This window comes from Mesonia phycicola (assembly GCF_900141885.1).
In the GTDB taxonomy this organism is placed as follows: domain Bacteria; phylum Bacteroidota; class Bacteroidia; order Flavobacteriales; family Flavobacteriaceae; genus Mesonia; species Mesonia phycicola.
In genome coordinates this window covers 173,015-214,972 of record NZ_FQYY01000008.1, presented here as the reverse complement: position 1 = coordinate 214,972, position 41,958 = coordinate 173,015, and the positions used below count along the sequence as shown (strand labels likewise).

The following is a 41,958-nucleotide window of genomic DNA, read 5'->3' as shown; positions in this document are numbered from 1 at the left end:
TCTTAATGTAATTGCAGCACCAACTGCAAACACACCAACAGCTTTAGAGTTATGTGATGCTAATAATGATGGTTCAGAATCTTTTGATTTATCACAATTAGATGCATTTATCACAGGTAGTGATCCAGATTTAAGCGTGGCTTATTACGGTACACAAACTGGTGCTAGTAATGCTACTGCTTCAGATTTAATTACTTCTCCTTATACTTCTGGTACGGCAACAGTTTATGCTCGTGTAGATAGTGCAACTATTAGTTGTTACAATACAGTAAGTGTAGATTTAATTGTAAATCCTTCTCCAGATCTTCCTTCAACTATAACTTCTATTGAAGAGTGTGATGAGAATGAAACAGGAATAATGATTTTTGATTTACAAGATCGTGAGACAGAGGTATTAGCAAATCTAGCAAATCCAGCGGCTTATACCGTAGCTTATTATGATGCTACAGGTGCAGCAATAGCAGCAAGTGATGTTAATAACTACTCTAGTGGTTCAACCACTATAACAGTAGAGGTAACAGATGGTAATAACTGTAGTTCAACAACCACTTTTGATTTAGTTGTAAATCCATTACCAGCATATAACACTCCAACGACATTGGTAGTTTGTGATGAAGGTCAAGCTAATGGTTTAGCCACTTTTGATTTATTAACTGCAACTTCTCAAATCACAGGAAATGATCCTAATTTAACCGTTCTTTATTATGAGAATATGGCAGATGCTCAAGCTGCAGGAACTAATGATTTAGGAACTAGTTATATGAATACTACCGCTTATGCTCAAACTATTTATTTAAACATCACTAATAATACTACTGGTTGTTTTACAGTAACTAGTTTAGATCTTCAGGTAGATGTTTCACCTGCAGCTTATACACCAGCTGTGTTTGAATATTGTGATGATGATAATGATGGAGAGGGAATCTTTATTTTAACAGATTTAGATGCTGAAATTACTGGAGGAGCTACTGGAGTAACGGTAACTTATCATAGAACTCAGGCAGATGCAGATAATGATGTTAACCCAATAAGTAGTCCATTTACTAATACTGTAAATTACTCACAAACCATTTATGCAAGAGTAGAGAGTCCAGGGGTAGCTTGTTTCAACACGGTAGACGTTAGTTTATTAGTTCTAGATAGTCCAGACCTTGTAGCGGCTGCAAACTTAGTAGCACTAGAAGAATGTGATACAACTAGTTCAGGAAATGCTGTGTTTGACCTTACAGATATGGCAGATGATATATTAGCAAATGAAACTAATCCGTCAGCCTTTACGTTAACTTACTATGCAAGCCAAGCAGATCTTACTTCTGGTAATGAAATTTCAGTGCCAACAGCGTATACTGCTAACGCTCCTTCAGAAACTATATATGTTTTAGTAGAGGGTAGTAATGGTTGTCAAGACGAAACTAGTTTTGAGGTGATTGTAAACTCTTTACCAACTATTTATCCTCCGGTACCTTTAGAGTTATGTGATGATAATAATCCAGGAGATGAAAAAGAGTTTTTCAATTTAACAGATGCTACGTTAGAAATTAATGGCGGAGATACAAGTATAGATGTTCAGTACTATTTAACTCAAGCAGATGCAGACAATAACGTGAATGCTCTAAGTAGTCCTTATGAAAATACCATTAATAACCAAACTATCTACATTAGAGCAGAAGATAGTAACACAGGTTGTTATGTAAGTCAAGGTTACACACTAACATTAACGGTAAACCCACTTCCATCTCCAGAAATCCCAACTTTACCTATTGAAGTTTGTGATGAAGATAATGATGGTATTGCAGAGTTTGATCTTGCACTTTTAGCAGTAGATATCTTAGGAACTGAGCCAGATGTTACTATTACTTTCCATACCACTATATCTAGTGCAAACAGTGGAGGTAATCCAATAGACACTTCTAGCTTATATGGAGTAAATAGTTCTGGTAGCCAAATTATTTATGTAAGAGCAACCAACGACCTTACAGATTGTTATGTAACAGGACAAGTAGAATTAATTTCTGTACCAACTCCAGAGATAGAGAATTTAGAAGATCTTTATGTTTGTGATGACAATAATGATGGTTTTGCTGTGTTTGATTTAACAGTAAATACTGCTAATATTATTGGTTCTCAAAACCCAGCAGATGTAATGGTTAGTTACCACATATCTCAAGCAGATGCAGAAGCAGGAACTAATGCTATTATAGTACCATCTATGTATACCAATACATTTAATGGTCAAGTAATTTACGTTCGTATAGAAAGTAATATAACAGGTTGTATAGATGCTTTTGATGCAACTAATAACAACACCTTTACTTTAAATGTAGAAATGTTGCCTACAATTGCAGAGCCAACACCATTACAATTATGTGATGATGATTATAATAATGTCCCTGTAGCACAAACAATATTTGACTTAACTTCTAAAGAAGGAGAAATTACAGGTCAAGCATTACCTCCAAATACGTATTCATTTACTTACTATGCAAGTGAACAAGATTACTTAAATGGAAATGAAATTGCAGATCCAACAAACTACGAGAATGTAATTAATAACCAAGAAATTTATGTAGAAGTAGTAAATACAGCTACACAAGGATTATGTTCAGATGTAGTTGTATTAACTTTAGAAGTATTACCTCTACCAAGTCCATCAATAACAGATCCAGATGAACTTAGACTAGAAGAGTGTGATGATAATAATGATGGTATTACTGCATATCCGTTTGATTTAACAGAAGCAGGCGCTATGATTAGCGGTAGTGAAAATGTAATTTTAACTTACTACAAAACAGAAAGAGCAGCAGAAGATGGAGATACTTCATCGGCAGAATATATTGTAGATCCAACTGCTTATGTTAATGAGCCTTCTTACAATAGCATTAATGATAATGATCTTATTGTTCAAGAAATCTTTGTAAGAGTAGATAGTGGTATTAATGGTAACTTCTGTTACGTAATTGTACCAATAGAGATTGCAGTAATTAAAGCTCCAGTACTTGCTTTAGTAAATCCAGATGAATTTGGATATACTCTATGTGAAGATGGTAATAGTTCTCAAGCGACTTTATTCTTAGAAGATATTGCAGAAAATGTTTACGATAATACTGTAGCTAATCCTGTAACTTCAGAACTTATCTCTTTATTAGATGAGTCAGAGAATACTGATTTAGATCTTGATAATTATATCATAACATATTATGATTCAGAAAGTGATGCTGAAGCAGGAACAAACCCAATCTCATCAGGAGAGTTAGCTTCAGACGGTGACTTATTATACATAAGAATAGAGTACGGAGATACTGGTTGTTATAATACAGGAGCAATTGGAGCAGTAAGAATAACTGTAGAGCCAAGACCTGATATTGAAGAAGTAGATCTTATGGAGATTGTTTGTTCAGACGAACAAGGAGGAAGCACTGCAACTATAGATCTAACTGCTTATAACGATGATATTAACCCAGGAGCGCCAGCAGATACAGAAATAGTATACTATGCAAGTATGGATGATTATATGTCAGGAGTTAACATTGATGCAAGTCAATTGTCATCTTATACAACAGTTGAAAATCCACAAACGATTATTGCAGAAGTAATAGATACAGTAACACTATGTGAGTCTGCATTATATGCAACAATCACTATTGAAGTAGACGATAGACCTGTGGTAGATATCTCTGGTTATGATGGGTATATTTGTGAAGACGTAGATCCATCTACTCCAACAGAAGGAGGAGATTATGATCCAGTAGTAATTGATACAGGTTTAGACACTACAATCTATAGTTTTGAATGGAGTCTTGATGGTAATATCTTAATTGAAACAGGAGGAGTATTAGAGGCTACACAGTCAGGAACCTATACCGTAACTGTTACTAACATAGTAACAGGATGTAGCAGCACAAGTAGTACTACACTAATTCAAAGTACACCACCAGAGTTTAGCGTAGAGCCTTTAACCTTAGCTTTTGAAGGAGAACATGCTTTATTAATTACCGCTTCTGGTAACGGAGATTATGAGTTTAGAGTAGACGATGGTCTTTGGTTTGATATCGGTGAAGATGGTACTGTTACTATAGATGGTTTATCTTCAGGTAGTCACCTTGTATATGGTAGAGATAAAAATGGATGTGGTGTAACAGTTAATGTAATTAACTTTATAGATTACCCTAAATTCTTCACTCCAAACGAAGATGGTTATAATGACCGTTGGAATATTATAGGATTAGGAGAAGAGAATGCAGGAGCACAGATCTATATCTTTGATCGTTACGGTAAATTATTAAAACAATTAAGCCCAACAAGTGAAGGATGGGATGGTACCTTTAATGGGAAAGTAATGCCTTCAGGAGATTACTGGTTTAGAATTGAATATTTACAATTACAAACCGATGGTGAGTTAGTAAAAGCAGAATTTAAAGCTAACTTTACTCTAAAAAGATAATTAATACTTATCAATATATATTTAAAAAGCCCTCTAAACAGAGGGCTTTTTTATTACTTTTAAAAAAACATAGTAAAAAATTTGTTTATTAACTTTTTCTGCCTTTATCTTTGTAGAAGAATAAAACAAGTAATGAAAAATTTAATTTGTAATATAAATATGATGATGTGGAGAAACTCCGCAGCGTGTTCTATTGCATAATTTTTAAATATAAAATTTATAGAGCCGCTGCCCACCGCAGCGGCTTTTTTTTGCTTTATTCTAAACAAAAAAACCTGTGAAACAGGTGCTATGAAAAAGAAAAATAATTGAAAATGAAACTTAATTTGGTAAATAATGTAATGATGGCAATGCCAATGATGATGTGTCTTATGATGCACCATCCATTACACTATTGCCATATTTTGTGATTTAAGCTAATTGTTTTTCAACTTAAAGTCCCTTTGGTAATAGTTAACCAAAGGGACTTTTTTTATACCTAAAAATCAAAAATATTTAATAATTAAAATTTTAAAAAATGAGTACTTTAAAAAATTCAACAAACGCATTACACGCAGGTCACGACGTAACAACAAACAAAGGCACAAGAGCAGTTCCGTTATACCAAACTACTTCTTATGTATTTAATGACTCTCAACACGCAGCAGATGTTTTTAGTTTAGCTAAACCTGGGTTTATTTACACAAGATTAAATAATCCTACGAACGATATTTTAGAGCAACGTTTAGCAGCTTTAGAAGGAGGGATAGGAGCTGTAGTAACAGCATCTGGTACCGCTGCAATCAATACAACATTGCTAACCTTGCTAAAAGCAGGAGATCATATTGTAGCTTCTAGTAGTTTGTATGGCGGTACATATAATCTTTTAAATGTTACATTACCTAGGTTTGGTATCACTACTACATTTGTAGATGCATCAGATACAGAAAATTTCGGGAAAGCTGTTCAACAAAATACAAGAGCAATATTTGTAGAGTCACTTGGTAATCCCAAATTAGATGTTTTAGACTTAGAGGCTATTTCTTCAGAAGCTAAAAAAGCCAAGGTTCCTTTTATTGTAGATAATACAGTAGCAACACCAAGTTTACTAAACCCTATTAAGCACGGTGCAGATATCGTAATTCATTCGCTTACCAAATATATTAATGGAAACGGAACCGCTCTAGGAGGTGCAATTATTGATGCGGGAAATTTTGATTGGGCTAATGGTAAATTTCCTGAATTTACAGAACCTTCTGCTGGTTATCACGGTTTAATTTATCACGAAGCATTGGGAGAAGCGGCTTTTATTGCTAAAGTTAGAGTAGAAGGTTTAAGAGATCACGGTGCAGCATTAAGCCCTTTTAATGCTTTTCAAATTATTCAAGGTTTAGAAACACTAGAAATCAGAATTAAACAACATTCACAAAATGCATTGCAAATAGCTAAATGGCTTCAGCAACAAGAAGAAGTAGCTTGGGTAAATTATCCTGGTTTAGAAAAAAGCGAATATTATAATCTTTCTAAAAAATACCTTCCTAAGGGACAAAGTGGTTTAGTAACATTTGGAGTGAAAGGCGGTTTTGAAGCAGCAAAAACAATAGCAGATAATACCAAGTTATTTTCTTTACTAGCAAATATAGGAGACACAAAATCACTAATTATTCACCCAGCTAGTACAACGCATCAACAATTAAGCGAAGAAGCTCAGCTAACTACAGGTGTTTCTCAAGATTTAATAAGACTAAGTGTAGGTTTAGAAGATATTGAAGATTTAAAACAAGACCTTAAAGAAGCTTTAGTAAAAACAAATGAACTGGTTCAATATTAAGAATATGTCTAGCTTAAGATTTATTACAGTAAAAGATTTTAAAACAGAAAAAGGCTTTAGTAAAGATTTTGATTTGTCTTATCAAATTTTTGGCCAGTCGTTAGGGAGTGCCCCTGTAGTTTTAGTAAATCATGCTCTTACAGGAAACTCAACATTAGTTGGTAAAAATGCTTGGTTTGATCAAATTGTAGGAGAAGAAAAAACAATTGATTTAAATAAATTTACGGTCTTAGCATTTAATATACCTGGTAATGGTTACAGTGGTGATGTAGAAGATTTGATTTTTAATTATAAAGATTTTACGATAGACGATGTAGCTAAACTTTTTGCACAAGGTCTTCAGGTATTAAAAATTGAAAAACTGTATGCAATTGTAGGTTGTTCTATAGGGGGGGCAATTACGTGGCACATCGCCATAAATTATCCCAATTTAGCAGAACATATTATTCCTATAGCGTCGCACCATACAGCAAACGATTGGGTGTTGGCTAATTGCAAAATTCAAGAAGCTATTCTTAATAATTCTTCAGAACCTATTGTAGATGCTCGTCGCCACGCAATGACATTGTACCGCACGCCAGCATCGTTAAATCAAAAATTTAATAGAAAAAAGGAGGAGGAATCTTTTAAAGTGCAAAACTGGTTAGATTTTCATGGCAAAGCATTGAAGCATCGTTATAAACTGCCTGCTTATCGGTTAATGAATCATTTATTAAGCACTATAGATATTTCTAAAGGTACTGGAGATTGGTTAAAATTTGCTAAGAAAATTAAATCACAAATTCATTTAATAGCGGTCAATTCAGATCAATTTTTTCTAGCAGATGATAATTGGGATACTTATGTGCAATTAAGTGAACATCAATTGTCAGTTAGCATTACAGAAATTAAATCTATTCATGGGCACGATGCTTTTTTAATAGAGCACCAACAACTAGCAACTTTGTTACAACCTATATTTCAAAAAACTAAAAATAAAAATGAAAAAAATACAGCTCATCTTGTTTGGCATAGGTAACGTAGGTAGTACGTTTATCAACCAAATTATTCAAGCGCAAAAAATATTTAAACAACAAGGTTTAGAAATTGAAATTCCTGTGATTTTAAATTCATCTACAGCATTTATTAAAGATGAAGGCGTAGACGAAAATTGGAAAGCAAATTTTGTAGATTTTGGACTTCCGTATCAAGTAGAAGAAATTATTGATTATGTTAAATCTAAACATTGGGAGAATGTGGTAGCTATCGATGCTACTGCTTCTATAGAGTTTGTAAATAATTATACAAATTTGGTAGAAAATGGCTTTCATATTATTGCGGCAAATAAAGTAGCCAATACCTTAGCTTATGATGATTATGTTTTTTTTAGAGAACTTCTAAAAGAAAATAACAAGCAATTTTTATATGAAACTAATGTGGGGGCAGGACTTCCAGTAGTAGAAACCATAAAAAACCTACATCAATCTGGAGAGAAGGTAACTAAAATTAGAGGTGTATTTTCTGGATCACTAAGTTATATTTTCAATACATTTTCAAAAGAAAATAAAAACTTTAGTGAAGTAGTGACGCTTGCAGAGACCAAAGGTTATACAGAGCCAGACCCACGTGTAGATCTTTCTGGTACAGATGTAGCTAGAAAATTATTAATTCTAGCTAGAGAACTTCAGCTTACTTATAATTTAGAAGATGTAAAAGTGAAAAGTCTAGTACCTGTACATTTAGCAGAAACAACTCCAATAAATACTTTTCAAGAAAATATTACCGATTTAGATGAAGAATTTCAATTACTGAAAACACAATTAAATGAAAATGAGGTCTTACGTTATATTGGTGAGCTTGATGTAGAAAAGCAAATTTTAGAAGTAAAACTGGTTACAGAGCAAAAAGAAAATCCGCTTGGGGCATTACAAGGTGCAGATTCTCTTTTTGAAATTTATACAGAATCTTATGGTGCACAGCCTTTGGTAATTCAAGGTGCTGGCGCAGGAGCAGCAGTAACAGCTAGAGGTGTAGTAAGTGATGTAATTAAATTAGCTAAACAAATTAATTGTTGTAATTAAACTAGAATCATGAGTCATTTTCATCTAGAAACAGAAGTGATAAGAACACAAATAGAGCGTTCGCAACACCAAGAACATTCTTCACCATTATACTTAACTTCAAGTTATGTGTTTGAAGATGCAGAAGAAATGCGTGCTTCTTTTTCAGAAGAAAAAGAACGAAATATTTATAGCAGATTTAGTAACCCAAATACTTCAGAGTTTATAGAGCGTATTACCAAAATGGAAGGAGCAGAAAGTGGTTATGCTTTTGCAACGGGTATGAGTGCGGTATTTTCAACCTTAGCGGCTTTACTAAATAGTGGAGATCATATTGTTTCATCTCGTTCAGTTTTTGGTTCTACCCATAGTTTGTTTACTAAGTTTTTTCCGAAGTGGAATATTTCACACTCCTATTTTAAAGTAAATGAGGTAGAAACAATTGAAAAGTTAATTACTTCAAACACTAAAATTATTTTTGCAGAATCTCCAACCAACCCAGGAGTAGATATTTTAGACTTAGAGTTTTTAGGTAAAATAGCCAAAAAACACCATTTAATTTTAGTGATAGATAATTGTTTTGCTACCCCGTATTTACAAAACCCTATCAAATTTGGAGCAGATTTAGTAATTCATTCAGCAACTAAATTAATTGATGGGCAAGGTCGAGTTTTAGGTGGGGTTACTGTTGGGAAAGCAGATTTAATTAGAGAAATTTATCTCTTTTCTAGAAATACAGGTCCGGCATTAAGTCCGTTTAACGCTTGGGTGTTGTCTAAAAGTTTAGAAACGCTTCCGGTACGGTTAGAAAAACACTGTGAAAATGCCTTGAAAGTTGCCCAATTTTTAGAAAATAATAAATATACCCAAAACGTAAAGTATCCTTTTTTAAAAACGCATCCGCAGTATCACATTGCTAAAAAGCAAATGAAACTAGGTGGAAATATTATTTCTTTTGAAATAAAAGGAGGTGTAGAAGCAGGCAGACATTTTATTAACGCAGTAAATCTATGTTCTAGAAGTGCCAATTTAGGAGATACTAAAACCATAGTTACTCACCCTGCATCTACCACGCATAGTAAACTCTCTAAAGAAGATAGATTGCAGGTAGGTATTACAGATGGGTTGGTAAGAATATCAATAGGTTTAGAGCACGTTGATGATATTATTTTAGATTTACAACAAGCCTTAAAAAGTTAGAATGCTTATCTTTGAATAAAAACAGAAAAAGATGAAAGTACACTTAAAACGCTTAAATAACGATTTTCATTTTGTTACCACCAACGAGCGTGGAGACGAAGTTCATTTAGACAATAAATCTGCAGACAAACCGCAAGGCTCAAGCCCAATGGATTTATTACTGCGTGGTATTGCTGGTTGTAGCGGGATAGATATTGTTCATATTCTAAAAAAACAAAACTTAGAGCTTACTAATTTAGAAATGGATGTAGAGGGTTACCGTAATCCAGAAGCAGTGCCAAAGGTATTTGAGAAAATTAAGTTAATTATTCATTTAGAAGGAGAAATTCCTGAAAACAAAGCACGTCGTGCGGTAGATTTATCTTTAGAAAAATACTGCTCCGTTGCTAAAATGCTAGAAAAAACAGCAGAAATTACTTATGATGTTTTCTTAAATAGAGAACAGATTTAAATATAAAATCGCAAATTATTTGCAATGACTTAAATAGTAAGTCAACGTTCATTTTTTAATTAAAATATGTTATCAAGAAAGGCAGAGGGACTAGACCCGGTGAAGCCTTAGCAACCCTTTTTCTAATTTATAAAGAAAATGAAGGTGCTACATTCTACTGCAAAAGCAGATAGATAACCCTACAGAATTCTTTCCTTTCTGTTCCTTTACTTGATAGTTGTTTTTATAAAATTACTATGAGTACAATAAAGGAATTATTATCACAAAAAATATTGGTTTTAGATGGTGCAATGGGTACAATGCTACAGCGCTATCAATTTTCTGAAGAAGATTTTCAGGGAGAACGTTTTAAAGATTGGGAAATTCCACTAAAAGGAAATAATGATCTTTTGTCGTTAACGCAACCAAAAGCAATTGCAGAAGTACATCAAAAATATTTTGAAGCTGGTGCAGATATTGTAGAAACCAATACTTTCTCTGGTACTACAATTGCCATGGCAGATTATAAGATGGAGCATTTGGTAGAGGAGCTTAATTATGAGTCTGCCAGAATAGCTAAAGAAGTTGCTAAAAAAATAACACAACAAAATCCAGACAAACCTCGCTTTGTTGCTGGAGCTATGGGGCCTACTAATAAAACTGCAAGTATTTCTCCAGATGTAAATAATCCTGGTTTCCGTGCAATTTCTTTTAATGAGTTACGCCTTGCTTATAAACAACAAGCTTTAGCTCTAATTAAAGGAGGGGTAGATATTTTATTGGTAGAAACTGTTTTTGATACACTTAATGCCAAAGCAGCTCTTTTTGCTATTGAAGAAATTAAAGAAGAAAAGCAAATTGATATACCAGTAATGTTAAGCGGCACCATAACCGATGCTTCTGGCAGAACCCTATCTGGGCAAACCGCAGAGGCTTTTCTTATTTCTGTATCACATATTCCTTTATTAAGTGTAGGCTTTAATTGCGCATTGGGAGCCAAGCAACTCACTCCACATTTAGAAATTTTAGCCAACAGAACTTCTGTGGGTGTGTCAGCATATCCTAATGCAGGACTTCCAAATGCATTTGGAGAGTATGATGAGACTCCTCAAGAAATGGCAAACCAAATAGAAGAATATCTTCAAAAAAACTTAGTAAATATTATTGGCGGTTGCTGTGGTACAACACCAGAGCACATCAAGGCAATTGCTACTGTAGCGGCCAAATATTCGCCTAGAAAAATTAATGCTCTACAATTAATTCAAAACTAAAAATGAATTCTTTTTCAAAAACAGAAAACACTACACACGTAAAAAGATCTTTACAACTTTCTGGTTTAGAGCCATTAATTGTTACTCCAGAAAGTAATTTTATAAACGTTGGTGAGCGTACCAATGTGGCAGGTTCTAAAAAATTTTTACGATTAATAAAAGAAGAAAATTTTGATGAGGCTTTAGCTATTGCTCGAGACCAAGTAGAAGGAGGCGCACAAATTATAGACGTAAATATGGACGATGGTTTGATTGACGGTAAAGAGGCCATGGTCAATTTTTTAAACCTGATAGTTTCTGAGCCAGATATTTCTCGAGTTCCTATAATGATAGATAGCTCTAAATGGGAAATTATAGAAGCTGGTTTACAAGTAGTACAAGGCAAATGTGTAGTAAATTCCATTTCACTAAAAGAAGGAGAAGAAGAATTTTTACTACACGCCAAGAAGATTAAACGTTACGGAGCTGCAGTAATTGTTATGGCTTTTGATGAAGTAGGACAAGCAGATAATTACCAACGCAGAATAGAAATTGCACAGCGGTCTTATAATTTATTAGTTAACAAAGTTAATTTTCCACCAGAAGACATCATTTTCGATTTAAATATATTTCCTGTAGCTACGGGAATGGATGAACACCGAAAAAACGCTATCGATTTTATAGAGGCTACTCGTTGGGTAAAAGCTAATTTACCGTTTGTAAATGTTAGTGGCGGGGTGAGTAATATTTCTTTTTCTTTCCGCGGAAATAATACTGTGCGAGAAGCTATGCACTCGGTGTTTTTATATCACGCCATCCAGGCCGGGATGAATATTGGTATTGTAAACCCAACCATGTTGCAGGTGTATGATGATATACCTAAAGATTTACTAGAACATGTAGAAGATGTAATGCTCGACCGCCGTGATGATGCAACCGAGCGTTTGCTAGACTTTGCAGAAACCGTAAAAAATAATAAATCTGAAAAGCATAAGGTAGATTTATCTTGGCGAGAAGAACCTTTACAAAGTAGAATTACACGAGCTTTAGTAAAAGGGATAGATACGTATGTTTTAGAAGATATAGAAGAAGCTAGACAAGAAGCAGATAAACCCATTCAAGTAATTGAAGGCCATTTAATGATGGGAATGAATGTGGTAGGAGACCTGTTTGGTAGCGGTAAAATGTTTTTGCCGCAAGTAGTAAAATCTGCACGGGTAATGAAAAAAGCAGTGGCTTATTTATTACCATATATAGAAGAAGAAAAACTAAAAAACCCTCCCTTAACAGAAGAAAAAAGCGGAGCAGGAAAAATTTTAATGGCTACTGTTAAAGGTGACGTACACGATATTGGTAAAAATATAGTAAGCGTAGTTTTGGCTTGTAATAATTACGAAATTATTGATTTAGGAGTTATGGTTCCGCCAGAAAAAATTATAGCAGAAGCCAAAGAACAACAAGTAGATATTATTGGTTTAAGCGGATTAATAACTCCCTCTTTAGATGAAATGGTTTTTCTAGCCAAAGAAATGCAACGTCAAAATTTTGAAGTACCCTTATTAATTGGTGGTGCAACAACATCTAAAGCGCATACAGCGGTAAAAATTGATGCAGAATACCAACATGCAGTTGTTCATGTAAATGATGCTTCTCGTGCGGTAACGGTAGTTGGTAGTTTATTACAAAAAGAAACCGCCACTCAATATAAAACAGATTTAAAAACAGACTACGCAGAGTTTAGAGAGAAATTTTTGAGTAGAACTAAAAAGAAAGAATATTTAAGCATTGCTGAAGCAAGACAAAATAAATTTCAAATAGATTGGAAAACGGAAGATATTTTAAAACCCAATCAATTAGGCGTACAAGTAATTGAAGATTTTCAGTTAGAAAAATTGAAAGATTTTATAGATTGGACTCCCTTTTTTAGAAGTTGGGATTTACACGGAAAGTTTCCAGAGATTTTAGAAGATAAGGTTGTTGGTAAACAAGCTACAAGTTTGTATGCAGATGCTCAAGAAATGCTTTCAGATATAATTTTGAATAAAAAGCTAAAAGCGAAAGCAGTTTTTGGTCTCTTCCCTGCAAATACAGTAGAACATGATGATATTTTAGTGCAGCACCCAGATAATTTGAAAGAATTAATAAGATTTAGAACATTACGACAACAGCTTAAAAAATATAAAGGGAAACCTAATTTTGCTCTAGCAGACTTTATAGCGCCAAAGGAAAGTGAAATTCAAGATTATATAGGTTGTTTTTGTGTAACTACTGGTTTTGGAACTCAAGAATTGGCTACAGAATTTGAAAAAAATCTAGACGATTATAATTCAATTATGGTAAAAGCTTTAGCAGATCGTTTGGCAGAAGCTTTTGCAGAATACTTGCATTGGCAAATTCGTACTCAAGATTGGGGTTATGCGAAAGATGAAAATTTATCTAATGCAGAGTTAATTAAAGAAACCTATAAAGGTATTAGGCCTGCGCCAGGTTATCCTGCTTGTCCAGATCATTTAGAAAAGTTAAGTATTTGGAAGTTATTAAATGTAGAAGAGAACATTGGTGTAAAACTTACAGAAAGTTTAGCTATGTGGCCAGCGGCAAGTGTGAGTGGATATTATTTTGCTCATCCTCAGGCTCGTTATTTTGGTTTGGGTAAAATAAAACAAGACCAAGTAGAAGATTTTGCTAAGCGTAAAGAGATAACCTACCAAGAAGCAGAAAAATGGTTAAATCCAAATTTGGCTTAAAAATTTTAAAAATAAGATAAAATGTCATGCTTAACCTGAATTAGTAGCTCACTTTAATTGTGAGAGCAATTTTATTAAACATAATCGCAAGGGATAGTAGCGGCATCCTTTTTTGTTGGTTACTTCGAGCGGAGTCGAGAAGATTTTTTACCAACAAAAAAGATATAGCGAATAGCCCGACCCAATAGGAATGCGCCAAAAAAATAATAAAACGTGAAGCTGAACTAGTTTGGAGAAGCGATAATAAATAGTTAAAAGTAAAAAATGAAAGTAGTAGATCATATAAAAAAAGCAGAAGGAAAAACATTGTTTTCTTTTGAAATTTTACCGCCGTTAAAAGGGCAAAATATCCAATCAATTTTTGATCATATAGATCCGTTAATGGAGTTTCAGCCTCCGTTTATAGATGTAACTTATCACAGAGAAGAATATGTGTATAAAGAACTTTTAAATGGTTTGTTGCAGAAAAAGGTGGTAAGAAAGCGTCCTGGTACAGTGGGTATTTGTGCTGCTATTCAAAATAAATATCAGGTTGATGCTGTGCCCCATATTTTATGCGGAGGTTTTACCAAAGAAGACACCGAAAATTTTTTGATAGATTTAGATTTTTTAGGAATTGATAATGTGTTGGCTTTACGAGGTGATGCAGTTAAAAACGAAACTTATTTTTCTGCAGAAAAAGAAGGACACTCGTATGCAAAAGGTTTGGTAGAGCAAATTGTGGGACTTAATAAAGGAGAATATTTAGATGAAGAATTACTAAATAAGAGTAAAACCAATTTTTGCATTGGTGTTGCTGGGTACCCAGAAAAGCATATGGAAGCACCTAGTTTAGATCAAGATGTGTTACGTTTAAAAGAAAAAGTAGATGCAGGAGCTTGTTATGTAGTTACTCAAATGTTTTTTGATAATAAAAAATATTTTCAGTTTGTAGAAAAATGCAGAAATGCTGGTATTACCGTACCTATTATTCCTGGCTTAAAACCTTTAGCTACTAAAAGGCAACTTTCTGTTTTACCACATCGTTTTCATGTAGATCTGCCAGATGCATTAATTTTAGAAGTGCTTAAATGTAAAAGTAAAGACGAAGTACGCCAGGTTGGAGTAGAGTGGTGCATACAACAAAGTAAAGAGCTAATTGCAAATGGAGTACCTTTTTTACATTATTATTCTATGGGAAAAAGTGATAATATAGAAAAAATAGCAAGAAGCTTATTTTAAAGCATAATTAAAATAATTTGGTGGGGTTTTAGGGTTTTAGTGCTTAGTAAATTTGAGCTTAATACAATTAATTTTAAGAAAGAAATAAGCTAGAAGTAGATTATTTTTACAGAAATATTGTAAAGTAAAATACAGACATAGCGCATTTAAATTCTTAAAACAACCCTCCTAAGGTTGAGGTAGAAGGCTTGTATGCAGGTAGATTTATTTTTGTGTTAAGTCTCTAAACAGTTCTTCTAAATTTTTATGCTTTTGGTGTAGCTGAAGAATTTTAAGTCCGCTATCGTGAGCAAAATCAAAAACCACAGAACGCATATCTTTACTAGATTCAAAAGTAAGTTCATACACAAAACCAACTGTATTTTTTACTTCTTTTAGTTGAGGTAAACGTTGTAGCGCTACTGTTTCTACACGGTAATCAAATTCTACCACCACAATTTGTTCGTCATCTTCTTTTAGGTCTTTCAGTTTTTTATCGGCAACAATTTCTCCTTTATTAATAATAATCACTCTATCACAAACTGCTTCTACTTCTTGCATAATATGTGTAGATAGAAAAATAGTTTTCTCTTTACCAATCTTTTTAATAAGTTCTCTAATTTCAACTAATTGGTTAGGGTCTAAACCAGTAGTTGGTTCATCTAAAATAAGTACACTTGGGTTGTGTAAAAGTGCATTTGCCAAACCTACACGCTGGCGGTAACCTTTAGAAAGCTGACTTATTTTTTTATTGGCTTCTGGAGTTAAACCAGTAAGTTCAATAACTTTTTCAATCTCTTCTTTGGGCGTTTTGTACACTTTTGCATTGAAAGCTAAATATTCACGCACGTACATTTCTAGGTATAAAGGGTTATGTTCTGGTAAATACCCTATTTGTTGCTGAAGTTGAAGTTTGTTAGTAGTGATATCTAATCCGTTAACTTTGGCAATACCTGCAGAAGCAGGTAAATATCCAGTTAAAATTTTCATAGTAGTAGATTTTCCAGCTCCGTTAGGACCTAAAAATCCAACAATTTCACCTGTATTAATTTCAAATGAAATTTTATTTAAAGCTTTTTGGTCTCCATAAAACTTAGAAATGTCTTTTACCGCAATACCCATAGTAATTCAATTTAACCTCAAAAATAAATAAATCTATTAGCTAAATATGTTTTTCAGTTTAAAAACAATAAAATTTTAGCAAGATAAATTCTATAACGTAAAAACTTTAGTTAAGGTATGTTTTTGGTAAGGTGTTAAAGCATTTTTTTATATCAAAATACGAATAGGTAATTGTATGCTTAATTCAGGATTATATCATCTTTCTATAAAATTTTATTAAAAACTTAAAAAAATATTTTTTTTATTAGAATTAAGTTCTAATTTAGTCTAACATTTTAAAAGCAAGATGAAAAACGTATTTACTTGGAACGCTTATTTTTATTTTTATTTCTTTATTAGAGATAGAAACGGGAGCGCTATGTAGATACTTTAAGTATATTATTAAGTAACAATCAAATCCCGATAAATTTTATCGGGATTTTTTTTTGTCAAAAAATGAAAAAAGAATTAATAGCAATTCAGGGTATAGAAGGCTCTTTTCACCACCAAGTGGCTCGGGAGTATTTTGGAGATAAGGTAGAAGTTTCTATGTGCGAAAATTTTAAACAACTTGCAGAACAAGTAGCAAAGCAAGAAGTAGAGAAAGCAGTAATGGCAATAGAAAACTCTACAGCAGGTACTATTTTGCCTAACTATGCCTATTTAGATGAATATGGTTTAGAGATTATTGGAGAGCATTATATACCTGTTAGTCTAAATTTAATGTCGCTAGAGAGTGAAAGTTTAGAAAGTATAACAGAAGTATACTCTCACCCAATTGCTTTATTACAGTGCAAAACATTTTTTAAGCAATATCCACATATAAAACTAATAGAAGATAATGATACGGCAGATGTAGCAAAAAGAATTGCAGAAAAAGGTTTAAAAAACACTGCCGCAATAGCAAGTAAAACTGCTGCAGAAATTTTTAATTTACAAGTATTGGCAGAGAATATTCACTCGCAAAAAACTAATACTACTCGATTTTTAATTATCTCTAAAAAAGGAGAAAAAGCAAATCAGCCAGATAAAGCATCTTTAAAAATAGTTTTAAAGCACGAACAAGGGAGTTTATTAAAAGCTTTAAATATTTTGAATATCTACGGAATTGATATGAGTAAAATTCAATCGCTTCCTATTGTAGATGAACCTTGGAAATATTCATTTTTTATTGATGTAACTTTTAAAGAAGTAAGTTCTTTTTTTAAAGCTATAGAAGACTTAAAGAAAGTATCGGAAGAACATAAAATTTTAGGAATTTATAAAAACCAAAACCATGAAGCCCGCAAATAGGTTAGCGTTTATTAAAGAATACTATTTCAGTAAAAAACTGCAAGAGATAAAAAAAATGCAGCAAAACGGAATAGATGTAATTAATTTAGGTATAGGAAGCCCAGATTTACCACCGCCATTTGATGCGGTGGCACAAATGCAATTGGCAGCCAAGCAAGAAAACGCACATAAATATCAGAGTTATCGTGGGGCAGATGAGTTGCGGGAAGCTTTTGCTAGCTTTTACCAAAGAAAATTTCAGGTAAAATTAAATTCGGAAACAGAAATTTTACCATTGTTGGGAAGTAAAGAGGGAATTATGCATATTTCTATGGCATTTTTAAATGAAGGTGATGAGGTTTTAATACCCAACCCTGGTTACCCAACTTACACTTCTGTAACAAAATTGGTAGGGGCAAAGCCTGTTTTTTATGAGCTGAAAGAAGAGCGTAAATGGCAACCAGATTTTAACGAGTTAGAAAAACATGATCTTAATAAAGTGAAAATTATGTGGCTTAATTACCCACATATGCCAACGGGAGCAAAAGCTGGTAAAACAGTATTTCACGATGCTATTGCTTTTGCTAAAAAGCATGATATTTTATTGGTAAATGACAATCCGTATAGTTTTATTTTAAACGATTGTCCAGAAAGTTTGCTAGCATATCCAGAAGCAAAAGAAGTAGGTTTAGAGCTAAACTCGGTAAGCAAAACTTTTAATATGGCAGGTTGGCGCGTAGGAGCAGTTATGGGAAGTGAAGAAAATATTCAGCATATACTAAAAGTAAAAAGTAATATGGATAGTGGTATGTTTTTACCAGTGCAATTAGGTGCCGCTGTTGCTTTAAATGAAGGAGAAGACTGGTTTAAAAAGCTAGATTTATTATACAAAAATAGAAGAACAAAAATTGTAGAATTAGCTAAAAAACTAAACTGCGTGTTAGAAGAAAGAGATTTGGTAGGGATGTTTGTTTGGGTAAAAATTCCTGATGCTTATAAAACATCGGAAGAATTTTCTGAACATATTTTGCAAACACATCATTTATTTGCCGCACCAGGGACGGTGTTTGGTAGTGCAGGTGAAGGTTATATTCGGTTTTCACTATGCGTAGATGAAGCCACTATAGAAAAAGCTATAAAACGAGTAGAAGCATGAAAATAGCAGTTGTAGGAATAGGTTTAATAGGTGGCTCTATGGCTTTAGATATAAAAACCGCTTTTGAAAATGTAGAAGTAATAGGTGTAGATAAAAATGAAAAAAACGCTAAAAAAGCAAAAGATTTAAATTTAATAGATGCTATTGGCGAGTTGAAAGATTTACAGAATGCAGATGTGGTAATTGTCTCTGTGCCGGTAGATGTGAGTATAAAAGTTCTTTCTGAGGTGTTAGATCACGTGGGAGAAAATACTTTGGTGTTGGATACAGGATCTACTAAAGAAAAAATTTGCGAGTCGGTAAAAAATCACACAAAACGAAGAAATTATTTAGCAGCACACCCAATTGCAGGAACAGAGTTTTCTGGTCCAGAAGCAGCTATTCAAGATTTATATAGAGGGAAAACTATGATTGTTTGTGAGGTAGAAAAAACAGCATTTAAGCTGCAAGAAATTGCTTTTGAAATTTTTCAGAAATTAGGAATGAGAATCCGTTATATGGATCCGCATTCCCATGATAAACACATTGCTTATGTGTCTCACTTATCACACATTAGTGCTTTTATGTTAGGGAAAACGGTGCTAGAAAAAGAAAAAAATGAAAAAGATATTTTTGATTTAGCAGGAAGCGGATTTGCATCTACAGTGCGTTTGGCTAAAAGCTCACCAGCAATGTGGTCTCCTATTTTTCAGCAAAATAAAGAAAACGTATTGGAGACTTTAACAGAATATATTCAGAATTTAAATGAATTTAAAAACTTAATAGAACAAGATAATTTTAAAAAGTTATATGAAGAAATGGAAAATACAAATCATATTAAAAATGTATTAAACGGAATTAATTAAACAAAACATGTTGCGTTAGGGATAGAGGCATTGTTGGAGCTCTTTTAAATTTGTTGACTGGAGCGGAGTCGAAAGTTAAAGGCAAATTTAAAAAGCGACTGCCGAAAGCCCGACCCAAAGGGAACGCCATAAAAAACAAAAGAAATTTGTCATTTTTAGTCTATTTGTGAGACTTAGAGGCTTTAAAATGACAAAAATTAAAATAATAGTAATTTATAATATTTAGAAAACAAGATAAAAAATAGAGCGATGGAAAATAAAAAAGAATTAAGAGGTTGGTTAGATAAATTTAATTTAGATCACCCGTTAGTAATTGCTGGACCTTGTAGTGCAGAAACAGAAGAGCAGGTTTTAAAAATTGCACATCAGTTAAAAGATACAGATACAAACGTATTACGTGCAGGTATTTGGAAACCCAGAACGCGTCCTGGTAATTTTGAAGGTGTAGGTGCTTTAGGTTTAAAGTGGTTGCAAAGGGCAAAAGAAGAGACAGGCTTGTTAACTACAACAGAGGTTGCTAACCCAATTCACGTAGATTTAGCACTTAAACATGATGTAGATATTTTATGGATTGGAGCTAGAACCACAGTTTCTCCGTTTATTATTCAAGAAATTGCAGAAGCGTTAAAAGGTACCGATAAAACAGTATTGATTAAAAACCCAGTAAATCCAGATTTGGCACTTTGGTTAGGTGCTGTAGAGCGTTTTTACAAACAAGATGTAAAGAATTTAGGTGTAATACATAGAGGTTTCTCTACGTACGAGAAAACAAAATACCGTAATAATCCAGAATGGCAAATAGCTATTGATTTGCAAACTAAATTTCCAGATTTACCTTTAATTTTAGATCCGTCTCACATTGCTGGTAGAAGAGATATTATTACAGATTTATGCCAGACGGCTTTAGATTTAAATTACGATGGTATTATGGTAGAAACGCATTACGATCCAGATAATGCTTGGAGTGATGCTAAACAGCAAATTACACCGCAAGCCTTAGACCAAATGACAAGAGATTTAAAAATTAGAAAAGAGGTTTCTCAAAGTCAAGATTTTCAAGAAAAATTAGCTTCATTGAGAGCTAAAATAGATGTAATTGATAATCAATTGTTAGATGTTTTAGGTAAACGTATGAAGATTGCAGATGCTATAGGGGAGGTGAAAAAAGATAAAAATGTAGCTATTTTACAATCTACTCGTTGGAATGAGATTTTAGGGAAAATGATTTTAGAAGGACAAGATCACGGATTGAGTGAAGAATTTATCTTGAAGATTTTTAAAGCAATACACCAAGAATCTATAAATCACCAAGAGAAAATATTAAGTAAATAAACCAAAAGCTATCATAGTTTGTTTTACTATTTTTGTAAAAATATAATTGCTCAATTATTTAATTAGTTGAGCAATTATTTTAATAGAATAAATGAAAGGAATTGTTTACAAATCAACAGGAAGCTGGTATACTGTTAAGGCAGAAAATGGCACATTTTATAACTGTCGTATAAAAGGTAAGTTCCGTTTAAAAGGAATAAAAAATACCAATCCGGTAGCGGTAGGAGATGAGGTAGAGTTTGATTTAGAGGAGAATGTAGATGAGGTTATTGGGGTAATTAAAACCATCAAAGAAAGAGGTAATTATATCATTAGAAAATCTGTAAATCTATCTAAGCAAACCCATATTATAGCTGCTAATATAGATATAGCCTTTTTAGTTATCACCTTAAACAATCCGCCAACATTTACCACATTTATAGATCGTTTTTTAGTTACTGCAGAAGCGTACGGAATTAAAGCTGTTTTACTTTTTAACAAAGTAGATACTTATTCAGAAGAAGAAAAAGATGAGATTAGGTACTTAATGGCGCTTTATAGAGATATAGGGTATACTTGTTTGCCAATTTCAGCTAAATCTGGCAAAAATGTAGATCAAGTTAAAGAATTAATGGTAGATAAAACTTCTTTGTTTTCAGGGCATAGTGGTGTAGGTAAATCTACCTTAATTAATAATATGGAAACAGGACTCGGGTTAAAAACTTCAGCCATATCAGAGCAGCATTTGCAAGGGCAGCACACTACCACTTTTGCAGAAATGTTTGACCTTTCTTTCAATGCTCGTATTATAGATACCCCTGGAATTAAAGGATTTGGTATTGTAGAAATTGAAAAAGCAGAATTAGGTGATTATTTTCCTGAATTTTTTGAGAGAAAAGGAGGTTGTAAATTTAATAACTGTTTACACGTAGAAGAACCAAAATGTGCAATTAAAGATGCTTTAGATGAAGATGAAATAGCTTGGTCTCGCTACAAATCTTACTTACAAATGTTAGAAGGAGAAGATGAGCATTACCGAGTAGACATTTATAAAGAATAAACTTATGAAAGTAGTATTGCAACGTGTAAGTGAAGCAAGCGTAACTATAGAAAATAAGGTAAAATCTTCTATAAAAAAAGGTTTTCTAATTTTAGTAGGTATAGAAGAACAAGATACTCAAGATGATGTAGAATGGCTTTGCAGAAAAATTATCAATATGCGCATTTTTGGTGATGAAGATGATAAAATGAATCTTTCTCTTAAAGACGTTGATGGAGAAGCACTAATAATAAGTCAATTTACTCTACACGCGAGCACTAAAAAAGGCAACCGGCCAAGTTTTATTAAGGCAGCAAATCCATCAATAGCTATTCCTCTTTATGAAGCTTTTATTTCAGAATTTGAAAAGCAATTAGAAAAACCAGTGGGTACGGGAGAATTTGGAGCAGATATGAAAGTATCTTTACTTAATGATGGGCCAGTTACTATAATTATAGATTCTAAAGAAAAAGTATAGTAGGTTCTTTAGATTTTTCTATTTTTAACGATTCATTAAGAGACAACTTTTATGTATAAAAATTTTATAACTATAGTCATTTTATGGCTATATGTTAGTTGCACTTATGGGCAAAAATCTGTAATGCCCATTTTTTCTAGTAAAGATAAAAATGCTAATGCAATAGTTAGAAAAAATATTACCGAAGTAGAATTAAATAGTCTAACTAATGTTTATTACAAAAAATATACATTAATAACTGTTTTTAATCCAGAGGGAGACGACGTAATTTCTAATTATGCCTATTATGATGGGGATAGTAAAATAAAGAATCTTGATTTAAAAATTTATAATTCCTTAGGGGTTAAAATTCATGATTATAACATTAAAGATTTTCAAGATGTAAGCTCTGTTAGTGGTTCAACATTATATTCAGACGCTAGAGTAAAATACTTTAATTATAGACCTACGAGTTATCCTTATACAGTTGCATTTTTAAAAGAAATAAAGTTTGATGATACTAGTCTAATACCTGGTCATAATTTTATAAGCAATTATGATACCTATATAAAAGAGAGTACTTACAAGCTATACTATAATAAAGAAGAGTGGAATTTACTTTTTAATGAAAAAAACTTCGATTCATATAATATCGATAAGAAAGAAGTAGAAGGAGGTATTGTTTATGAGCTTAAAGATTCTCCTTCTATACCTAATGAAGAATTAAGTTTACCATACAATTTAATATTTCCTAAGCTAGAAGTAACCTCTTCAGATTTTACGATTGCTGGGCATAAAGCCGAAAATATTTCTAATTGGAATAGTTTGGGTAAATGGTTTTCTTCAGAGTTACTAGACGGAAGAACAGAGCTTTCATTAGAAACAGAAACCCATATAAAAAAAATAACCAGTCATGCTCAAGACCCTATCGAGAAAGCAAAAATAATTTACAAATACGTACAAGATAACACACGCTATATAAGTGTACAAGTGGGTATTGGTGGTTTACAGCCTATTATTGCCTCAGAAGTAGATAATGTTAAATATGGAGATTGCAAAGGCTTATCTAATTATACCAAAGCTTTATTAAGTTTGGTCGGTGTAGATGCTTATTATGTACACGTAGAGGCAGGCACAAATAAAGTAGATTTCGAAGATAATTTTGCCACCTTGGCTCAAGGTAACCATGCTATACTTTGTATACCAGATGAAAAAAATTTACATTGGATAGATTGCACAAGTTCTACACTTCCTTTTGGGTTTTTAGGAACATTTACTGATGATAGAAAAGCTTTTGTAATGAAACCAGACGGTGGGCAAATTGTAAAAACACCTCAGTATTTAAATGAAGATAACCTACAGCTTACTCAAGCAGAAATAAGTTTTTCTCCTAAAGGAAAAATAAAAGTACTAGGATCTATGAAAACCTATGGTTCACAGTATGATAGTAGGTCTTCCCTAGAGCATTACTCGCTAGAAGATCTAAAGAAAAGAGATTATAAATTTTGGTCGACAATACATAATTTAAATATTATTAAGCACGATATGCTTAATAATAAAGATGAAATATCTTTTGTTGAAAATTTTGAATTTGAAGGAGATAGATATACAGAAATATCTGGTGATAGATGTTTTGTAAAAATAAATGTTATAAATCCAGATACATATGTGCCTAGTCGTTACAGAAATAGAAAGACAGATTTCTATTACCCAAGAGGGTATCAAGATAAAGATGAAATAAAAATTAAAATACCAGAAAATTATATAGTTGAAGCTATACCATATCCGGTAAACCTAAAAACAGAATTTGGCTCGTATAAGATGGAAGTGATAAAAGAAAATGACCATCTTCTTTACAAGAAAACTATACTCATAAAAGAAGGAAAGTACACAAAAGAAAAATATAAAGCATTTAGAGCATTTAGAAAGTCTATAGCAAATGCAGAAGCACAAAAAATTTCATTCATCAAGCAAAACTAATTCCATGAAAACAAGATTATCAACTATATTAATTCTATTAATTTTTTTGAGTCTAAAGTTTACATTGGTAAACGCCCAAGAAGTTGAATTTAGAAATGTTACCAAAGAAGAGCTTCTAAAACAAAAAAGCGATATAGATAGTACTGCAGGTGCAGAAATACTTTATTATAACAGAGAAGTTTTCTTTAATGTTACTTATTCATCTGTCTATTTAGTTACAGAAGTTCATAAAAGAATAAAATTTTACAACGATCGACCAGAAGATTTGGCCTATGCCACCGAAAAAATTAGACTTTATATTAAAGAATCTAATGAAGAGGTTTCTAAGATAAAAGCTTATAGTTATAATCTGAAAAATAATTATATAGAAGAAACCAAATTAGATAAAAGTCAAATCTTCGAAAATGAACTTTCTGAAAGTACAGCTGAAGTAAGTTTTACTCTTCCTAAGGTAAAAAAAGGAACAGTAGTAGATTTTACTTATAGAATTCAATCTCCGTATTATTGGAGTATAGATGAATTTCAATTTCAATTTGATATACCAGCAAAGAAAATTTCGGCAAAAATATATACACCACAAGATTTTCGGTTTAATAGAATAAATAAAGGATATATAGTTCCTAAGTTTAAAGAAGAAACTAAAGTTGATCAGCGATTAGGAGGTAATGCAGTGGTGTACAATTACGATGTAGAAAATGTTGTTCCTTTAAAAGAAGAAAGCCTAGTAGATAATATAGAAAACTATAGAGGAGGAGTATTATTTGAACTTACTTACTTAAAAAGAAGTAATGGTACTATTAAAAATTTTGCCCAAACTTGGGCAGATGTTGCTAAAACTATAGCATATACAGAAGATTATGATTATAACATAAAAAGAGATGGGGTTTTTAAAGATGATATAGATTTTATCGTAGATAAAAACCTAGAAACCGTAGAGCTAGCAAAAGAAATCTTAAGTCATGCTCAAAAAAGTATTAAATGGAACGGTAGAAAAAGTAAGTATTTTCAAAATGGTATAAGAAATGCTTATAAAGAAAACTCGGGTAACTCTGCAGATGTAAATTTAAGTTTGGTTGCTATGTTAAGATATGCAGGTATAAACGCAAGCCCTATAATAATTAGTACTAGAGATAATCTAAAACCTCTGTATCCAACTGTAGATAGATTAAACTATGTAATAGCTTATTTTAAACATAATAATGAAGATTATTATTTAGATGCTACAGATCCGTTTAGTGAGATTAATATTTTACCCATAAGGGCTTACAATTGGAACGGGATAATGGTAGATAACCCTAACAAAGTATGGAAGTTAGTAGACTTAAAAATTCCTCAGCCTAGTAAATATTCAAGTATTATTTCAGGAACATTAAATGAAGAAGGCATCATAAAAGGAAAAATTTCTGTGAAAAAAGAAAATCATTATGCTTACCTAGCAAAGAAAAAATATAATGCCTTAGCAGAAGAAGATTATCTAATTGAAAAAGAAGAAAATCTAAATAATATTTTAATCGAAAATTATGAGGCAGAAAATATTTATGACTCTGGAGATTTTAAAGAGAGTTATTCTTACGAGTATGAGAATGCGGTAGATATTATAGGAGATAAAATATTCTTAAAACCTATTTTGTTTTATAAAGATCAAGAAAATTTTTTTAAAGAAAAAGAAAGAAAGTATCCAATAGATTTTATTTTTCCATTTAAAGATAAATATTTAATCAATCTAAAAATTCCAGAAAACTACGAGGTTAGCTCTTTACCTAAATCGTTAAAAATTAAATTTGGAGAAAGTTCAGCTTATTATCAATTTATTTTAAGTAATAACGGAAAATTTATTAGGTTAGCAGTAGATTATGAACTTATGCAAACCAAAATAGCTCCTCAGGATTATAATACTCTAAAAGAATTTTATGATCAGAAAATCGCGAAAGAAGAAGAGCAAATCGTACTTACAAAAATAAAATAAAATGAACATACAAGACGCGCAAAAAGCGGTAGATAGTTGGATAAAGGAGCACGGAGTTCGTTATTTTAATGAGCTTACCAATATGGCACAACTTACCGAAGAAGTAGGAGAGGTAGCTAGAATAATTGCTCGCCGCTATGGAGAACAAAGCGAAAAAGAAAGCGATAAAAATAAAGATTTAGGAGAAGAGCTAGCAGATGTTGTTTTTGTAGTCTTGTGTTTGGCTAACCAAACAGGTATAAATCTTCAAGACGCTTTTGATAAAAAGTTAGACTTAAAAACAAAAAGAGACCACGATCGTCATCACCAAAACCAAAAATTAAAGTAATGAATTTTAAAGAAGTAATTGCTTATAAAGGTTTCTGGAAATCTGTACTCGTACTAGGTCTAGCATTTTTAGTGATTTACAATATTGTAGATTTACTTTTTAGCTTTGGTTTTGATATAGATGCTTTTGCTGCAGAAAAATTAGCTTATCCAAAAATAATTAGATTTATTATAGCAAATATAGTAGGTGGCTTCATTTACGGGTTTGTAGTTGCTTTTCTACAATTTAGAGGAAAAGTAAGAAGGGAAAAAGAAAAAAACTCATGAAAGTACAGTTATCCACTATTCATAAAAATTTAGAAGGTTCTTGGCAAGTTACAGGGTCTAAAAGTGAAGCGAATAGATTATTAATTTTGCAAGCGTTGTTCCCTAAAATAACTATAGAAAATATATCTAATAGTGATGATTCTAAAGTGCTAAAAAAAGCGCTAACTTCTTCAAAAGAGCTTATAGATATACATCACGCAGGTACTGCAATGCGTTTTTCTACCGCATATTTTGCAGCTCAAGAAGGTAGAGAGGTAATATTGACTGGTAGCCAGCGCATGCAAGAGAGACCCATAAAAATTTTGGTAGATGCTTTAAAAAGCCTTGGGGCAGATATAGAATATCAAAAACAAGAAGGTTATCCACCATTATTAATTAAAGGCAAAAAAATAACCAATAATAAAGTAAATCTAGCAGCAAATATTAGTAGTCAATACATTTCTGCTTTAATGTTAACTGCACCGTCATTACCAAACGGACTAGAAATTACTTTAGAAGGCAAGGTTACTTCTACACCATATATTTTAATGACGCTTTCTTTGCTTACAGATTTGGGTGTAGAAGCTTCATTTCAAAATAATATAATTAGCATAAAACCTTTTCAGCTTTCTCAAGAAAAAGTATTTACCGTAGAGTCAGATTGGAGTTCTGCCTCTTATTTTTACAGTTTAGCAGCGCTAAGTGATTCAGCAAAAATCAAAATAAGTAGTTATAAGCAACAATCTTTGCAAGGAGATTCTTCATTAGTACAACTATATCAAAAATTAGGAGTAAAAACTACCTTCTTAGAAAATACCATAGAATTAGAAAAAGATACCTCTGTAGCATTGCCAGAAATATATAAAGCAAATTTAGCATCTTCGCCAGATTTGGCTCAAACTATAGCAGTAACTTGTTTAGGCTTAGGTATTGGTTGTGAACTTACAGGCTTGCACACTTTAAAAATTAAAGAAACAGATAGGTTAGTAGCTTTACAAAATGAAATTTCAAAATTTGGAGCACAAATAGAAATTACTAACGATAGCTTAAAATTACACGCGCACCATAACTTAAAAGAAAATGTGAGTGTAGCTACCTATAACGACCATAGAATGGCAATGGCATTTGCGCCATTAGCTTTAAAAACTATGCTGCAAATAGAAGATGCTGGAGTAGTATCTAAGTCTTTCCCAGATTTTTGGGAGGCAATGTCGTTTTACAAGATAAAAGTAGAAGAAATTTAGAGAGAAAACATAGTGTTTTTAGGTACATAAAAATCTATTTCTTAAATAATTGCTTATTTACTTGACAACCCCTATGTTGAGGTTGTATATTTGCAATTCTAAAAATTTTAGTATGGGAATGAAACTTTCACAGTTCAATTTTGAACTGCCAAATAATCTGTTAGCAGAATATCCTTCAGAAGATCGTGATGAAGCACGTTTAATGGTACTTAACCGCAAGGAGAATACTATTGAGCATAAAAAATTTAAAGATCTAATCAATTATTTTGAGCCAGATGATGTAATGGTTCTTAATAATACAAAAGTTTTTCCTGCGCGTCTTTTTGGTAACAAAGAGAAAACAGGAGCAAGAATAGAAGTATTTTTATTAAGAGAGCTTAATTCAGAAACCCGTCTTTGGGATGTTTTAGTAGATCCTGCAAGAAAAATACGTATTGGTAACAAACTTTATTTTGGAGATGATGAAAGTTTAGTTGCAGAAGTTATAGATAACACAACTTCTAGAGGGAGAACTCTTCGTTTTCTTTATGATGGTTCTTATGAAGAATTTAGAAATAAACTAAATGAATTAGGAGAAACACCATTACCTAAATATATAAAAAGAGATGTAGAGCCAGAAGATGCAGATCGTTACCAAACCATTTACGCAAAAAATGAAGGAGCAGTAGCTGCACCAACCGCAGGCTTACACTTTTCTAAGCACCTTTTAAAGCGTTTAGAGATAAAAGGAGTAGATCTTGCAGAAGTAACACTTCACGTAGGTTTAGGTACTTTTAACCCAGTAGAGGTAGAAGATCTTTCTAAGCATAAAATGGATAGTGAAGAAGCAGAAATTGAAAAAGCTGCAACTGTTGTGATTAATAATGCAATAGAAAATAAAAGAAGAATATGTGCGGTAGGTACCACGGTGATGCGTGCCTTAGAAAGTTCAGTTTCTTCTAATGGGAGACTTAATGAGTTTAAAGGGTGGACCAATAAATTTATTTTCCCTCCGTATGATTTTAGTATCGCAAATTGTATGATTACTAATTTTCATACCCCAAAATCTACTTTATTAATGATGGTATCTGCATTTGCAGGGCATGATTTAATGGAGAGAGCATATAAAGAAGCTATTAAAGAAGAATATCAATTCTACTCTTACGGAGATGCAATGCTTATTATTTAAGCAACATTTTATATCATAAAATAAAAAGGCTGCGCTTATTAGGTGTAGCCTTTTTTAGTAAACACAAATAAGTATATTAAATCTATCTAGAGCGTTACCCTCTGGGTCGGGCTGTTCACTATATCTTTTTTGTCTGTAAGCTACATCAGTATCGAGAAGTTCTAGGAAAACAAAAAAGGATGCCGTTACCATCCCTAACGCATATATTAAGTAAATTAAGATATAAGTAGTCAAATAAAATCAACTCAAATTAGTTTTATACCTTTGCAACGTGAAAAATAAAAAAAGAGACATACGCGCATTAAGTAAAGAGCAGTTAAGAGACTTTTTTGTTTCTGTAAATGATAAAGCTTTTAGAGGGACTCAAGTTTATGAGTGGCTTTGGAGTAAGGGAGCTCACCATTTTAGTGATATGACTAATCTATCTAAAGAAACTCGCCAAATGCTTGACGAGAATTTTGTGATTAATCACATTAAAGTAGATCAAATGCAGCGTAGTAGTGATGGTACTATTAAAAATGCAGTAAAATTGCATGATGGTTTTACCGTAGAGTCGGTACTAATACCAACATTTTCAAGAACTACCGCTTGCGTATCTTCTCAAGTTGGTTGTAGTTTAGACTGTAAGTTTTGTGCTACTGCCCGTTTAAAAAGAATGAGAAATCTTAATCCAGATGAGATTTACGATCAAGTAGTAGCAATAGATAATGAAAGCAGGTTGTATAATAATATGCCTCTTTCTAACATTGTTTTTATGGGAATGGGAGAACCATTAATGAATTATAAAAACGTTTTAAAATCTATAGAGATGATTACTTCTCCAGAAGGCTTAGGGATGTCTCCCAAAAGAATAACCGTTTCTACTTCTGGTGTACCAAAAATGATTAAAAAATTAGCAGATGATGAGGTTAAATTTAATCTAGCAGTATCATTACATTCAGCCATAAATGAGGTAAGAACTCAAATTATGCCTTTCAATGCTAACTTTCCATTAGAAGATTTAAAAGAATCATTGGTGTATTGGTATGCAAAAACTGGTAGAAAAATCACCTACGAGTATCTTATTTGGGATGGTATAAACGATTCTTACAAAGACATAAAGGCACTAGTAGATTTTTGTAAAGCAGTACCTTGTAAAGTAAATATTATAGAATACAATCCTATAGACGATGGAGAGTTTCAGCAAGCTCCCTCAAGAGTTACAGATCAATACCAACGAGAATTAGAGAAAAACGGAATCACAGTAACTGTAAGAAGATCTAGAGGAAGAGATATAGATGCAGCCTGTGGTCAACTAGCAAATAAGTCTGCAGAGCAATAATTTTAATTTTTTTATAGTAAACTATAATATGCTTATATGATAGTTAATAAAGGTAAAAAACCCCGAATCGTAAGATTCGGGGTTTTTTTATATGTTATAAAGAGTAAATTATTTCTTTACAAATTTGAAAGTTTTAACAGTACCTTCCGCTTTAACTTGCGCTAAGTATACTCCACTTTGTAAGTTAGAGATATTGATAGCAGCGTTAGTTCCGTTTAAAGTCTCGTTAGCAACTTGTGCTCCAGAAATACTATAAATATTAATACTTTCTAAAGAGAAGTTAGACTCAATATTTAAAGATCCGTTACTTGTGTAGTGAGATAAAGAAACAGTTTCAAAATCTTTAGTGCTTAAAGTACCTGCAGTAGTGAAAGACCAAGCAGTTATTGCGCTACTATCAGTTGTTCCTCCTGCATTTTCAGGAACAACATACCAGTAATAAGTTGTACCAGCTACAAAGTAATTACTCCCACTTATAAAAACATCAGTTACCGCATTACTTGTAACATTACCTGAAATAGCAGCAGTGTCGTCTTGAAATGTGTTATCTGTAGTGATGTAAATAAAGTAGTTATCTACTGGGTCTCCAGTTGTCGGTGCATCCCAAGCGAAATCCATTGTGTTTTCACCAGTAGTAGATTTGCCCATAGTAACGTTAGTTGCTCCGTCAGCAGGTGTAGGGTTTGTAGCTGCTCCTGGCGCGGTAGGTAAATTAGAGTCTGTAGTTATTGAAAAATCGAAAGCTGAATTAAATGTACTTATAGCTCCTTCATAGTAATTATCAAATACGATATAATAAGTTTGTCCTGCAGTAGCAGCGAAGCTAACTTCTGCATCATTTAAATTACCTGCGCTATCTTGAGTTATTAAGCTACCTCCTTCACAAGTTAAAGTAGTACAGGTACCTGAAAGTACACTAAAAGATGCATAGTAATCTGAACTAGTTGAAGGGACAGGAGAATTTACAGTTACAAATAAGTCCTGGCCAGAGTTATTTGTGTAAGAATACCAATTAGCACTTGTAATGTCTGAAGAGTCATAATATCCACTACATAAAGTTAAGGTAGGTGCAGTTCCAGAAATCATTGAAGCATTTACAGTTGTAGAAGCATCTGCAGCTACAGTAATTGCTTGAGCAGTACTACAATCAGATTGAGCGTTTACTAAAACAGCACTAAAAAGTGCTATAATAGACAAAGTAATTTTTTTCATAAGGGTTATTGTTTATAATGAGCTGCTAATATAAAAAAAAAAGGTTAAGTTGAAAAACTTAACCTTTATATAAAATATTTTATATTTTTTTAACTTTTAATAAATTTGAAAGATTTTGAAACTCCTTCTACCTCAATTTTAGCTAAATAAACACCGCTTTGTAAAGAAGATAGGTTTATAGATGCATTAGTTCCACTTAAAACTTCATTAGATACTTGCTTTCCTATAATATTATAAATATTAATGTTTTCAAGTTGAAAATCAGATTCAATGTAAAGTGATCCATCATTAATAAAATGAGAAAAAGATATACTTTCAAAGTTTTTAGTATTTAAACTAGAGTCAGAAGTAACAGAAACGTTGTCTATTTCTATGGTAAACTCGTCACTAACATTGTGGTGTCTAAAGCCAACATGTACAGTTTGTCCTGCAAATGACGTAATATCTAAAGATTTTGTATATATATTACTTGATCCGCCTGGACCATTATCTGTAACAAGTTCATTAAAAGATACACTACTTGCTGTTAAATCAGTTACTTGGTTTCCTGTAGCTACATATACAGTGTAATTTTCATCAGCATACGCTGCATCTGCAGCAGAAACATCCCAATTTAGAGTGATAGTGTTAGTTCCATCTTCAGCAGTTAAATCAATAGAAGGTGATACAATATAGTTGTCAGGAGTTAAGGGAATGCTTGAAACTCCGTCCGTAGTCCAAGAAGCAGATCTCAATACAGGAGTATTTACAGGGGCTCCAGCATCATCTTCTATCTGAACAACAGACCAATTAAAAGTGTCCCCATCTTCATCATAAACAGTCCAATCAGATATATCAAGATCATTAAAATCGTCACTAAAAAGAGTTGTTTGTGCATTCATGCTCATTGAAAAAGCAGAAATAAAAGCAACGGTAAGTAAGGTAATTTTTTTCATAAGGGTTAAATTTTTATTATTAATAATTTTACTAATGTATAAGAAAAATACAATTTTGTAAATTTTATTCAATTATTTAACATTATTTAAAGAGTTTGTTTGTAGCTAGATTTTTTTAATAGGATATTTAGATGTTTTTGCTGTGTCATAACTTTTTTTCTAAAATTTAAGCTTTGTAAAATAGTAAGATTAAAATATATAAGGATGATAAATATTAATAATAAAACTCTTTAATTATATTTGTAATCTACATGAAACCCATAGCCCAAATAAAAGCCCCTATTAATTTTGAGATGGAACTTTTTGAAAAAAAGTTCTTACTCTCTATGTCTTCTAAAGTAGCATTACTTAATCGTATCACACATTATGTGGTAAACCGTAAAGGGAAGCAAATGCGACCTATGTTCGTTTTTTTAGTGGCTAAAATGGTTTCAGGTGGTGAGGTGAACGATCGTACCTATCGTGGAGCTTCTGTAATAGAATTAATACATACCGCAACATTAGTACATGACGATGTGGTAGACGATTCTAACCGTCGTCGTGGCTTTTTCTCGATTAACGCATTGTGGAAAAATAAAATTGCTGTTTTAGTGGGAGACTACCTTTTATCTAAAGGGCTTCTTCTTTCGATTGATAATAATGATTTCGATTTACTTAAAATTATTTCGGTTGCGGTTAGGGAGATGAGCGAAGGAGAACTTCTTCAAATAGAAAAAGCTCGTAAACTAGACATTACAGAAGAAATATATTACGAAATTATTAGGCAAAAAACCGCAACTTTAATTGCTGCTTGCTGTAGTTTGGGAGCTGCGTCGGTAAAACCAGAATCAGATCATATAGAGCGTATGCGTAAATTTGGAGAGGTAATTGGAATGGCTTTTCAAATTAAAGATGATTTGTTTGATTATGGGGAAGAGCAAATTGGGAAGCCTACTGGTATAGATATTAAAGAGCAAAAAATGACACTTCCGTTAATTTACACGCTTAATACAGTTTCAGAGAAAGATAGAAGATGGTTAATTAATTCTGTTAAAAATCATAATAAAGATAAAAAGAGGGTAAAAGAAGTTATTCAATTAGTGAAAGACGCTGGCGGATTAGATTATGCGGTTACTAAAATGAAAGAATTTCAGCAACAAGCATTTAATTTAATTAAAGATTATCCAGACTCTCCTTATAAAGAATCTTTAGAGTTAATGATGACTTACGTAATTGATAGAAAGAAGTAAACCTATAAATTGATATTACCTAAAAAACATCTCTTAAAAGAGGTGTTTTTTTGTTTGTAATTATTTGATTTGTAGATTTTTATATAAAGTAATAAAAAAATATGAAGTGAAGGCAACCTTTTTCACTTTATCTTCGTCTATGTAAATAGAAAGTCTTTAGTAAAACTTAGTGAAAGTAATACAGTTACATACAAACCAAAAGCGCTTAATTAAAAAAGCACAAAAAAAAGATCGTAAAGCTCAACAGAGTTTGTATGAAGCTTACGCGCCAAAAATGCTTAGTGTTTGTAGAATGTATATAAAAGATTTACAATTTGCAGAAGATGTAATGTTAAAAGGTTTTATGAAGGTGTTTACCCATCTTTCTAGTTATAAGTCTGAAGGTAGTTTTGAGGGTTGGATAAGAAAAATTATGGTGCGAGAAGCTATAGATTTTTTACGAAGTCATAAGAAAATTCAATTTTCAGAAACCTTAGAGAATGATGCTGTATTTACAACAGATAATAGTTTTCAGTCTAACGATGCAGTAGAATTTCTTCAGCAGAAGATAGATGAATTGCCAGAAGGGTATAAAGCGGTATTTATGTTGTATGCAGTAGAAGGATATAAGCATCAAGAAATTGCAAAGATGTTAAAGATAACCGTAGGTACTTCTAAATCTCAACTATCTAAAGCAAGAAAGGTATTACAGCAAAAAGTAGAACCCCAAAGAAAAGAGAATCATGCCGGTAGATAATTTTGATCATAAAATAAAAAATCAGTTAGAGAAAAGAGAGATAAATCCCTCTGTAAGAGCTTGGGATCAACTCTCTGCGCAGTTAGAGGTAAAAGAAGAAAAATCTTCTAAAAAATATTGGTGGCTAGGTATTGCAGCAAGCTTTTTAGGAGGTATTTTGCTAACTACACTATTAACGCATAATAATTCGTCTTCAGTAAAAAATCCAATAGTGGTTAAAGACACTTTGTTAAGTACACAGAAAACTCAAATAGTAGAAAAAGATGCTCATCTAATAGAAAAAAATAATGCTAAAATATTAGATGCTAAACTGTCTATGGAATTAAAATCTCCTAAAAAAATAGTAGAAAGTACTAGTGCTAAAGAAAAGAACGAGAAGCCTAATAATGAAATTTCTACTGAAATAATAGCTAGTTCCAAAAATAATCCCGCAGAAGAAACTCAAGAGCTGTTTGTTTATCAAGAAATAGACAACAAAGCACAGGCGGTAGTAGATCAAGTAAAAGAACTTAGTGTTAACCGTGAGGTGACAGATGAAGAGATTGATGAGCTTATACGAAAAGCCCAGTTAGAAATACGTACGCGAGAAATTTTTAGTAACAATAAAAATAAAGTAAGTGCTCAGGCTTTACTTCAAAATGTAGAACAAGAACTAGATCAGTCATTTAGAGAGCGTATTTTTAATGCTATAGAAAACGGATTTGGCCAAGTGAAATCTACGATCACTTTTTTAGGGAGATAAAAAAGAAAAAATTTTAATTAATAAAGCATTCATTGCTAATTAGTTTGTAAAAGTAAGCTGCTTTTATAGGCGTGGGTTATTAGTGTTTAATTTTAATCAATTTTATAAAACCTAAACTTAACTATATCAATTATGAAAAAAGGATTATTAATTCTCTTTCTGCTTTCTTCATTATTTGTTTTTTCTCAAAAAGAAAAATCAAAAGAACGGGTGAAAATGGAGGAACTACAAGCGCAAAAAGAAACCATTACTAAGCTTGAAAAAGAGAGACTTAAAGAAAAGGTTGTGTCTATTAATGAGCGTTTAAAATCTAATGTAATTACAGAGGAAGAAGCAGAAAAACTTAAAAAAGCTGCGGCAGAACAACACGCGTTGAATATTGAAAATCAATATGATTTAATTGATTTAAATATAGACTTGATTAAAAGAAATCAAAAAGATACCCTTGCTAATGATTATTATATAAAAGCTGGGGCAATTTTAACAGATACTAAAAGAATGTCTGCGGTAGACTCTATACCAAGCGTGTTTTTAGCAGCAAGTTATGTTGGTTTTGGGATAAACTCTGTATTAGATCAAACTCAAGATACTTATAAAGATATTGGCTTTTCTATGCAGGTAGGGGTAAGGTTTACTACTGTTTTTTCAAGAAAAACCCCAGAGTATAGATTAAACTATGGTGTAGGGGCAGATTTTAATATACTAAGTATAAAAGATAATAAAATTTTTAGTGATGCGGCTAATCAAGCTCAATTAGTAAGCACTCCACTAGCTATTGAAAAATCAAACTTGGTGCTTACAAATTTAATATTTCCTGTACATTTTGAATATGGTAAAATAGATACAGATTATGAAGGGAAACGAGCTAAGTATGATTTGTATTCTGGATGGAATTACGGAATAGGAGGATTTTTAGGGACTAAACTAGCTTCAGGGCATGGCTTTAAATACGATGATGAAGGAGAAGATGTAATAGTCTCCATACAAAGAAAGTATAATACAGAAAATTTTCTGTATGGTTTGAGTGCCTATGCGGGTTATGGTATGTTTAAGTTAAATGTAAAGTACTATCTAAATTCTATTTTTAAAAGTTCTAATGCCAACGGAAATATATTAATGGTAGGGGTTCTTTTAGGCTATTAATTGAAAAATCACAGCACAAAATTTAAAATATATTAAATAACTATAAATCATTCATCAATCCATTTAATTTCTCCTCCCTTTCTAAAAAAAAAAGGAAGGGAGGGAGTTAAATTTTTAAAATCAAAAAAAATGAAAACAATAATTATTAGTCTGACTTTATTTGTAGCAACAGCATTAGGTTACACTGCAACAGCGCAATTAATTCAGCTTTCAACAACAGATAATTTAAGTTTAAAGGTTGAAGATTTGCAAAAGCAAAAAACTAAAGTAGAAGAGGTAGAAAAAGGGAAACTTAAAGAAGAAATAGAGAAAATTAATCAACGTTTAGAAGATAACGAAATAACTGCCATAGAGGCTGCTGAATTAAAAAAGAAAGCCGCTGAAAAACGTGCACTAAATATCGAAAATCAATTAGATATTATAGATGCTAATATTGCTCTTTTGAAACGAAATGCTAGAAAACTTGAAGGGGAAGATAAGGAAAGTGTAGAGTATTATTACACAAGCTTACAATTTTTAGACTATGATGAGAAAAAGAAAGTAGATTATGATTCAATACCTAAAAGAACAACTTCAGATTTATTTTTTGCACTCGGTTTAAATAATGCCATGATAGAAGGGCAATCTCTAGATGATTCTCCATATAAAATAGGGGGCAGTCGATTTTTTGAGATTGGTTATGAGTTTGAAACTGTATTGGTGAAATCTGGTTTTGTAAGAGTGAAATATGGCTTAGCATTTCAGTTCAATGGTTTAAAAGCAGATGATAATATGTATTTTGTAGATAATGGAGAAGAAACAATATTAGAAGAGTTTCCTTTTTCTCTAAATAAAGCAAAATTGAGAATGGATAATTTAGTAATACCTATTCATTTTGAGTTGGGTCCTTCTAAGCTTAAATACGGAAAAAATAAAGCTTACTATGATAAAAGTAATTTTAAAATAGGTTTAGGTGGATATGTAGGGTTGAACTTAAATACTATTCAAAAAATTAAATATGAGGAGAATGGTAAAAGCAGAAAAGATAAACTTTCGCAGAGTTATAATACTAATAATTTTATTTACGGTTTAAGCGCCTATGTTGGTTACAATAATATTGGTTTGTATATAAAATACGATGTAAATACCATTTTTAAAGATAATACAATAGATCAAAATAATATCTCTTTAGGAGTGCGAGTAGGAATTTAAGCTTATTTCCATTTGTAAATTTTGAATAGCCAAAAGGGTAAACTAGATTGTTTATCCTTTTTTTATTTTGTTACTTTTGCAAATTATAACTTTCCTAGATTTTAAGCTAAAATGATTCAAAAGTCAACCATAGATCAAGTATTTGATGCCGCTCGTGTAGAAGAGGTAATTGGAGATTTTGTTCAATTAAAAAAATCAGGTTCTAACTATAAAGGTTTAAGTCCGTTTACAGATGAACGTTCACCAAGTTTTATGGTAAGCCCTGTTAAGCAAATCTGGAAAGATTTTAGTAGTGGTAAAGGAGGTAATGTGGTGGCTTTTTTAATGGAGCACGAGCATTTTAATTATCCAGAAGCAATTAAGTATTTAGCCAAAAAATACGGAATTGAAGTAGAAGAAACTGAGCAAACAGACGAGCAAAAGCAACAAGCAGATGAGCGAGAAAGTATGTATTTGGTTTCTGAATTTGCTAAAGAATTTTTTCAGAAAAAACTACTAAAAACAGAACAAGGTAAAGCTATAGCGTTAAGCTATTTTAAAGAACGTGGTTTTACCAATGCCACAATTGAAAAGTTTGATTTAGGTTACTCGCCAGATGTTTGGGATGCTTTTACAGAAGAAGCATTAAAAAAAGGCTACAAGCTAGAGTTTTTAGAAAAAACTGGGCTAACTATTGTAAAAGAGCAAAAGAAATTTGATCGTTTTAAAGGCAGAGTAATGTTCCCTATACATTCTATGTCTGGTAGAACTTTGGGTTTTGGAGGAAGAATACTTACCAACGATAAAAAAGCAGCAAAATATTTAAACTCTCCAGAAAGTGATATCTACCACAAAAGTAAAGTGCTTTATGGTATTTATTACGCCAAGCAAAGTATTGCAAAAGAAGATAATTGTTATTTGGTAGAAGGTTATACAGATGTTATCCAAATGCACCAAAGCGGAGTGGAGAATGTGGTAGCTTCATCTGGTACGGCACTTACTTCAGATCAAATCAGGTTAATTAATAGATTAACTAAAAACATCACTGTTCTTTTTGATGGAGATGCTGCAGGACTTCGAGCTTCACTTCGTGGGATAGATTTAATTCTAGAACAGGGAATGAATGTGAAAGTTTGTACATTTCCAGAAGGGGAAGATCCAGATAGTTTTGCAAAAGCAAACACCAAAGAAGAAATAGAAGAATACTTAGCTAAAAACTCTAAAGATTTTATCAGCTTTAAAGCTTCATTATTGGTAAATGAAGCGAAAGGAGATCCTATTAAAAAAGCAGAAGTAGTGCGGGATATGGTAAATAGTATTGCAAAAATACCAGACCAAATTCAGCAAGAAATATACTTGAAAGAGTGTACGAGAATTATGGATGTTTCTGAAGATGTTCTGTATAGCTCTTTAGCGCAAATCAATGCTAAAAATACCAAAGGCGGTACAGAAAAGTCTAGCCAATCTCCTAGAAACTTTGAGGTTATTAAACAACCAAAAGAAGTAAAGTCTAAAGTAAATAGACAGTTTGAGTTAGAGAGAAACATAATTAGTTTGTTACTTCGTTATGGTAAAGAGCAAGATGAGTTTGAAGAGTATGTTTACCGAGAAGATCAAGATAATAACTTAGAGTTGGTGTTAGAAAAGCACGAAGCAAAAGTTTACGAGAAAATTTTTTTAGATCTTCAAGAAGATGAAATAGAGTTTACAAATGAGAGTTTTAAGCTTTTGTATGAAAAGATTATTTATGAGTTTAATATCAAGAGTGATTTAAAAATAGAAACTTTTATAAACGAGCTTACTCCAGATCAGGCTTCAGAAATTACAGCTATTTTAATGGCTGAAGAAAAAAATATTTTACACCGTTGGGTAGATCAAGATATTTTTGTGAAACCTAAAACAGAACTAGAAGCTAGAGAAGTGAGTGATACTATTTTAAATTTGCGTTTACACTTGGTAAAACAAAAAGTATTTGAATTGATGGAGTCTGCTAAAGAAAATATAGCAGAGCACCATCAAGAAATTTTAGAGCAAGTTATAGAATACAAAAAACTAGAAATGAATATTGCAGAGCGCATTAAACGCGTTCTATAGCTTTATTATTTAATTACTTAAAATTAAGTGGGATTTCACAAACAGGTATTGGTTGCATTTTATGTTGATTAGCGCTATTTAATCTTTTATAAATTTTAAATACTTCTAATTTTCTTCCCTCAAAACTGTCGGCAGTTTTTCCTAAATCATCCATATGCATTGCCCATTCTAACTCTGGGTAAGTAGCGCCAATTTGGTCTTCATCGGTACGGTTATCACCCCATAAACCATCTGTAGGGGCTGCTTTTAAAATTTCATCATTAATACCTAAGTATTCGGCAATCTCGTATACTTCAGTTTTTAATAAATCGGCAATCGGGCTCAAGTCTACACCGCCGTCACCGTATTTGGTGTAAAAGCCTACACCAAAATCTTCTACTTTATTTCCTGTTCCTGCAACTAACAAGCCTTCTAGTGCAGCAAAATAATATAAAGAAGTCATTCTTAATCTAGCGCGAGTATTGGCAAGAGACATAAAACGGTCGTCTTCATTATCAACCTTAGGTAGTGCTTCAATCAAACTATCAAAAACAGGAGTAAGGTTTACTTGTTGAAATTCAATATCTTCAAAGTTGTTTTTTAGCCAATCAATATGTCTAATTGCTCGGTTTACTTGGTTTTCTGCCTGGTGTATAGGCATTTCTAAACATTTCACTTTTAGGCCTGTTCTTGCGCAAAGGGTAGAGGTTACCGCAGAGTCTATTCCGCCGCTAATTCCTATCACAAATCCATTCATATTAGCGTTAGTTGCATAGGTTTTTAACCAGTTTACAATATGATCTACTACTTTTTGGGTGTGCATGAGTGAATGTTTTAAGTTTATAAATTACCTTTGTTGCAAAAATAAGCTTTTCAAGATAATTATAAACTTTTATAGGCGTTAAAGCAATCATAACAATATATCTATGGTGAAAAATATTTTCTTTTTGTTTTTAGGATTAGCTTTTTTAGCAAGTTGTAATCAAGAAGATAAGGTAGAACAAGAGATTTCTAAAATACCTGTAAGTATAGAAATAGAAAGATTTGATAAGGTTTTTGCACAGGCTTCTCCTTCAGATATTCCGCAGTTAAAAAAAGAATATCCTTTGTTGTTTCCTAAACAATACGCAGATTCTATTTGGGTAAATATGCTGCAAGATACCATTCAGCAAGAATTAAATAGAGAGGTGTTAAAAGCTTTTCCTGAGGTAAAGCAGAAGCAAGAGATAGAAGGTTTATTTCAGCACGTAAAATACTATTTTCCGCAAGTAAGTATACCAAGGGTAATAACTATTACTTCAGAGGTAGATTACCATAACAAAGCGGTAGTTACAGATAGTGTCGTATTAATTTCTTTAGATACTTATTTAGGGAAAGAGCATAAGTTTTATATTGGTATGCAAGAGTATTTAAAGAAGAATTTTATACCCACGCAAATTGTACCAGATATTGCTACAAAATATGCAGAATTGTTTACACCTCAATTACAAGAAAGAGATTTTCTCTCTTCTATGGTGTATTATGGTAAGTTGTTGTATGTAAAAGATAAACTGATTCCTAATTTTTCAGATGCTGCAAAAATGGGATACACAGATCAAGAAATGGAATGGGCAGTTACCAATGAAGAGCAAATTTGGAGGTATTTTATAGAGCACGAATTGTTGTACGATACCAATAGTGAGTTGCAACGTAGATTTATAAATCTAGCTCCTTTTTCTAAATTTAGATTAGAGTTAGATAGTGAAAGTCCGCCACAATTAGGTCAATTTATAGGTTGGCAAATAGTAAGGCAGTATGCAGATAAACACAGTGATGTTTCTTTAACAGAATTATTACAACTAGATGCAGAAGAAATTTTTAAACAATCAAATTACAAACCAAGAAAACCATAAACATGGCGAATAAAAAATCTGAAATAAAAATTCAAGTTGAGGTAGATGAAAACAATGTTCCAGAAAATTTGAATTGGAGTGCACAAGACGGAGGCGTAAATAAAGAAGAAGCAAAAGCAATGTTGCTTTCTTTATGGGATAGTAAGCAGCAAGAAACTTTGCGTATAGATTTATGGACCAAAGATATGCCTGTAGATGAGATGAAGATATTTTTTCATCAAACATTAGTAGCGATGAGTGATACTTTTTACCGCGCTACAGAAGATGAGAAAATGA

At 32.3% G+C, this 41,958-nt stretch carries 34 protein-coding genes and 1 riboswitch (1 of these 35 running past the window's edge); of the genes, 30 read left to right on the top strand and 4 right to left on the bottom strand.

Features of this window, described 5'->3' with window-relative positions; genetic code table 11:
• The 9 genes from BUC03_RS12930 to metF form a co-directional block, all read left to right on the top strand.
• A partial coding sequence (locus BUC03_RS12930; RefSeq protein WP_084112830.1) for a T9SS type B sorting domain-containing protein occupies positions 1-4,441 on the top strand: 4,441 nt, incomplete at its 5' end.
• 517 nt (positions 4,442-4,958) lie between these two features.
• Complete coding sequence (locus BUC03_RS12925) at positions 4,959-6,251, top strand: O-acetylhomoserine aminocarboxypropyltransferase/cysteine synthase family protein (protein WP_073152827.1); 1,293 nt, start codon at positions 4,959-4,961, stop codon at positions 6,249-6,251.
• Positions 6,252-6,255: 4 nt separating this feature from the next.
• The gene (locus BUC03_RS15375; protein ID WP_073152860.1) at positions 6,256-7,269 is read left to right on the top strand and encodes an alpha/beta fold hydrolase; all 1,014 of its coding nucleotides are present in this window, start codon (positions 6,256-6,258) and stop codon (positions 7,267-7,269) included.
• Positions 7,232-8,311 carry a homoserine dehydrogenase family protein gene (locus BUC03_RS15370; RefSeq protein ID WP_073152825.1) on the top strand — a complete coding sequence of 360 codons (1,080 nt, stop codon included), beginning with the start codon at positions 7,232-7,234 and terminating at the stop codon, positions 8,309-8,311. The genes BUC03_RS15375 and BUC03_RS15370 overlap by 38 nt, the downstream gene beginning before the upstream one ends.
• Before the next feature lie 9 nt (positions 8,312-8,320).
• On the top strand, positions 8,321-9,490 hold the full coding sequence (locus BUC03_RS12910) for a trans-sulfuration enzyme family protein (RefSeq protein WP_073152822.1): 1,170 nt from the start codon (positions 8,321-8,323) through the stop codon (positions 9,488-9,490).
• A gap of 31 nt (positions 9,491-9,521) precedes the next feature.
• Positions 9,522-9,941 (top strand): OsmC family protein, encoded by a 420-nt coding sequence (locus BUC03_RS12905; protein WP_073152819.1) that lies wholly within the window; start codon positions 9,522-9,524, stop codon positions 9,939-9,941.
• A gap of 66 nt (positions 9,942-10,007) precedes the next feature.
• Positions 10,008-10,121, top strand: a riboswitch (SAM riboswitch).
• A gap of 56 nt (positions 10,122-10,177) precedes the next feature.
• Complete coding sequence (locus BUC03_RS12900; protein WP_073152816.1) at positions 10,178-11,191, top strand: homocysteine S-methyltransferase family protein; 1,014 nt, start codon at positions 10,178-10,180, stop codon at positions 11,189-11,191.
• A gap of 2 nt (positions 11,192-11,193) precedes the next feature.
• Positions 11,194-13,917: a methionine synthase gene (metH, locus tag BUC03_RS12895; protein ID WP_073152813.1), complete on the top strand. Its 2,724-nt coding sequence runs from the start codon at positions 11,194-11,196 to the stop codon at positions 13,915-13,917.
• A gap of 264 nt (positions 13,918-14,181) precedes the next feature.
• Positions 14,182-15,138, top strand: a complete 957-nt coding sequence (gene metF / locus BUC03_RS12890) for a methylenetetrahydrofolate reductase [NAD(P)H] (RefSeq protein ID WP_073152810.1) — start codon at positions 14,182-14,184, stop codon at positions 15,136-15,138.
• A 204-nt stretch (positions 15,139-15,342) separates the two neighbouring features.
• Here the strand turns inward: metF and gldA are convergent, their stop codons facing one another.
• Positions 15,343-16,239, bottom strand: a complete 897-nt coding sequence (gene gldA / locus BUC03_RS12885; RefSeq protein WP_073152807.1) for a gliding motility-associated ABC transporter ATP-binding subunit GldA — start codon at positions 16,237-16,239, stop codon at positions 15,343-15,345.
• A 435-nt stretch (positions 16,240-16,674) separates the two neighbouring features.
• Between gldA and BUC03_RS12880 the strand changes: the two genes are divergently transcribed.
• From BUC03_RS12880 to rlmN, 13 genes are all read left to right on the top strand, one after another.
• On the top strand, positions 16,675-17,511 hold the full coding sequence (locus BUC03_RS12880; RefSeq protein WP_073152804.1) for a prephenate dehydratase: 837 nt from the start codon (positions 16,675-16,677) through the stop codon (positions 17,509-17,511).
• Positions 17,495-18,646, top strand: coding sequence for a pyridoxal phosphate-dependent aminotransferase (locus BUC03_RS12875; protein ID WP_073152802.1), 1,152 nt, complete (start codon positions 17,495-17,497; stop codon positions 18,644-18,646). Before BUC03_RS12880 ends, BUC03_RS12875 begins: the two co-directional genes overlap by 17 nt.
• Entirely contained in the window at positions 18,643-19,491 is an 849-nt protein-coding gene (locus tag BUC03_RS12870) for a prephenate dehydrogenase (RefSeq protein ID WP_073152799.1), read from the top strand. The genes BUC03_RS12875 and BUC03_RS12870 overlap by 4 nt, the downstream gene beginning before the upstream one ends.
• 249 nt (positions 19,492-19,740) lie before the next feature.
• Positions 19,741-20,823 carry a bifunctional 3-deoxy-7-phosphoheptulonate synthase/chorismate mutase type II gene (locus tag BUC03_RS12865; protein WP_073152795.1) on the top strand — a complete coding sequence of 361 codons (1,083 nt, stop codon included), beginning with the start codon at positions 19,741-19,743 and terminating at the stop codon, positions 20,821-20,823.
• Positions 20,824-20,914: 91 nt separating this feature from the next.
• A complete protein-coding gene (rsgA, locus tag BUC03_RS12860; protein ID WP_073152792.1) occupies positions 20,915-21,862 on the top strand; it encodes a ribosome small subunit-dependent GTPase A in 948 nt (315 codons plus the stop codon).
• A gap of 4 nt (positions 21,863-21,866) precedes the next feature.
• Positions 21,867-22,319, top strand: a complete 453-nt coding sequence (gene dtd / locus BUC03_RS12855; RefSeq protein ID WP_073152789.1) for a D-aminoacyl-tRNA deacylase — start codon at positions 21,867-21,869, stop codon at positions 22,317-22,319.
• Between the two features lie 123 nt (positions 22,320-22,442).
• Positions 22,443-24,278 (top strand): DUF3857 domain-containing protein, encoded by a 1,836-nt coding sequence (locus BUC03_RS12850; protein WP_073152786.1) that lies wholly within the window; start codon positions 22,443-22,445, stop codon positions 24,276-24,278.
• 4 nt (positions 24,279-24,282) lie between these two features.
• Positions 24,283-26,244 (top strand): hypothetical protein, encoded by a 1,962-nt coding sequence (locus tag BUC03_RS12845; RefSeq protein WP_159432718.1) that lies wholly within the window; start codon positions 24,283-24,285, stop codon positions 26,242-26,244.
• A 1-nt stretch (position 26,245) separates the two neighbouring features.
• Entirely contained in the window at positions 26,246-26,572 is a 327-nt protein-coding gene (locus BUC03_RS12840; RefSeq protein WP_073152780.1) for a nucleotide pyrophosphohydrolase, read from the top strand.
• Positions 26,572-26,838 carry a hypothetical protein gene (locus BUC03_RS12835; RefSeq protein WP_073152778.1) on the top strand — a complete coding sequence of 89 codons (267 nt, stop codon included), beginning with the start codon at positions 26,572-26,574 and terminating at the stop codon, positions 26,836-26,838. Before BUC03_RS12840 ends, BUC03_RS12835 begins: the two co-directional genes overlap by 1 nt.
• Positions 26,835-28,061, top strand: a complete 1,227-nt coding sequence (locus BUC03_RS12830) for a 3-phosphoshikimate 1-carboxyvinyltransferase (RefSeq protein WP_073152775.1) — start codon at positions 26,835-26,837, stop codon at positions 28,059-28,061. The genes BUC03_RS12835 and BUC03_RS12830 overlap by 4 nt, the downstream gene beginning before the upstream one ends.
• A 118-nt stretch (positions 28,062-28,179) precedes the next feature.
• On the top strand, positions 28,180-29,229 hold the full coding sequence (queA, locus tag BUC03_RS12825) for a tRNA preQ1(34) S-adenosylmethionine ribosyltransferase-isomerase QueA (protein WP_073152857.1): 1,050 nt from the start codon (positions 28,180-28,182) through the stop codon (positions 29,227-29,229).
• A 271-nt stretch (positions 29,230-29,500) separates the two neighbouring features.
• Positions 29,501-30,550, top strand: coding sequence for a dual-specificity RNA methyltransferase RlmN (gene rlmN / locus BUC03_RS12820; protein ID WP_073152773.1), 1,050 nt, complete (start codon positions 29,501-29,503; stop codon positions 30,548-30,550).
• 108 nt (positions 30,551-30,658) lie between these two features.
• On the opposite strand, the gene BUC03_RS12815 is transcribed toward rlmN, so the two are convergent.
• Positions 30,659-31,762: a T9SS type A sorting domain-containing protein gene (locus BUC03_RS12815; RefSeq protein WP_073152771.1), complete on the bottom strand. Its 1,104-nt coding sequence runs from the start codon at positions 31,760-31,762 to the stop codon at positions 30,659-30,661.
• An 89-nt stretch (positions 31,763-31,851) separates the two neighbouring features.
• Positions 31,852-32,697 (bottom strand): T9SS-dependent choice-of-anchor J family protein, encoded by an 846-nt coding sequence (locus tag BUC03_RS12810; RefSeq protein ID WP_143159199.1) that lies wholly within the window; start codon positions 32,695-32,697, stop codon positions 31,852-31,854.
• Positions 32,698-32,948: 251 nt separating this feature from the next.
• On the opposite strand from BUC03_RS12810, the gene BUC03_RS12805 reads away from it, so the two are divergent.
• The 6 genes from BUC03_RS12805 to dnaG all read left to right on the top strand — a co-directional run bounded on the left by BUC03_RS12805 (position 32,949) and on the right by dnaG (position 39,811).
• On the top strand, positions 32,949-33,926 hold the full coding sequence (locus BUC03_RS12805) for a polyprenyl synthetase family protein (protein ID WP_073152765.1): 978 nt from the start codon (positions 32,949-32,951) through the stop codon (positions 33,924-33,926).
• A gap of 169 nt (positions 33,927-34,095) precedes the next feature.
• Positions 34,096-34,662, top strand: coding sequence for an RNA polymerase sigma factor (locus BUC03_RS12800; protein WP_073152762.1), 567 nt, complete (start codon positions 34,096-34,098; stop codon positions 34,660-34,662).
• The gene (locus BUC03_RS12795) at positions 34,649-35,404 is read left to right on the top strand and encodes a hypothetical protein (protein WP_073152760.1); all 756 of its coding nucleotides are present in this window, start codon (positions 34,649-34,651) and stop codon (positions 35,402-35,404) included. Before BUC03_RS12800 ends, BUC03_RS12795 begins: the two co-directional genes overlap by 14 nt.
• A 132-nt stretch (positions 35,405-35,536) precedes the next feature.
• Positions 35,537-36,547, top strand: a complete 1,011-nt coding sequence (locus BUC03_RS12790) for a hypothetical protein (RefSeq protein ID WP_073152757.1) — start codon at positions 35,537-35,539, stop codon at positions 36,545-36,547.
• A 129-nt stretch (positions 36,548-36,676) separates the two neighbouring features.
• Positions 36,677-37,738 carry a hypothetical protein gene (locus tag BUC03_RS12785; RefSeq protein ID WP_073152755.1) on the top strand — a complete coding sequence of 354 codons (1,062 nt, stop codon included), beginning with the start codon at positions 36,677-36,679 and terminating at the stop codon, positions 37,736-37,738.
• A 111-nt stretch (positions 37,739-37,849) separates the two neighbouring features.
• Positions 37,850-39,811: a DNA primase gene (gene dnaG, locus BUC03_RS12780; protein WP_073152752.1), complete on the top strand. Its 1,962-nt coding sequence runs from the start codon at positions 37,850-37,852 to the stop codon at positions 39,809-39,811.
• Between the two features lie 13 nt (positions 39,812-39,824).
• Here the strand turns inward: dnaG and nadE are convergent, their stop codons facing one another.
• A complete protein-coding gene (nadE, locus tag BUC03_RS12775) occupies positions 39,825-40,613 on the bottom strand; it encodes an NAD(+) synthase (RefSeq protein ID WP_073152749.1) in 789 nt (262 codons plus the stop codon).
• A 103-nt stretch (positions 40,614-40,716) separates the two neighbouring features.
• Here nadE and gldB point away from each other — a divergent pair, with 103 nt between their 5' ends.
• Together gldB and gldC are read left to right on the top strand one after the other, a co-directional pair.
• Positions 40,717-41,682 carry a gliding motility lipoprotein GldB gene (gene gldB, locus BUC03_RS12770; protein WP_073152746.1) on the top strand — a complete coding sequence of 322 codons (966 nt, stop codon included), beginning with the start codon at positions 40,717-40,719 and terminating at the stop codon, positions 41,680-41,682.
• Positions 41,683-41,684: 2 nt separating this feature from the next.
• Positions 41,685-41,958 carry the 5' portion of a gliding motility protein GldC gene (gene gldC, locus BUC03_RS12765; RefSeq protein ID WP_073152744.1) on the top strand. 62 nt of this gene lie beyond the right edge of the window, so the window shows 274 of its 336 coding nt (coding positions 1-274); it begins with the start codon at positions 41,685-41,687; its stop codon lies beyond the right edge, outside the window.

Excerpts from the sequence above, each read along its gene's own strand:
- dnaG (WP_073152752.1), top strand. The coding sequence starts at position 37,850 with ATGATTCAAAAGTCAACCATAGATCAAGTATTTGATGCCGCTCGTGTA.
- BUC03_RS12910 (WP_073152822.1), top strand. The coding sequence starts at position 8,321 with ATGAGTCATTTTCATCTAGAAACAGAAGTGATAAGAACACAAATAGAG.
- queA (WP_073152857.1), top strand. The coding sequence starts at position 28,180 with ATGAAACTTTCACAGTTCAATTTTGAACTGCCAAATAATCTGTTAGCA.
- BUC03_RS12925 (WP_073152827.1), top strand. The coding sequence starts at position 4,959 with ATGAGTACTTTAAAAAATTCAACAAACGCATTACACGCAGGTCACGAC.
- BUC03_RS15375 (WP_073152860.1), top strand. The coding sequence starts at position 6,256 with ATGTCTAGCTTAAGATTTATTACAGTAAAAGATTTTAAAACAGAAAAA.
- gldB (WP_073152746.1), top strand. The coding sequence starts at position 40,717 with ATGGTGAAAAATATTTTCTTTTTGTTTTTAGGATTAGCTTTTTTAGCA.
- BUC03_RS12810 (WP_143159199.1), bottom strand. The coding sequence starts at position 32,697 with ATGAAAAAAATTACCTTACTTACCGTTGCTTTTATTTCTGCTTTTTCA.
- nadE (WP_073152749.1), bottom strand. The coding sequence starts at position 40,613 with ATGCACACCCAAAAAGTAGTAGATCATATTGTAAACTGGTTAAAAACC.
- BUC03_RS12835 (WP_073152778.1), top strand. The coding sequence starts at position 26,572 with ATGAATTTTAAAGAAGTAATTGCTTATAAAGGTTTCTGGAAATCTGTA.
- BUC03_RS12870 (WP_073152799.1), top strand. The coding sequence starts at position 18,643 with ATGAAAATAGCAGTTGTAGGAATAGGTTTAATAGGTGGCTCTATGGCT.
- gldA (WP_073152807.1), bottom strand. The coding sequence starts at position 16,239 with ATGGGTATTGCGGTAAAAGACATTTCTAAGTTTTATGGAGACCAAAAA.
- BUC03_RS12815 (WP_073152771.1), bottom strand. The coding sequence starts at position 31,762 with ATGAAAAAAATTACTTTGTCTATTATAGCACTTTTTAGTGCTGTTTTA.
- BUC03_RS12905 (WP_073152819.1), top strand. The coding sequence starts at position 9,522 with ATGAAAGTACACTTAAAACGCTTAAATAACGATTTTCATTTTGTTACC.
- dtd (WP_073152789.1), top strand. The coding sequence starts at position 21,867 with ATGAAAGTAGTATTGCAACGTGTAAGTGAAGCAAGCGTAACTATAGAA.
- BUC03_RS12830 (WP_073152775.1), top strand. The coding sequence starts at position 26,835 with ATGAAAGTACAGTTATCCACTATTCATAAAAATTTAGAAGGTTCTTGG.
- BUC03_RS15370 (WP_073152825.1), top strand. The coding sequence starts at position 7,232 with ATGAAAAAAATACAGCTCATCTTGTTTGGCATAGGTAACGTAGGTAGT.
- rsgA (WP_073152792.1), top strand. The coding sequence starts at position 20,915 with ATGAAAGGAATTGTTTACAAATCAACAGGAAGCTGGTATACTGTTAAG.
- BUC03_RS12880 (WP_073152804.1), top strand. The coding sequence starts at position 16,675 with ATGAAAAAAGAATTAATAGCAATTCAGGGTATAGAAGGCTCTTTTCAC.
- BUC03_RS12850 (WP_073152786.1), top strand. The coding sequence starts at position 22,443 with ATGCCCATTTTTTCTAGTAAAGATAAAAATGCTAATGCAATAGTTAGA.
- BUC03_RS12790 (WP_073152757.1), top strand. The coding sequence starts at position 35,537 with ATGAAAAAAGGATTATTAATTCTCTTTCTGCTTTCTTCATTATTTGTT.
- BUC03_RS12900 (WP_073152816.1), top strand. The coding sequence starts at position 10,178 with ATGAGTACAATAAAGGAATTATTATCACAAAAAATATTGGTTTTAGAT.
- BUC03_RS12805 (WP_073152765.1), top strand. The coding sequence starts at position 32,949 with ATGAAACCCATAGCCCAAATAAAAGCCCCTATTAATTTTGAGATGGAA.
- metF (WP_073152810.1), top strand. The coding sequence starts at position 14,182 with ATGAAAGTAGTAGATCATATAAAAAAAGCAGAAGGAAAAACATTGTTT.
- metH (WP_073152813.1), top strand. The coding sequence starts at position 11,194 with ATGAATTCTTTTTCAAAAACAGAAAACACTACACACGTAAAAAGATCT.
- BUC03_RS12840 (WP_073152780.1), top strand. The coding sequence starts at position 26,246 with ATGAACATACAAGACGCGCAAAAAGCGGTAGATAGTTGGATAAAGGAG.
- BUC03_RS12845 (WP_159432718.1), top strand. The coding sequence starts at position 24,283 with ATGAAAACAAGATTATCAACTATATTAATTCTATTAATTTTTTTGAGT.
- BUC03_RS12875 (WP_073152802.1), top strand. The coding sequence starts at position 17,495 with ATGAAGCCCGCAAATAGGTTAGCGTTTATTAAAGAATACTATTTCAGT.
- BUC03_RS12795 (WP_073152760.1), top strand. The coding sequence starts at position 34,649 with ATGCCGGTAGATAATTTTGATCATAAAATAAAAAATCAGTTAGAGAAA.
- BUC03_RS12785 (WP_073152755.1), top strand. The coding sequence starts at position 36,677 with ATGAAAACAATAATTATTAGTCTGACTTTATTTGTAGCAACAGCATTA.
- BUC03_RS12865 (WP_073152795.1), top strand. The coding sequence starts at position 19,741 with ATGGAAAATAAAAAAGAATTAAGAGGTTGGTTAGATAAATTTAATTTA.